39 protein-coding genes and 1 pseudogene are annotated in these 57,231 nt (G+C 54.7%); 17 read left to right on the forward strand and 23 right to left on the reverse strand.

Annotated elements, in window-relative coordinates:
• Positions 1 to 171: 171 nt before the first annotated feature.
• Positions 172 to 1,287: a serine hydrolase domain-containing protein gene (locus NHH03_RS04415; RefSeq protein WP_253154538.1), complete on the forward strand. Its 1,116-nt coding sequence runs from the start codon at positions 172 to 174 to the stop codon at positions 1,285 to 1,287.
• Between the two features lie 10 nt (positions 1,288 to 1,297).
• On the opposite strand, the gene NHH03_RS04420 is transcribed toward NHH03_RS04415, so the two are convergent.
• Both NHH03_RS04420 and NHH03_RS04425 read right to left on the reverse strand, forming a co-directional pair.
• The gene (locus NHH03_RS04420) at positions 1,298 to 1,639 is read right to left on the reverse strand and encodes a tRNA-binding protein (RefSeq protein WP_253154539.1); all 342 of its coding nucleotides are present in this window, start codon (positions 1,637 to 1,639) and stop codon (positions 1,298 to 1,300) included.
• A gap of 60 nt (positions 1,640 to 1,699) precedes the next feature.
• Positions 1,700 to 1,957 carry a hypothetical protein gene (locus NHH03_RS04425; RefSeq protein ID WP_253154540.1) on the reverse strand — a complete coding sequence of 86 codons (258 nt, stop codon included), beginning with the start codon at positions 1,955 to 1,957 and terminating at the stop codon, positions 1,700 to 1,702.
• A 147-nt stretch (positions 1,958 to 2,104) separates the two neighbouring features.
• Between NHH03_RS04425 and NHH03_RS04430 the strand changes: the two genes are divergently transcribed.
• Complete coding sequence (locus tag NHH03_RS04430) at positions 2,105 to 2,698, forward strand: antibiotic biosynthesis monooxygenase (protein WP_253154541.1); 594 nt, start codon at positions 2,105 to 2,107, stop codon at positions 2,696 to 2,698.
• 403 nt (positions 2,699 to 3,101) lie between these two features.
• On the opposite strand, the gene NHH03_RS04435 is transcribed toward NHH03_RS04430, so the two are convergent.
• The 6 genes from NHH03_RS04435 to NHH03_RS04460 all read right to left on the reverse strand — a co-directional run bounded on the left by NHH03_RS04435 (position 3,102) and on the right by NHH03_RS04460 (position 12,359).
• Entirely contained in the window at positions 3,102 to 4,661 is a 1,560-nt protein-coding gene (locus tag NHH03_RS04435; RefSeq protein ID WP_253154542.1) for an MFS transporter, read from the reverse strand.
• Positions 4,662 to 4,703: 42 nt separating this feature from the next.
• Positions 4,704 to 6,182, reverse strand: a complete 1,479-nt coding sequence (locus NHH03_RS04440; RefSeq protein ID WP_253154543.1) for an alpha-L-fucosidase — start codon at positions 6,180 to 6,182, stop codon at positions 4,704 to 4,706.
• A gap of 480 nt (positions 6,183 to 6,662) precedes the next feature.
• Positions 6,663 to 8,282 (reverse strand): DUF5060 domain-containing protein, encoded by a 1,620-nt coding sequence (locus NHH03_RS04445; protein ID WP_253154544.1) that lies wholly within the window; start codon positions 8,280 to 8,282, stop codon positions 6,663 to 6,665.
• Positions 8,283 to 8,549: 267 nt separating this feature from the next.
• A complete protein-coding gene (locus tag NHH03_RS04450) occupies positions 8,550 to 10,109 on the reverse strand; it encodes a sulfatase family protein (RefSeq protein WP_253154545.1) in 1,560 nt (519 codons plus the stop codon).
• Between the two features lie 271 nt (positions 10,110 to 10,380).
• Positions 10,381 to 11,670: an ATP-binding protein gene (locus tag NHH03_RS04455; protein WP_253154546.1), complete on the reverse strand. Its 1,290-nt coding sequence runs from the start codon at positions 11,668 to 11,670 to the stop codon at positions 10,381 to 10,383.
• On the reverse strand, positions 11,667 to 12,359 hold the full coding sequence (locus tag NHH03_RS04460; protein WP_253154547.1) for a response regulator transcription factor: 693 nt from the start codon (positions 12,357 to 12,359) through the stop codon (positions 11,667 to 11,669). Before NHH03_RS04460 ends, NHH03_RS04455 begins: the two co-directional genes overlap by 4 nt.
• Before the next feature lie 701 nt (positions 12,360 to 13,060).
• Between NHH03_RS04460 and pta the strand changes: the two genes are divergently transcribed.
• The 3 genes from pta to NHH03_RS04475 are packed head-to-tail and all read left to right on the forward strand — an operon-like array spanning position 13,061 to position 17,003.
• Positions 13,061 to 15,241: a phosphate acetyltransferase gene (gene pta / locus NHH03_RS04465; RefSeq protein WP_253154548.1), complete on the forward strand. Its 2,181-nt coding sequence runs from the start codon at positions 13,061 to 13,063 to the stop codon at positions 15,239 to 15,241.
• Positions 15,238 to 16,437, forward strand: a complete 1,200-nt coding sequence (locus NHH03_RS04470) for an acetate/propionate family kinase (protein ID WP_253154549.1) — start codon at positions 15,238 to 15,240, stop codon at positions 16,435 to 16,437. Before pta ends, NHH03_RS04470 begins: the two co-directional genes overlap by 4 nt.
• Positions 16,438 to 16,457: 20 nt before the next feature.
• The gene (locus NHH03_RS04475) at positions 16,458 to 17,003 is read left to right on the forward strand and encodes a TspO/MBR family protein (RefSeq protein WP_253154550.1); all 546 of its coding nucleotides are present in this window, start codon (positions 16,458 to 16,460) and stop codon (positions 17,001 to 17,003) included.
• 134 nt (positions 17,004 to 17,137) lie between these two features.
• Here the strand turns inward: NHH03_RS04475 and NHH03_RS04480 are convergent, their stop codons facing one another.
• The 7 genes from NHH03_RS04480 to NHH03_RS04510 form a co-directional block, all read right to left on the reverse strand.
• Complete coding sequence (locus tag NHH03_RS04480) at positions 17,138 to 18,721, reverse strand: porin (protein ID WP_253154551.1); 1,584 nt, start codon at positions 18,719 to 18,721, stop codon at positions 17,138 to 17,140.
• A 233-nt stretch (positions 18,722 to 18,954) separates the two neighbouring features.
• The gene (locus NHH03_RS04485) at positions 18,955 to 20,067 is read right to left on the reverse strand and encodes a slipin family protein (RefSeq protein ID WP_253154552.1); all 1,113 of its coding nucleotides are present in this window, start codon (positions 20,065 to 20,067) and stop codon (positions 18,955 to 18,957) included.
• 230 nt (positions 20,068 to 20,297) lie between these two features.
• Positions 20,298 to 20,585, reverse strand: coding sequence for a hypothetical protein (locus NHH03_RS04490; protein ID WP_253154553.1), 288 nt, complete (start codon positions 20,583 to 20,585; stop codon positions 20,298 to 20,300).
• A gap of 1,001 nt (positions 20,586 to 21,586) precedes the next feature.
• Entirely contained in the window at positions 21,587 to 23,398 is a 1,812-nt protein-coding gene (locus NHH03_RS04495; RefSeq protein ID WP_253154554.1) for a TolC family protein, read from the reverse strand.
• A 313-nt stretch (positions 23,399 to 23,711) separates the two neighbouring features.
• Positions 23,712 to 24,443 (reverse strand): ABC transporter ATP-binding protein, encoded by a 732-nt coding sequence (locus tag NHH03_RS04500; protein ID WP_253154555.1) that lies wholly within the window; start codon positions 24,441 to 24,443, stop codon positions 23,712 to 23,714.
• Positions 24,444 to 25,685 (reverse strand): ABC transporter permease, encoded by a 1,242-nt coding sequence (locus NHH03_RS04505; RefSeq protein ID WP_253154556.1) that lies wholly within the window; start codon positions 25,683 to 25,685, stop codon positions 24,444 to 24,446.
• Positions 25,686 to 25,690: 5 nt separating this feature from the next.
• A complete protein-coding gene (locus NHH03_RS04510; protein WP_253154557.1) occupies positions 25,691 to 26,956 on the reverse strand; it encodes an efflux RND transporter periplasmic adaptor subunit in 1,266 nt (421 codons plus the stop codon).
• 480 nt (positions 26,957 to 27,436) lie between these two features.
• Here NHH03_RS04510 and NHH03_RS04515 point away from each other — a divergent pair, with 480 nt between their 5' ends.
• The 3 genes from NHH03_RS04515 (at position 27,437) to NHH03_RS04525 (ending at position 34,280) form a co-directional block, all read left to right on the forward strand.
• A complete protein-coding gene (locus tag NHH03_RS04515) occupies positions 27,437 to 28,756 on the forward strand; it encodes a DUF1552 domain-containing protein (protein WP_253154558.1) in 1,320 nt (439 codons plus the stop codon).
• On the forward strand, positions 28,753 to 31,269 hold the full coding sequence (locus tag NHH03_RS04520) for a DUF1588 domain-containing protein (protein WP_253154559.1): 2,517 nt from the start codon (positions 28,753 to 28,755) through the stop codon (positions 31,267 to 31,269). Before NHH03_RS04515 ends, NHH03_RS04520 begins: the two co-directional genes overlap by 4 nt.
• A 1,457-nt stretch (positions 31,270 to 32,726) precedes the next feature.
• A complete protein-coding gene (locus NHH03_RS04525) occupies positions 32,727 to 34,280 on the forward strand; it encodes an outer membrane protein assembly factor BamB family protein (RefSeq protein WP_253154560.1) in 1,554 nt (517 codons plus the stop codon).
• A 171-nt stretch (positions 34,281 to 34,451) separates the two neighbouring features.
• Here NHH03_RS04525 and NHH03_RS04530 read toward each other — a convergent pair whose 3' ends face one another.
• From NHH03_RS04530 to NHH03_RS04545, 4 genes are all read right to left on the reverse strand, one after another.
• Positions 34,452 to 35,174 carry a 3-keto-disaccharide hydrolase gene (locus tag NHH03_RS04530; protein WP_253154561.1) on the reverse strand — a complete coding sequence of 241 codons (723 nt, stop codon included), beginning with the start codon at positions 35,172 to 35,174 and terminating at the stop codon, positions 34,452 to 34,454.
• Between the two features lie 111 nt (positions 35,175 to 35,285).
• Complete coding sequence (locus NHH03_RS04535) at positions 35,286 to 36,107, reverse strand: hypothetical protein (RefSeq protein WP_253154562.1); 822 nt, start codon at positions 36,105 to 36,107, stop codon at positions 35,286 to 35,288.
• 305 nt (positions 36,108 to 36,412) lie between these two features.
• A complete protein-coding gene (locus NHH03_RS04540; protein ID WP_253154563.1) occupies positions 36,413 to 37,672 on the reverse strand; it encodes an amidohydrolase family protein in 1,260 nt (419 codons plus the stop codon).
• Between the two features lie 261 nt (positions 37,673 to 37,933).
• Entirely contained in the window at positions 37,934 to 38,785 is an 852-nt protein-coding gene (locus NHH03_RS04545) for a helix-turn-helix domain-containing protein (protein ID WP_261364080.1), read from the reverse strand.
• Positions 38,786 to 38,900: 115 nt separating this feature from the next.
• Between NHH03_RS04545 and NHH03_RS28325 the strand changes: the two are divergent.
• The 3 genes and pseudogenes from NHH03_RS28325 to NHH03_RS04560 all read left to right on the forward strand — a co-directional run.
• Positions 38,901 to 39,742, forward strand: a pseudogene (locus NHH03_RS28325) (DUF1593 domain-containing protein); the annotation flags it as partial.
• Positions 39,743 to 39,955: 213 nt separating this feature from the next.
• Positions 39,956 to 40,288, forward strand: coding sequence for a hypothetical protein (locus NHH03_RS28330; RefSeq protein WP_390895496.1), 333 nt, complete (start codon positions 39,956 to 39,958; stop codon positions 40,286 to 40,288).
• 101 nt (positions 40,289 to 40,389) lie between these two features.
• On the forward strand, positions 40,390 to 41,685 hold the full coding sequence (locus tag NHH03_RS04560) for a pectate lyase (protein WP_253154567.1): 1,296 nt from the start codon (positions 40,390 to 40,392) through the stop codon (positions 41,683 to 41,685).
• Positions 41,686 to 41,926: 241 nt separating this feature from the next.
• On the opposite strand, the gene NHH03_RS04565 is transcribed toward NHH03_RS04560, so the two are convergent.
• Positions 41,927 to 42,622, reverse strand: coding sequence for an MOSC domain-containing protein (locus tag NHH03_RS04565; protein WP_253154568.1), 696 nt, complete (start codon positions 42,620 to 42,622; stop codon positions 41,927 to 41,929).
• A 5-nt stretch (positions 42,623 to 42,627) separates the two neighbouring features.
• Positions 42,628 to 43,197, reverse strand: a complete 570-nt coding sequence (locus NHH03_RS04570) for a c-type heme family protein (RefSeq protein WP_253154569.1) — start codon at positions 43,195 to 43,197, stop codon at positions 42,628 to 42,630.
• A gap of 343 nt (positions 43,198 to 43,540) precedes the next feature.
• On the opposite strand from NHH03_RS04570, the gene NHH03_RS04575 reads away from it, so the two are divergent.
• The 6 genes from NHH03_RS04575 to NHH03_RS04600 all read left to right on the forward strand — a co-directional run bounded on the left by NHH03_RS04575 (position 43,541) and on the right by NHH03_RS04600 (position 54,779).
• A complete protein-coding gene (locus tag NHH03_RS04575) occupies positions 43,541 to 44,566 on the forward strand; it encodes an NAD-dependent epimerase/dehydratase family protein (RefSeq protein WP_253154570.1) in 1,026 nt (341 codons plus the stop codon).
• A gap of 4 nt (positions 44,567 to 44,570) precedes the next feature.
• Positions 44,571 to 45,644 carry a dihydrodipicolinate synthase family protein gene (locus NHH03_RS04580; protein WP_253154571.1) on the forward strand — a complete coding sequence of 358 codons (1,074 nt, stop codon included), beginning with the start codon at positions 44,571 to 44,573 and terminating at the stop codon, positions 45,642 to 45,644.
• Positions 45,645 to 45,884: 240 nt separating this feature from the next.
• Positions 45,885 to 49,139, forward strand: a complete 3,255-nt coding sequence (locus NHH03_RS04585; RefSeq protein ID WP_253154572.1) for a DUF6797 domain-containing protein — start codon at positions 45,885 to 45,887, stop codon at positions 49,137 to 49,139.
• 165 nt (positions 49,140 to 49,304) lie between these two features.
• The gene (locus NHH03_RS04590) at positions 49,305 to 50,585 is read left to right on the forward strand and encodes a CynX/NimT family MFS transporter (RefSeq protein WP_253154573.1); all 1,281 of its coding nucleotides are present in this window, start codon (positions 49,305 to 49,307) and stop codon (positions 50,583 to 50,585) included.
• Between the two features lie 665 nt (positions 50,586 to 51,250).
• The gene (locus NHH03_RS04595; RefSeq protein ID WP_253154574.1) at positions 51,251 to 52,846 is read left to right on the forward strand and encodes an alkaline phosphatase; all 1,596 of its coding nucleotides are present in this window, start codon (positions 51,251 to 51,253) and stop codon (positions 52,844 to 52,846) included.
• 118 nt (positions 52,847 to 52,964) lie between these two features.
• A complete protein-coding gene (locus tag NHH03_RS04600; protein WP_253154575.1) occupies positions 52,965 to 54,779 on the forward strand; it encodes a sulfatase family protein in 1,815 nt (604 codons plus the stop codon).
• Positions 54,780 to 54,834: 55 nt separating this feature from the next.
• Here the strand turns inward: NHH03_RS04600 and ric are convergent, their stop codons facing one another.
• Both ric and hmpA read right to left on the reverse strand, forming a co-directional pair.
• Positions 54,835 to 55,554: an iron-sulfur cluster repair di-iron protein gene (gene ric / locus NHH03_RS04605; protein ID WP_390895497.1), complete on the reverse strand. Its 720-nt coding sequence runs from the start codon at positions 55,552 to 55,554 to the stop codon at positions 54,835 to 54,837.
• Between the two features lie 99 nt (positions 55,555 to 55,653).
• Complete coding sequence (gene hmpA, locus NHH03_RS04610) at positions 55,654 to 56,886, reverse strand: NO-inducible flavohemoprotein (protein ID WP_253154577.1); 1,233 nt, start codon at positions 56,884 to 56,886, stop codon at positions 55,654 to 55,656.
• Between the last annotated feature and the right edge of the window lie 345 nt (positions 56,887 to 57,231).

Raw genomic sequence — 57,231 nt, forward strand, 5'->3', positions numbered from 1 at the left:
GTAACCCGACGCGTCAGCGAGGGATTCCATCAACACGCGAAATCCCTCGCTCACGCATCGGGTTACGATGAAAGCCCAACTTTCCAAATCAACTGGGTCTGCAAAAACTGCCACTCAGCACACTTCCCCCACCACTGCGACACAACGTTCCACTCAATTGGATTCACACTAATGCGAACCTGCTTTGGCTCCCCTGCGTTTTTCTTGCTGTTGGTGATGATGTCCGTTCCATGCTTCGCTCAGCCGGCTCCACCTTCGGATTCCCAGCCGTTGCCGCGAAGCACGCCGGAATCTCAAGGCGTCTCGTCAGCCGCGATCTTGGATTTTGTGAAAACGGCAGATCGTGATGTGCATTCGATCCACAGCTTCATGCTCCTACGACACGGGCACGTGGTCGCGGAGGCCTGGTGGAAACCGGAGTCTGCTGACACGCCGCATATCCTGTGGTCGCTTAGCAAAAGCTTCACATCGACCGCAGTCGGATTGGCAGTTGAGGAAGGAAAGTTGTCGATTGATGACCCGATACTCAAATTTTTCCCCAAGGATGCACCGGGCACCGTCTCTGAAAACCTCAAATCAATGCGCGTTCGTGACCTGTTGACGATGACTGCCGGCCATGACAACGAAGTCAACCTGCGTGAGGAGTCCGATTGGATCAAAGCCTTTCTCGCCCACCCTGTACCACACGCACCCGGCAGTCATTTCCAGTACAACACGCCGGCAACCTTCATGCTCTCAGCGATCGTTCAAAAGGTGACCGGGCAAACGGTGGTGGAATACCTGCAACCGCGTCTGTTCACCCCTCTGGGAATTCAGCCGCCGCGCTGGGACGCAAATCCGCAAGGCATCTCGTTGGGAGGCTACGGGTTGTATTTGAAGACCGAGGAAATTGCCAAGTTTGGGCAGCTCTACTTACAACAAGGAAACTGGCAAGGAAAACAACTGATCCCCGCCCAGTGGATCGCTCAAGCGACGGCAAAACAAGTCTCGACCGGCCGCGACACGACGTTGGACTGGGGACAAGGATACGGGTTCCAGTTCTGGCGCTGTCGCCATGATGCCTATCGTGGCGATGGCAAAGACGGCCAGTTCTGTATCGTGCTGCCAGAATTGGATGCCGTTATCGCGATCACTTCCAAAACACGCGATCTGCAAGCGGAATTGAATTTGGTTTGGGAGATACTGTTGCCCGGAATGCACGACAAACCGCTTCCAGAAAACAATCCTGCAACGACCGAACTCTCTCAAATCGTGCAAACACTTACAGTCGATTCAACCCGCGACTGATCGCTACCGGTCACGCCAACTTGGTTCCGTTGGGAACCGAACTATCCGGCACCGCCAGCACCACGGATTCGTCTTCTTTGTGAAATCCAACAATCAAAAACTCAGACTGGAAAGGCCCTATCTGCTTCGCCGGAAAGTTGACAACGCCAATGATTTGCCGCCCCAAGAGCTGGCTTTTCGAGTAGTTGACCGTGATCTGAGCACTGGTGCGTTTGAATCCGATTTCACTCCCAAAGTCCACCGAAACCTTGTAGGCCGGCTTTCTCGCTTCGGGAAAATCTTCCACGGCCACAATCGTGCCCACACGCAGATCGACATTTTGAAATTCTTGCCAGCTAATCACACTCATCATTGGCTCACAATCTATTCGCTCTCAAACGGAACACGTCACGACCGTTCGTGACGCGGACGACTACCGTCGGCGGCCACCGGCACGCTTTAGTCCTTTGGCGACAATGTCAAACGCATCGGCGGGTTTGTAGTCTTCCAGCACATCAAAAAAGCACGCTAACACGCGTTTGGTTTCCGCCACGTTGATCTTGACGCCTTCAGTATCTGCCATGACGGCGACCTGGTTGTAGACATCCGTCAGCGTCACAGCTTTTTTCGTCGCTTTCTTTGTCGTTACCGGAGGAGTTGTCTTTTTCTTGACGGCTTTCTTTTTGGCCATGACGGTGATTCTTTGCTGAAGTAAAAAAAGTCCAGGGACTCGGCAAGGGCCCTCCCTAGGAACAGGTATTGTGAGAACACTGGCACTGATCAGCAATGCCAACTCACCCAGATGCCGACGCGCACCCCATTTTGGAGACCGCTCGTTTTGAACTCGACTGACCCCAACGGCCATCGTTCCAAGGCAACGATCTTCGCCACGGCATTTCCTGCCGCCGGCAAAGAGCGTCAGTGGGAACAAGCGATCGGCGATTTGATACGCACCGCATCGACGTTTCCCGGACACCAAGGATCCATCTTCCTCCGCCCCGAATCGTCCGACCAGACGCACTACCGCGTGATCACCAAATTCGACACCGTCGAAAATATGCAGCGTTGGTACAACTCCGACGAGCGCCAAGAAAAAGTCTCGCAGCTCGAACCGTTTCAACAACAACCCGCAGAGATTCAACATCTGACCGGATTTGAACCCTGGTTCACGCCACCAGGTGATGCCCCCGCATTGGTAGCGGCACCGCCGAAATACAAAATGTTTGTGGTCGTCTGGATTGCCGTCTACGCCACTGTCCTTCCACTGATCGGGGTATTAAAGCCGATGACCGTGTCGCTACCGAAACTCGCAAGCAGCGCGTTATTAGCCGCGATCACCGTAGCGATGATGACCTGGATCGTCATGCCGCTGCTGACATGGCTACTAAGCAGCTGGCTGTATCCATCGAATCAGCCCCGCCCAGACGAATGATCTGATCCCACACGCTGGTGTGAAGGAGTTGGTGTGGAGGATTTATCCGACCGGAGCGAAAAAGATGTCGGACAGCAAAAAAGCAAATCTCCCGGACGATCTCGCGCCAAATTCGCTGAAAATGGCCTGACAATCGCGTTGGTCGTCGGTCGACAAAGCGTGGACAGGTCGGATTCCGATTGACAGAAAAATGGGGGGCAGAAAGATTAAGAAGCATGTTGCTGCCAATACGGCAATCAATGCCGCGTGGCAAATATTCGCGCCCCGTCTCCACGGGCTGTGAATCGCATGGGATCAATGTGGCCCACACCGCCTGACCTTCCAAACGCTCCGAGCATTCAGCACTGGAATTTTTCTGCCCCCTATTTTTCTGTCAATCTACCGCCAGCGATTCTATTTTCTCCTAAACCGAATTTGCTACGTTGGGATCCTTCTCGTGAACGGTGAATGTCCGAAAACCAAACAACGCGAGCAACAGAAAACAAGCTGCGGGCAACCAGAATGACGTGCGGACATCGTAGGCTGTAATCATCACACCCTGCAATTTTGTCAGCACGGCGCCGCCGACGATCGACATGATCAGGAAGGCCGACCCCAACTTGGCTTCTTCGATTTTTAGACCACGCAGTGCGATCCCGTAGATCGTGGGGAACATCAGCGACATGCAAGCTGAAATCATCACCAATGACCACAGCCCCGCCATTCCCTGCAAATAGATCGCACCGACCGTACAGAAAAACCCGCCGATCGCAAAACAGCACAGCATCTTGCCCGCACTGATGAATCGCAGCAGGTAGGTGCAAATGAAACGGCTGCATAAGAAGATTCCCATCGCAACGATGTTGTAGCTTTGAGCCTGCCCAAGACTCAGACCGACTTCCGTCATGCCATAGTGAATGATGAATGTCCAGCACATGATCTGCGCGCCCACATAGACCAGCTGAGCAAGTATGCCTTCGCGAAAACGCGGCTTTCTGATCAGCCGACCAACGATCTCACCGAACGGTGCATCTTTTTTGCCTTCGTCGTGAAGGTTTGGCATTTTGCTAACCAAGTAGATCAACAGAAACACCCCCACAACAATCGCGATGGTGACGTAGGGTCCGCGAACATTGCCCAGGTCAGTCTGCTGAATTGCGTGGAATGTCTCGGGGTCACCACTACGCATCGCCTTGAGCACATTGGGAAGCGCCGCATCGAGAGCTCCTGGAGTGTTTTCAAAGTCCGGCAAACCGCCCTCGTAAAACGTCACGATCGATCCATCGCGAAGCTTCACGACTTGTTCATTGCCGGTCCCCACGATCTCAGACCCCTGCGGAAGCTCACTCGAATCAGTCATCAAATACTGGACGTACTCCTGATTCCCCAAACGAACCTGTTCGCGAATCTTCGTCACTTCCAGACTCGGCGCCAGGATGAACGAAGCCACTGCCATTCCTACGAGCGAACCGATCGGATTGAAGGACTGAGCCAAATTCAATCGCTGCGTCGCAGTTTCCTGTGGCCCCATGGCCAAGATGTAGGGATTGCAGGCCGTTTCCAGGAAGGCCAACCCGTAGGTGATCACATAAGACGCGAGCAAGAACAGGCCAAAGGTGGCGGTCAAACTTGCCGGCACCGCGATCAGGGCACCAATGGCATAGAGCGCCAACCCAAGCACGATGGCTGACTTGTAAGAAAACCTGCGGATGAACAGCACAGCAGGAATCGCCATGCAAAAATAGCCGGTGTAAAACGCGAATTGCAGCCAAGATGCCTGCGAGGTAGTGATGATAAAGACCTGCTCAAACACTTTCACAAGCGGGTTTGTGAAGTCGTTCGCAAATCCCCACAGCGCAAAGCAGCACGTTGTCAGAAAAAACGGCAGCCGGAATGGCTGCGGAACAACGGGGATTGGTGCCTGCGCCGCACCCGCATCCGCGACACGTTCGGGATCAGGCGGAGTTTCAGTTTGAGTTGTCATAGGTCGTCGCTTGACCGTTTTTATTGGAGTGGCTTGAGAGGGTCACTTGATCTTCAACACATAAGCGAATTCGGTTGGCCGCTGGTCAGGCAACTGCACAACCAATCCTTCGTCATCGCGAGTCCATTTGAGAGTCGCATTTGATCCCAGCATCGAAACCGAACCAATCTCATTGGGGTACTGTTCCGATCCTTCACGAAGCGTTTTGATCTTCACCGAGCGATTCGCCGGCCAATCCAGTGCAATCGCATACAGTGCATCGCCTTTGGTGGTGAAACGGATATCCTGTGCGGTGAAGCCCTTGTTCTTTTTTTCAGATAGATGGCCGGTCGCGGTGCGAGTCGGACCTTCACCAAACGAAACCCACGGCCTTGTTTCATAGATCGCTTCCCCGTTGACTTTCAGCCAGTTGCCGATGGCTCGGAGAATCTGTTGATCTTCGTCCGGAATGGTGCCGTCGGCGCGAGGTCCGATATTCAGCAACAGGCATCCATTTTTTGAAACAATATCGACCAGATCATCTACCAGCCGATTCGGCGTCTTGTACTGTTGATCTTTGGTGTAGCCCCACGAACTCGAACTGACCGCTGTGTCGGTCTGCCAGAACGGCTCACGGATTTTGTCCATTGAACTGCGTTCCAGGTCCAGCACAGCGGCGCGCTCCGGATAGGCATTCCATTTGTAATTGATGATCGCTTCACGATCATTCTCAGCGGCGTGGTTGTAATAGTACGCGGCAAATTTTCGTAGCTGATCAACGAGCGGTTGTTGCTCGTAGGGTTCTTCTTGATGGGGTGCGATCCCAAAATCAAACCAGACCAGGTCCGGATTGAACCGGTCAACCAATTCCGCTGTGCGTGTCAGCCATTCGTCTTTGAACTGTTGATCAAACGGCGGCCAGTGCTTCTGGTAGTCAGCAGCGTCTGCTTTGAAAAGTTCCGGAATCGCGCGACCATACAAGCCTTCGTATCGCGGATCGGCATTGTCAAATCCAGGACGACGGACATAGTAGGCCCAATTGAATGCGCGGTGACTGCTGACACCAAACTTCAATCCCGCTTCCCGCGTGGCTTCGGAAAGCTCGGCAATCACATCTCGCCGGGGCCCCATTTCAGATGCGTCCCACTGGGTGTACGAGCAGGCATACATCGGAAAACCGTCATGGTGCTCGGCAACGGGAACGATGTAACGCGCTCCGGCATCCTTGAACAGCTCGACCCATTGTTGCGGGTCAAATTTTTCCGCCTTGAACATCGGGATAAAGTCTTTGTATCCGAACTCACTTTGCGGTCCGTATGTCTTCACATGATGCTCGAAAAAGTTTTGACCGCGCCGTGGCGAGTCAATGTACATTTGGCGTGGATACCATTCGCTGCCAAACGCCGGAACGCTGTAAACACCCCAGTGAATGAAAATCCCCAGCTTGGCATCCTTGTACCACTCAGGAATTTTGTACTGTTCCAACGAATTCCAGTCCGGTTGAAAAGGCCCCGCGGTGCTCACGCGATCAATGTCAACCATCGTCGGCGGCTCATCGGCACCAACCGACCTGACTACAACCGCAAGCGTCAAACAACCGACTGCTATTCGAGTCAAAAAATGAACGGAACGAGCCATCATGAATCTCCTAAGAAATGACGCAATTTCGACGACCGTCTTAATCACGTGATTAAACAATGTTCGGTGAGTAAACGAGGGTGACCAACCAATGAGCTGCCCCCATGTGCAAAGTTTGAAAAGGCGTTTTTATCGCAAGCCGACGCGTGAGTTTTGAAAGGCAGAGTCGGCCTCTCAGGGGCGGAGAGGGGCTTTCCGAGAACCCTCTCCGGCCGCTTAGACGTCCGACTCTCCTGCGGCGTGGGAGAGTGAATTGCGAAAGCGCATCTTTCAAAATCTGCAAACGAGCGTCGGTGAATCCACACCGATTGTCACCCGCTGGCAGCAAATTCTGAATAGCTGGAGTTCACTTTTGCATGTCAATTCTTAACCTAAGGCAGAGTCCTATTCCGGATGAACGTTGACGACCAACAAATGGAATCCATCGCCGTTTGGCGTCTTCACCGTCGGCCACTGCGTGATCTTCTGGTGAACGGGTTCATCAAAGTTTCCGGTCAGCGGATCAAACCAGGTCGTCGTCATCCTGTTGCCACGATCCTTTGGAAGACGCAATCCGAAGTAATCGCATTCTTTGGGGACGTAGTACACGTACAGATCATTGCCGTTGTGCAGACAGAAGCCCGCATTACTTTTCTTGTCGCCCGCGATCAAATCACCCAGCTTGAATCGATCCACGAATGACTGCATGTGGCGGTAGTATTCCAGACGGGGTCGATCTTGCTGTGGCAACGCATCGATGTTTGCAACGATCACATTCCAGGCGGCGCCCTGCCAATAGTGAGTGGGATAGGTACCAGCAAACACGCATTGGTAGGCGCGCTGCAGACAGACCTCCGGCGAGGTGTAGTTGCCGTTAAAGACTTCGTAGGGTCCCCGTTCATAGCCCCCGTGTTCGATGTTCAAAATCGGCTTGCCCGCGATCGCTTCACAAACGTTGCGCATCACGCTGTAAAGCTCAGAACTCCACAGTTGCACTGAAACAAAATCGACGTTCTGGGAAAACCGTCGACAATAACTGTAGTCGTGCACCGTTACGAGTCGGTCAAAGACATCGGCGCGGCGCAGTCGTTCAATCCGATCGGTGATGTAGTTGACATCCGTGTGCCCGTAGCCGAGTGCTTCCTTGGAAATATCCCAAACAAGATTGGGATATGCCTGATAGCGTCGGACAACAAAATCGAAATAGCGATTGTCAGCTTCGGATTTCGCTTCCGGCCACGCCACGCCTTTGTTCCAGACGTAAACCATCAGGTGAGCCACGATCCCTTTCTGATCTAAGTAGTCGATGACACGGTCCAGGCGTTTGAAATAATCGACGTTCAGTTTCTGATAGTCAGGATTTTCATTGTTGCCACCAAATGGAAAGACACTTGGACGTCCGTAATCAAATTCTGGCCGAAGTCGATTATCTTTCTTCCAGTTCACGTCATAGGCAAAGACATTCATCACCACTTGATTGAATCCGTTTTCGGCCAACGTGTCGACAAATTGCCGAGTCACCGGAATGTCGGAATCGTTTTCCGCATCCAACGCGAACAACCAGTCGCACTCAAATGCAATCGGATAGTATTGCTCGCCATTTTCATATTCGAAGTTCCGGGGATTGTCTGGATCAACAACAACGCCGCCCTTTCGACCCACGCGAGCGGGATGCACCGATAGCTTGCCGACGTTGCCGTCAAGATCGGCTGTGGTTGAACGCGTTGCATACCGCCAGTTTCCGACCGCAGGCGGAGTGAACCGAATTCGATATTCGCTCTCGCCGTTGTAAAACCCAGCCACCGTCAACGACTGTCCAGAATCACTCTCAAAAGTCGCTGAAAATTCGACGTCGGTCGGCTCCGAAGACGCCGGTTCAATTTGGAATCGGATGTCGATCACATCGTATTGATACGCCGATAACGCTTTGTCTTGCTGGTGGTCGACCGTTTCAATCGCATTTGCCTGGACACAAAGAAGGCCAAGAATGAGTAGGAACGTGAATTGTAAATGAACTCGGATCATAGAAATTGACTTTACACACTTGCCGAACATAGCGCTGCGGCACAGGAGAATTGAAGAACACGTCAGCCATCTTTTGTTCGTCTGCGCCGAGCAAGTGTCGCGTGGGTTTTTGTCCCAAACAACGACACGCGAGGTGCACCGTTCTGTCATCAATGCGGCGCATGTTGGCATGCAAACCACCAGGCGTCTCATTGCGATGAATGCCTAACGTCGCTGAACCCAAGATCATCCGCGACCATCAGGACAATGTTTGGCCGCTCCGCTGCATCACTTCGTCTTCGTCTTCCTTTGACTCGGCTTTTTGGTGAACGGGATCACGGGGCGCTTCATCTTGCTCGTCGGTTCGCGGAACACCCAGGGTTCCCATGCCTTTCGGACCAATTGCCACTCTTCAAGCGTCCGGGTCGGATACCAACCGGGAACGCCAACTTTCCCGAAATCGTATTTGTCCGCGTTCTCCTGGACCCATTGACCAACTGTCGGCAACGGATTGACCGCTGGAAAAACCCCAACACCGCGAAAATCATCCGTCACGCCTTGATCGTGAATGACATTGCGTCGCCAGTCTTCCAAATCGCCAAGCAATTCCGCTTTAACGGCTGCATACTGCGGTTGATCGGCAACGTTGTGCACCTCGTGCGGGTCTTTGCGAAGATCAAACAGTTCGATTTCCGGCTTTTCAGATGCCATGAACGCCGCCTGCTCCGGCGTCAGTTTCCCCTGCAGATTCAATACATTTAGCTCAGCCAACGGCGGGTAGGCGCTCTCTTTGTAAAAGCTGAATTGGCAATAGGCTCGCTCTGGCATCAGATTCAGAATCAGCTTGTGATCCTGCGACCGAATGCTGCGCATGGCATCGTGCGTGTCATCCATCTTGTCACGAGCTGCGAAGACGTACTTGCGTTGCTTCACTTCATCGCTGAACAAATTTTTGCCGTGCAAAGGAACCGGCGGCGTCACACCAGCGGCCTCCAAGACCGTGGCACAAATGTCGATCGACATCACCAGATCGTCGTTGACTTGTCCGGCGTCAACCTTTCCTGGCCAACGCATGATCATAGGAATTCGCGTCCCTTCGTCGTACAGAAACTGCTTCCCGCGGATGTGGCATCGACCATGGTCACCGATAAAGAAGACCATCGTGTTGTCTGCCAAACCTTCGTCATCCAATCGTTTCAATAATGCGCCTACCTCGCGGTCGACCAGTTGCATCTGCTCCAATCCATTGGCCCAGTCGCGACGGATGAATGGCGTATCGGGATAGTATGGTGGCAACTCTACATCGTGAATGTCGATTGGTCGAACAGGATCTCGATTCCAAGCTCGATGCGTTCCGCCGAACGTGATTCTGGCAAAAAACGGCTGGTCCTGCTCTCGCTCGCTCCAGTCCACGCCCATGAACAACTCTTCCTTCTTGTCTGGAAGAAAATTGCAGTCCGTCTTCCAACTCATCAAACAGGTGAAGTAGCCGGCGTCGGCAAGCAAATGCGGAATTGGTCGAATGCCGTAGGGCAGCGGGCGTTTGTCGTCGGTACGGTGCTGTTGCGCGCCGATGTAATTCTGATGGAAACCGGTCATCATCGCGGAGCGTGAAGTCGAACAGACAGGTGATGTCGTGAACGCCCGCTCGTATCGAATGCCTTCGGCGGCCAGTTTGTCGACGTTCGGTGTTTCAATCCCCTTGGTACCGTAGCAAGAAAGATCCGGCGACCAATCTTCGATGGTGATCCACAAGACATTTGGTCGTGCAGCATCAGTCGCACAGGTCGATACCGCAAAGGCCAGAACGGAAAGCAAAGCGACGCAATGAGACAACTTGAATGGCATGAGCAACTCATCAACGGACAGGAGGGAAAGGCGGGCGGGGGCTGCGACTGGGTTGTTCCAGGTTACTGGGTTGTTCCAGATTACTGACTTCTCAACGATTCAACATCTTGCTGCTTGCCTGAATTGCGATTTCTTAGATTGTTTTTGCCGGACGGTGGCCGATCCAAAACAATTTGGGTCTGGAATGCAGCTCTGGAAATTCGCTGGCTATCCGAGACTGGCCGCTTGGTCCCGATCAAACGTGCGACGCTAAGAGTCTTGGTTGCCCCACTCAGACGCTGTCCGTAGGCAGACGGATCTGAAAACGGGCGCCACCGAGTGGACTGGCGCTAACTGTGACTTCGCCGTGAAGCCGCCGACAGATACGGCGCACCAAAGCCAGCCCCAATCCGCTGCCGGGCGGCGAATCACTCTGCGGGGAATTGCCGCTCAATCGCTGGAAAGGTTCAAAAACCAATCCACGATCCGATTCCGCGATCCCGTCGCCATCATCGTCAACGATGATTGACACTGTCCCTTGCTCGATCACAGCGTCGACGATGACCTGAGACTTTGCGTACTTGCCAGCGTTGCTAACAAGATTTCCGATCGCCCTCGACAACCCGGCCCGGTAGGTCACGATTTCGATCGGTGGCGACGGATCGACTCCCTGGAACGCTATCGCCCCATGTAGCGGTGCATAGACAGCGATCGATTCGCTAACCAATTCATCAATCAGCACGTGATCGCGAGCCGGTTGGGAACATTCTTCATCGTACCTTGTGTAGTGAAGCAATTCCCCCACGAGATCGTCCAGGTTATCCGTCGCATGATCAATCGCATCAAGTCGCTGTTGCCGCGTGGATTCATCTGGGGCCGATCGTACCAGTTCCGTAGCGAACTTGATCCTTGCCAACGGCGTGCGCAATTCATGCGACACGGCCTGCAACAATTCCTTTTGTGATCGCAGCAGACGCTCGACACGATCGGCCATGGTGTTGAACGCACCAACGATTGGAAGCCCCCGCTTGCGTTTAACTTCGTCAATTCGTGCCGACAGATCTCCCTCTGCAATTGCGAGCGCCGCTCGCTCGACCGTTCGCAACTGAATTGCGATCGGACGCATCAAAATTGCGATCGCCCCGGCGACCAGTAGAAACACGCTGCCAAGCCCCAACAGAACATCCCGCTGTGACGGTCCAGCAAATTTCGGAAGTGGCCCCAGTTCGACTAGCAAATCTGAATCGGGAAGGTTTGCATCGATCATGCCCCAAAACATAACCGCTTCGCCACGATCCATCCGATCACGCATCGAATCTGGCATCGGCCGCTCGGATCGCTTCACAAGACTGACCGGATACGCAAACCGAGTCTGTACTCTCTGCAGAGTTTCACCCCGATTGTCGATTCCACCGGCAATCAGATCATCACGCACCGACAACGCAGCGCCACCGAGTGCGTCTTCGATCACACCAATGTTCGCCGCTTCCGTCGTACCGCGGAACACGTAAGCCTGGATGATCCAGGCAACAAACAGGATCAAAATCACCCCTAGATAAAAGCGAAAGAACAACCGTGTCATGTGTTCCTTGCCATCAAATAACCAACACCACGGACAGATTTGATCCGGCTCGGTTGAGTGGGATCGTCGTTTAGCTTCCGGCGCAGACGCGACACTCGCAGATCGATTGAGCGATCCAATCCGTCATAGGGTAATTCCAGCAAATCGATGTAAACGTCCTTGCGCTGAACCACGGTCCCGGCGCGTTTGGCCAAGTAGACCAGCAGATCAAATTCCGCGGTTGTCAATTCGACGTCCTCGCCGCCGATCGCAACGCTGCGACTGGATTCTTCAATCTGCAAATCATCAACCACGATCGTTTGCCCGTTGGCAACACCCTCCGTTCGGTCCCCACGTCGAAGGTGCATTTTCAGTCGTGCCAACAACGCGCGCGGGCGAACCGGTTTGGACATAAAATCATCCGCGCCCGCCTCGAGGGCGATCACTTCGTCGATTTCTTCACCCCGTGCCGTCAACACGATGATCGGGCCGGCGTACATCGGACGTACGCTACGACAAACATTGAAACCGTCTGTTCCAGGCAGACCGATGTCCAAGACAACTGCATCATAGGCCTCTTGCTCGATTCGTTCGATGGCCGTCACTCCGTTGAATTCAACGGCGACATCAAACCCTTCACCGACCAAAAATTCTTGCACCATTGACGCAAGCGCCGCGTCGTCTTCGACCAGCAGAACCTGATGATTCACAGATTTTTCAAGCGACATTGTTGAGACTGTTACCACACTTTTGTAAACATTCGTCCATTCTATCCACTTCCACATCATCGGCGCCCCGTTCGATGCGTTTGCAGCGACAGAAAACAGGTCGGACCAACGTCAACTCCGTCCAAACGGCGCGCCAATTGACACCCACGGCGAACGTATGTGTTGCCATTCAAAATGGCGTCGATTTTCGATCCGATTCATGGCACTGATCCTGTCCAATCTCCTCGTACGGCGATTAAACGTCGGTTGCGTGGTTTGAAGTTACGCATTCGCGTGAGGCAATGGTTTTTGGTAACCCGACGCGTCAGCGAGGGATCCCGCCAACACCCTAAATCCCTCGCTCACGCATCGGTTTACCATAAAAGTGCAAATCAGCCTTTTCAACGCAAATGACTCGGCAAATTGCCGCTTCGATCTTTTCACTCTCCTTGGGAGAGTGAATTGCTAAAGCGCAACCTCAAAAGTTCCGCCCCGCGAAGGTTGGCTTGACCACTCGCAATGTGTCTATGTCTGCCACGAACGGAGAGAGCGCAATCCAACGGCCGAAGCGAACAATTGGTCAATTGTCGGGCATCGGTTCACTGGAAACAACAACCAATTCGTTTCAGTGTGTATCGTTTCGTCAATGGCGTCGGTCGGATTGTCACCATGGCTGATTGAACCCAAGCCCTTGATCGCCGAACATGGTGACAATGTTTTTGGTCATCGCGTTCAAATGCATCCTCACCTTTTCAATCGCATTTTTCGTCTCGAAGGGGCCTCCGTTGGCAAAAAATCTGTATGTCGCCGCCTGTGAACCGGATTGTGGAAAATCGCTTGTGGTTCTGGGCCTGATGCAGCTGGTTTCCAGTCGAGTCGAGCGTCCCGGCTTTTTTCGGCCGATCATCCGCTCCGGCGATAGACCCGACAACGATACGGAATTGGTTCTCAGCCGATTCTCGCTCGATCAGTCCTACGAGACAAGTTTCGGGGTGACCTCTGACGAGGCGATCAGCTTGACGCGCGAGCGTGGTGTTGCCGAGCTGCTGAAACAGATTCTTCAAAAGTTCAAAGCCATCGAGTCAAAATCGGATTTCGTTTTGTGCGAAGGCACGGACTACACCGGGATCACATCCTCCTTCGAATTTGACCTGAATGCCCGGATCGCGAACGAGTTGGGCACGCCAGTCTTGAATCTGATCTCGGGTCACGGCAAGTCCACTCTCAAGATTCGTCAAACCGCCGAAGCCACGCGCTCGGCTTTGCGAGAACAAGGTTGCACCATTGCCGCCACGATCGCCAACCGCGTTAGCGCGGAAGCTGCGCCGTCAATGCGAGATCGATTCCAAGCCGATTGGACGTTTGAGGACCCCATCTTTCTAGTCACCGAAGAACCGTCGTTGCACGCTCCCACCGTTGCCGCTGTCGCAAAGGAACTCAACGCGACGCCACTACGCAACAGCGAGGGCGATTCGAATCGCGATATCCTGTGCGTTTCTGTGGCCGCCATGCAACTTCCTCATTTTCTTGACCGCGTGCGAGAAGGCAAGTTGGTGATTGTGCCCGGAGACCGATCGGACATCCTGCTCGGATGCTTGGCAACGGTCGCGTCGGAAAACTATCCCATGATTGCCGGTATTCTGTTGACCGGCGGAATCATGCCTGACGATTCCGTCATCCGGCTGATCGAAGGCTTTCGCCGCCCGCTGATTCCAATCTATTTGGTCACCACCGACACCTACGAAACCGTGCGCAATGTGATGGCAGTGGACAGCGTGATTTCCGCGGACAATGAACGGAAAATACAGATTGCACTCGGCGTTTTTGAATCATGCATTGAATCCAAGGTACTGATCGATCGGATTGATGTCGCCCGTTCAATCGCGGTCACGCCCGACATGTTCGAGTATGAATTGATCGAACAGGCAAAGCGAGAACGAATGCGTATCGTTCTGCCGGAAGGGAACGACGAACGCGTGCTGCGCGCCGCGGAGATTCTAGTGCGACGCGGTGTCGCCGAGATCATTTTGCTAGGAGCTCCCGATTTGATTCGCAACACAATCGCTAGCCTGGGACTTGGATTGGAGCAGGTCGAAATCATCGATCCATGCGACAATCCCTACTTGAACGAGTTTTCAGAACGCTACTACCAGCTTAGGAAACATAAAGGGGTCACGATGGAGAGGGCTCGTGATACCATCCAGGAACTCAGTTTTTTTGGAACCATGATGGTGCAGCAGGGAATTGCCGACGGGATGGTGTCGGGCGCCGACCATACCACTGCCCAAACGATCCGCCCCGCGTTGCAGATCATTCGAACACGCCCCGGTTGCTCCATCGTTTCCAGCGTCTTTTTAATGTGCCTGAAAGATCGCGTGCTGGTGTACGGCGACTGTGCGGTGAATCCAAACCCCGAACCCCAGCAATTGGCCGATATCGCCATCAGCTCTGCCGAAACCGCACAGGCGTTCGGCGTCGAGCCGATCGTTGCGATGCTCTCCTATTCCACCGGCCTCTCAGGCACCGGCGAGGACGTTGAAACGGTTAAACGGGCGACCGAAATCGTGCGTCATTTGCGGCCCGACTTACGAGTGGATGGACCAATTCAATACGACGCTGCCGTTGATCCATCGGTCGCCCGTACCAAAATGCCCGATAGCGACGTTGCCGGACGCGCAACAGTGTTTATCTTCCCAGACCTCAACACTGGAAACAACACCTACAAGGCTGTTCAGCGCAGTGCGGGCGCGGTTGCAATCGGCCCAATCTTGCAAGGATTGAACCGTCCCATCAACGATCTTAGTCGTGGTTGCACCGTCACCGATATTGTGAACACCGTCGCAATCACTGCGATTCAGGCCCAGCAGGTTGAGACGTTGAAATGAAGCAGATTCTCGTTCTTAACTCGGGCAGTTCGTCCATCAAGTACGAACTATTCGACATGAATCGCATGCACGTTCTTGAATCAGGCCTGCTCGAATGCATCGGCGAACCCGAAAGCTGCTACCAGCGCAAATCGGCTGGACGCACCCATTCGGACCGCATTCCGGTTGCGATTCCGAATCATGAATACGGGATGCAGTTGATCCGAGAATCGCTCGGTCAGAACGAATCGTTTTGCAACGGTGACTTCTTGGTCGGCATCGGACACCGCGTGGTACACGGTGGCGAACTTTTTTCTGGTCCGACACGGATCGATGAGGACGTGATCGAATCCATTCGGCGTTTGATTCCGCTCGCTCCCCTTCATAATCCCGCCAACTTGCTGGGGATCGAGATTTCGCGTTTAGCATTTCCAAATGTCCAACAGGTCGCGGTGTTTGACACGGCATTCCACCAAACGTTGCCGCGACATGCGTACCATTACGCGATTCCACGCGAGTACTACCAACGCTACCAGATTCGTCGCTACGGTTTTCATGGAACGTCGCACCACTACGTGACCCGGCAGGTCGCCGATGCACTGAACATGCCGCTCAGCGAGTTGAACATCATCGTTTTCCATCTCGGCAACGGGGCCAGTGCGGCGGCCATCCGCGCCGGCAAAAGCATCGATACATCAATGGGGCTGACACCACTGGAGGGTCTGGTGATGGGCACGCGCAGTGGCGACCTGGACCCCGCAGTTGTTTTCTACCTGGGATCTGAGGCAGGATTGAGTCTGGATCAAATTGACACCCTCTTGAACAAGCAAAGTGGTTTAAAAGGGATCTGCGGCGTGAACGACATGCGTGAGGTGCTTCGACGTACCCAGACGGGCGACGACTTGGCTTGTTTGGCAATTGACCTCTTCTGTTATCGAATCAAGAAATACCTGGGCGGCTACTATGCCGTCCTAGGCCGACTAGACGCGATCGCGTTTACCGCGGGCATCGGGGAAAACGTGCCACAAATTCGTCAGCAAAGCTGTCAGGGGCTGGCGCACATCGGGATCGAATTGGATGCCCAACGGAACGAATCAAGTGGCCCCGGTATTCGAGAAATCCAATCGTCTACCAGCGCTGTCAAAGTATTTGTCGTGCCTACAAATGAAGAACTGGAGATCGCTCAGCAAACGCTGCAAACGGTCGCGGCAGATTAGGACACGTCGATTTCTATCGGGTGAATGCAGCGCCAGCTCGACGCGTCCGTAACCTGCTTGCCTTGCCGTTAACATTCAAATCAAGTATTGGGCATTGGACCGCGCGCGATGGCGGCGACCTGCCAGGTTTGGCGGCCTGCATTCTCAATGTTTCTACTGACGAGACAACCATGAATTGGCGAGACTGGTACGACGCTCTGAACAAACCCGAATGGACGCCGGATCCGTCCACGATCAGTCTGATCTGGCAGATTCTTTACCCGATCATCTTGGTCACGTTTGGCTATGTTTTCTACCGCGCCCTCCGCAAGCAACTGCCGTGGTCGGTGGCAATCCCCTTCGCCATCAACTTGATCGCCAACCTTGCTTTCACACCGATCCAGTTCGGGTTGCAAAATCTGCCGCTGGCCGCGATCGACATTGCCATCGTCTGGTGCACGATTCCTTGGATGATGAAAGCCATTTGGCCCCATCACCGCTGGATTGCCCTGGCCCAAATCCCCTACTTCATCTGGGTATCCATCGCGACTGTATTGCAATTCACCATCACGGTGAACAACTTGTGAGAGCGCCGTTTCTCGCATCAATTCTGTCGGTCGCGATCTGTGATTTCGTCGTCAATCAAGCGTTTTCCAAAACGGATCACGTTGTCTTGCTGAAACCCGATCGCTTGATCGAACGCGGTAGCCGGATGGTTGTGTCAGAATTCCGCTTGAAACTGAGTGCGAAACAGCACACCGTCGTCGCCGACCACAATATCGCTAGTTCGGTTTTGCAATGGGCTGCCGTCCAGGCGTGTAACATCAAAGGTGATTTTTACGGTCGGCTTTGCCAAGGGATACCAGTTGAGACCTGCAGCATATTCATTGGCGTTTCCGAACTCTCCGTCGACGTGTGAATAGCGAACGTTGACGTCCAACTGCTTGGCCACCAGGAATTTGCCCCCCTCGACATAGTATCCCTGTTGAAAAATTTCGTGCGTCGGGAGCGTTCCGTCACCACGAAGATTCTCGATCCATCGCAGGAAAACCTCCGATGTCACGCTCCAACCCTTGTGCTTCCATGCGGCATCGACACCGTACAGCCAGATGTCAAACGCAGAAACCGTCACGCCGGGCAGCAGCGCTCCGGTTTCTGTTAAACGCGTCCCGTCCGCGAGTCGCACGAAGTCTGTTTCGTCGAGCGGTGTGCCATTGCGCTGAGATGTTTGCGGAGAATAGACGAATGAGTGACCGAGTCGCCAAAGTGGAGTCTGGGTTTGATCGAAATCCACGATCTGACCGCCAAAGTCGCCAGCCGGTTCGATAAAGCTAGTCGCCGCAAACGTGACTCGGTTATCGGTCGAAGCATTGGGAAGGTTCGCGGTCCGATAACCGTTGCCCACCATTACTCGATAGTGCCCGTGCTGGGCAAACCGGCCGATCCCAAAGATTCCCACCGTTCGATCTGGTCGAAAAAAGTCGTTCGCCATGGGCCGATCGGCAAACCGTGTCCGTCGCGCAGGCAACAACCATTGACGGCTAGCGGGCACCTTGCGTTTGCCCATCAAAATTTGAAAACGATCCGTCAGTTGCCAAGCCCACCAGTAGTCGAAGAAGTCAACGGCATGCCCGTCATCGGTATCGCCGTCGATTTGAAGGAAATAGGTCAAACGCGGATCGACGGCGTGACCGCGAAAAACCAGCCGAGCACGTTCGATGTCAAATGCACTGCGATTTTGTATCGGCCGAGTGATTCCGGCGTTGTCCGTCCAACGATCCGACTGTCTGGAAAAACCGTGGTACCGGAACTGAATCCAGCCATTGGCCTTTAGGTCAAACGGATGCTTGCGAGCATCAAACGGTCGGATCACAAACCCGCGATCGTAGCCGGCATAGAAATCCAACGTCTTGCTGGCGCCGTGCATCTCAGCATCATCGCAATTCCCATCCACCGGCAGATCAACGACTAGCGGCAGACGCTCGATCATGCCTGACGTGCAGCCCTGGCTTGCTGAATCGGGCCGCAATCCAAAATTGTCGTTATGCGGTTCAAGCAGCTGGTGCAATTCGCGAATTTGCGCAGCTTGTTCGTTCAGTTGAACCTGAAGCTGCTCGATGGTTGGCGTCGTTTCGGACGAATCCTGCCCATTGACCGCTGACGGTAGGGTGGTAACCAACCAGGTGAAGACCAGCAGCACAGCCGCTGGCATTTTCACCGCGAAAGCGAAAATCAAGTCTGCGACACAGCTGGACCACTGATCGAAATCAGCGATCCGATGCGTTACCGACTTTGGTTCGCCCATCCTTAAACTCCGCCAGCATCACGGATTCCTGTGAATTCACAAATCCTTGTTGGTCACCAAAACCGACTCAATGGGAGGATTCGGCAGAATCGCCAGGACTGCGTGAACTCATCCGTTGATACCAGCAAAGTCAACGTATCCAGCCAATGTGACGGCTTGGTCGAGAGACGGGTTTGCACCTGGAATTGCCCCAAAACGCCCGCGACGGATTGCTCCGCTGCGGGCGTCGTGGTTTACAGCAGGTTCACCACCCGATCGGCGAGTCCCTTTTCACCGAGCACGATGTTCATATGACCGGCTGTGGCGATCTTTTCGAGAATCTCTAGTTCCCGCAACCGCATCAGCGTTGGGTTGTCGGCCAGCAACTTTGCCGTATTGGCTTGACTACGCATCGCCGCCGTTTCCTCACGACGAGCGATCAAGTTGGCTTCGGCCGCCTTTTTGGCCTCAGTCACCTTGTTCATCAAGTCCTTCATATCACCTGGCAAAATGACGTCACGGATTCCCACCGCGACAATTTCCAAACCGAGCGTCTCCGCTCGGTCGCGAACGTTCTGCTCGAGTTCATCGATTAGATCGTCTTTCCCGCTCAGGAATGCATCAAGTTCTCGACCACCCAACGCACAGCGCAACGCCAGTTGCGTTTCGCGGTAGATCGATTGCCGCACATCGTCCGAGGCACTGACCGCGCGGCGAGCATCCTTGACAACCAACGTCACCATTGCGTTGATCCGCAACGTCACCTTGTCGGCGGTCAATATCTCTTGGCCCGACACGTCAACTTGCGATTCACGCAAATCCATCTCGACAACCCGAGCGTCACCTGCATCCTTCCAGAACGCATACAAGCCCGGGCCGAGTTGATCGGTGTAACGCCCATCGATAAACAACACCCCGGTGTGATCTCGATCCACCTTGCAAACGTCTAAAAATCGAGTTGCATCGGCACCTCGCACGATCGACGCAAGTTCATCATGTTCCAACCGTGCGTTTGCGATCGTGACCGTTTCGACGCGAACGTCGCGAATACCAGTCCAATAGGCGTATAGGCCAGGACCAAGCACACGGCTGAATCGACCGTCAATCCAGACCAACGCGCGCTGATCATCCTTTAGGTCAACAATCTCTGCGTTGCCAACGAGCGCGCCGGACTTCACGATCACATCCAATTGATCGCCTGCGTCGCCGCCGGTGATCCACGGGTCTCGCCTGCTGATTACTTGAACCTTGGTCTTGCCAAACCGAGTGAAGACAAAGTGATTGCCCGAACCTAGCAAGCCAGCGAATTCACCATCGCAAAACTTGAGGCCCACTTCATAACTACGGACATGGATCTTCTTGAACATGATTTGGTCGTACTCCACTCATACAATTGCGGCGAGCTTCATTGCCGGATCGCCAGCGGCTTCGTTTGTCATTTGGGTTGAAAGAAGGAGGCTTTTGGGCAAACGATTGTTCACCGAATCACACGAAACATTCGCGGAAGTTTGCTCGGGATCATCGAGCTTGACCGGCAGTCGCTGAATTCGATCTTTGCGCCAATGAATGCGGCTTGGCCGAGGCCGAGCGTGATTCATCAGCGATCAAAGCGCGTCTTCAGTTTTGACCGATGCTGCTCGATGATTCGTCTGCAAACCTGCAAGGCGAAACCATCGTGTTGCCAAGCAGACATTTGACGACCAAGGTCGCTGACGCCTGTCAGCCGATTCGGCAAGGCAACCGAATGCCCGCCAGCTTCATGGTGGACGCTTTCGCGCCTCGGGGTGTTGGTTTTCACCAACTGGTGCGTGGCGGGATTCGAACCCGCGACAGTCAGGTTAATCGCCTGATGCTCTAACCACTGAGCTACTTCGGAAGGTGCCAATGCAGAACCCGTTTACGGAACACGGAGAACCAATCGTAGAACTCACGAGGAAACCGCGCCGCCGGAATTTACACCCACCGATCGCAACACCCATGACACCGTCGATCAAATTTGGTTCGAGGTTCGAGGTGTAGTCAACACGATAAAAACGAGATCTTGTTTTGATAAACCCGCATACGTGAACGGAATGATTTGTACGTGTGCATGTCCTTTGCTGCATTGAGTTTTCGAAAAACAGTAGATTTCCACCGTTCGACGACGATCCCATCAACGCTGGTAGTTCACGCACTCACCCCCGTAGCTGAGCCAGCCACGGTTCAAACTGCCCAACATCCCAGACCGACGGAACCCTGGCGGGATCCGCTACGAGCGCACTCAACCCGTAGCTGGACCGGCCACGGTTCAGACTGCCCGACATCCCAGACCGTGTCGGAACCCTGGCGGGATCCGCTACGAGCGCACACACCCCGTAGGTGGGCCGGCCACGGTTCAGACTGCCCGACATCCCAGACCGTGTCGGAACCCTGGCGGGATCCGCTACGAGCGCACACAACTCGTAGCTGGACCGGCCACGGTTCAAACTGCCCAACATCCCAGACCGTGTCGGAACCCTGGCGGGATCCGCTACGAGCACACACAACCCGTAGCTGGACCGGCCACGGTTCAGTTTCCCCAACCCAGACCGTGTCGGAACCCTGGCGGGATCCGCTACGAGCGCACACAACCCGTAGCTGGGCCGGCCACGGTTCAGACTGCCCAACATCCCAGACTGTGTCGGAACCCTGGCGGGATCCGCTACGAGCACACACAACCCGTAGCTGGGCCGGCCACGGTTCAGACTGCCCAACAACCCAGACCGTGTCGGAACCCTGGCGGGATCCGCTACGAGCACACACAACCCGTAGCTGGGCCGGCCACGGTTCAGTTTCCCCAACCCAGACCGACGGAACCCTGGCGGGATCCGCTACGAGACGGAGCGTTCCAACCTTCCTCTTCCTCTTTCAGCGTCGCAATTTGGCCTTTAGAAAGTCAGAAAACGTTCTCAGTGCACTCTTCCTTTCTAACAGCTCGTCAATCTCCGCATCCGACCTGGGGCCGTCTTGGTTTTGCTCCAACTTCTGAAACTCTGCGTCGGTGTCCATGTCGACATCCAAGTCGTCGGCATCGCTGCCGGAAACCTGTTTTCTACTGACAGGGTCTTCCAAATTGAAGTATTCTTCCGACGGTTGCTCTCCCCCGTCATAACGAGTGACCGAAGCCGAGGGCGGCTGGGCACGCGGGTAACACTTCTCCTCGCCCAATCGTCCCAACGGGCCGATCGAACGAAATCGTTCTTCGAAGAAAACCACGTTGTGCGACTGCAAGATTGTCCCGGTTTGCAGTTCAAGGTTTGCAATTTCGGTGTTGTATTGTGACAACGCCTGGGCCTCGGCACTGACGGAGTTTCCCCAATCAACAATTGCTTGCAAGACGATGATGAACTGCACGATGCCTTCGTTGTATTGCGCGAGCTGTTGCTCGAGGTTGGTGCGAGCCGCTTTGCGAACCGCTTGAAAACGTTCGTACTGGGCATAGAACTGTTCGATATTGCGCAGACTAAGCGCCAACAAGTGTTGCATCTGATGCAGCCCCTGATCCAAGTTCGCTCGATCGCGTGTGATCAGCAATTGCCGCTGGCGCAGGCCTGCCCGTTCCGCTCTCAAACCCAATGGCACGGAAAAGTTGACTCCCAACGACCAGTCTTCGAAGTCGCCCGATGGACTTCGGATCCGATTGCCTGCCGGAGAGATTCCCTCCAGTCCGTTCCAACGATAGAGAGCAACACCGTTTAGCTGTGGGCGAGCTTGGTTGTCGGCCAGCAGCAAACGCTGTTGGTCAGCCTCCAGAATCAATTTCAATTCAATGATGTCTGGCCGTTCGCGTTGCGCAAGCTCATTGATCGCGGTCCAATCGACCTCAATCAGTTCTTCCAACATCGGCGTGACCGGAGTGGTTCGTTGCGGCTGGTAGGGTGGCAAACCCATCATGTTCAGCAAAGCAGCTTGCCGCTGCAGCACGTTCGCTTCGGAAGCGAGCAGATTGGCCCGAAAATTTTCCAACGCCGTTTGTGTTTGCGCTTGGTCACCCGCATTGGCATCGCCGGTTCTTACACGAGCGATGGTTCGGTCGTTAGCGAATTCAGCCTGCTCGACTTGTTGACGGCGAGCCCACAGGTCCGTCTTGGCAAACACCAATGACCAGTACGCTGCGACGACCCCCTGGACGGATTGCTGAACCGCGCTCTTGTATTGAAAGTACGAACGTTCGGTTTCGATGCGAGCCAATACGATGGGTGCTTGGTTGGCGACCCGACCGGCGCCCTGCAGCAGCGGTTGGCTATAGCTGAGTTCGGTCGCTGTGCGGTCAGCGGGATCGAGCGGAAAAATCCCAGGCGTGATTCGATTGGTGTTGCTGTTGACACCAAGATTGGTGGTCCCGCCTAGCAAATTGCGTTTGGACAACCCAAAGTCCAGCCCGTAGCCTTCATTTTGAACCCCACCGATGATCGCATTCGATGGGGTGAAGGGGTCAAAGACCGCTGCGGGGGTTTCGTTCTGGTTCCAAACGTTGTTCAGTCGTAGGTTAGGGTCAAACGTGGCACGCTGCTGATCAATCGTCGTGTTGATGATCGACGCGTCGTAAATCGTTCTGCCACTCGTCGTCGCGGTGACTCCCCCAAGCACGCGAACCACTTCTGAATTTGCCAGCGTGATGTTGATGGCGTCATTTAACGTCAGATAGTTTTCCGGAAAATCAAATTGTGGGTCTGTCACGGTAGCCGGCCGCTGCGTGAACGGCACAGGGACCTGGCACAGTTGTCCAGGCCTGCGAATTTCAAGGCAACGTTGCTCGGGCAGAATTGGCTGGCACGGTTCGTCTGCTAATCCCGAAAACGGCCCGCCGACGGTGGTTACAGAAGTGACCCACAGTGCAAGCAAAAGACGGTAGAGGCAGCGAAGTTTTGCATGGATGTCCATATCGCTTCGAATCGGACGGATGCAAGGAATTCAACTAAATTTTTGATTTTGCCGTCATGACCGGAACGAGCGCTGGTCCCAATTGATACAAAAAGTCGGGCTGTAGCGATTACGCCAACATGGGGTCATATTCGAGGGCCGCTTTAGCCAGCAAAAAATCCTCGGTGTCCTCAACGACTTCGCCGTCGCGCAACACAATCGTCCGCTTGGCATTGCGGGCGACGTTTTGATCGTGCGTGACTAGGATCACCGTGATTTGCTGCTCCTCATTGAGTTCACGAAACAACTCAATGACCTCACGACTGGTTTTCGAGTCCAAGTTGCCGGTGGGTTCGTCGCCCATCAAAATTGACGGTTGGTTGACGAGCGCTCGTGCGATCGCGACACGTTGCTGCTGGCCGCCCGAAAGTTGACTGGGGTGGTGATGATAACGATCGGCCAGTCCAACTTTCCCAAGCATTTCCATTGCCCGGTCGCGGCGTTCACGAGCGGGAATCTTGGTCCCGTACATCAACGGAAGTTCAACGTTTTCCAGCGCCGAGGTTCGATTGAGCAAATTGAAGCTTTGAAAAACAAACCCCAGTTGCTTGTTACGAATTTTGGCGCGCTGGTCTCGATTCATCGTCACGACCTCTTCGCCATCCAGCAGGTAGCTGCCGTGCGTTGGTCGATCCAGACAACCCAGTGTGTTCATCAGCGTAGATTTGCCGCTACCGGACGCTCCAATCAACGCTACGTATTCGCCAAGTTCCACCTTGCGGGTCACCGTCCGCAGCGCGTGTACTTTCACTTCGCCCAAATCATAAACACGACGAACATCGTTTAGTTCGATCAGCGCCATCTACTCATACCTCAGTGCGTCGATCGGATCGAGTTTGCTGGCACGACGCGCTGGATAGTAGCCAAAGAAGACTCCGACCGAGGCGGCAAATCCCATCGCAATCAGTGCCGCCGGAATTGAAACAACCATCGGCCAATCCGTTCCTGGTTTGTAGGCATTGATCAACATCGTGGCTCCCATTGACGCCAGCGTTCCCAACGCGATGCCGATTGCGCCGCCGATACAAGACAACACAACCGACTCAATCAAAAATTGCCGCAGAATGTCTTTTCCACGCGCGCCGATTGCCATTCGGATCCCGATCTCGCGAGTTCGCTCGGTCACGGAAACCAGCATGATGTTCATAATCCCGACTCCACCCACCAACAACGAGATCCCCGCGATCGCCGACAGCATCAAGGTCAGCGTGCCAGTGATGATTCCCAATGTGGCGGCGATCTCGGTCGTGTCCTGAACACTGAAATCCGCCTCGTCGGTTGGGCCGACATCGTGCCGTTCGTACATCAGCGTTTCAATTTCCTTGGTGGCCTTGCCCATCTGGTCCGTGCTACGGGCGGAAACCATGATCGCATGAACGGTGTCCAGCGGCGATCCATTGATTCGTTTGCGAACGGTCGTGTGCGGCATCAAGACGACATCATCTTGATCATCGCCGACCATATTGGCGCCTTTCTTCTTCAAAATGCCGATCACGCGGAAGGGCACATTGTTGACACGGACGGTTTCATCCAATGGATTGATCGTGCGGAACAATTTTGGAATCAGCGTCTGGCCAATCACACACACCTTTGCATTGGAATCGATGTCGGTATTCGAAAAGAATCCGCCGGCTTCGAGCTCCCAATTGCGGACCACCAAATAGTCCGCTCCGACACCCTGCATCTCTTTGGGGTTCCAGTTTTCGTTGCCGTAGATGATTTGTCCCGCCGTGCCAACGATCGGCGACGATGCCAGAACCGCGGGGCAATCTCTGCCGATCGCATCCGAGTCTGCTGCTGTCAACGTCGGTGCACCCGACTGGCGGACCCCACCGCGCCGCGTCTGGCCGGGTAACACAAGCACGACGTTGGTCCCCAGAGCTTCAAACTCGCCACTGACCAATTGACTGGCACCTTGGCCGATGGAAACAATCGTGGTGACAGCCGCGATCCCGATGACCACCCCAATGATGGTCAGTACCGCCCGCATCTTATTCTTAAGCAGGGCACGCAGAGCAATTCGAACGGTATCGAAAAAGGACATCTGAGCTAGTCCTTCTTCCCGACCACTAATTCCGATCCGACTTTTAGATTGCCCTTCGACATTTCCGTGTATCGGTTTTCAGTCAGGCCGGTGGTAATCGCAATGGCTTTCAGTCGGTCTCCCTCAACCACCCAAACATGGCGCTCGTTCTTCTTGTTTTGGGCGGCTGCCTTTTCTGCCGCGGTTTGGTTGGCGTTTTCATCTTCCTCCGCTTCCGACTTTGGCTTGGCTTTCCAGGCCGAACCATCGATCAGGTAGCGGTCACTCTCTCGAACCAATTTCACATCATCAGGAAAAAATCGAAGTGCCGCATTGGGAATTTTCGGCACCGCTTCGGTCGAATCAACCTCAAACGAAATACTCGCCGTCATCCCCGGCAACAATTTCAGTTCGGCATTGCTGGCGGCGATCACCACCGGATAGGTCACCACATTGGACGTTGCCACACTGCTAACACGAATTTGTTCAATTTCACCATTGAAGACTTCGCCCGGATGGGCGTCGACGGTAAAGGTCACCGGCCGATCGTCCTGATTGGCTTTCTGAATCAGTCCGATATCGGCCTCATCGACAGACGCAAACACGTGAACTTTTTCACGCAGGTCCGGGGCAACGACGAACAATTCAGGCGTTTGAAATTGTGCCGCCAATGTTTGACCGGGGTTGATCAACCGATTGATCACAATGCCATCGACCGGCGCGGTCACCTCGCAGTATTTAAGGTTCGCTTGAGAGGTTTCGAGTGACGCCCTGGCCTGCAGGATCGACGCTTTGGCGAGTTTGCGTTGAGCCTGCAACGATTTCACTTCAAACGTCAACGCATCCATTTCACGGTCGGACAGGAAATCGCTGTTGGATTCACGCAGTCGCTTGCCGCGCATGTAGTTGTTCAACGATTGCTGCAACTGAGCCTCAACACGTTCCAGGTCGGCATCACGGGTTGCCAAGGTTGCTTGATCACGATCCACGTTGGCTTTGAAAAGACGTGGATCCACTCGAGCGAGAATGTCGCCCTTTTTGACTTCGTCATTGAAGTCAACGTTCAATTCAACGATTGGACCTGAAACAAAAGAACCGATTGACACTGACAGTACAGGCTGAATCGTCCCGGTCGAATTGACGTATCGCGTGATATCACCGGATTCAATTTTGGCCGTTTCCCAAGTCACCTTGTTGCGATTGGCCAGGTACTTCATCGTCGGTTGGTAGCCAGCCGCTCCCGCCGCGCCGACGACGCTCAGTAGCATCAGTACTTTAAAAATACGTTTCATCCAAAAATGGGGTGTCACGCCAGTCGAAAATGACCGCGAACAGGAAGACGTTCCTGTGGTCGCACGGTGTTTCTGCTCAACCGCACAGTATAGCCTCGAACTTTGAATCGTTCATCAGCACGGCTGTATCAGAACGTACAGAACCACGATCCAAACCGCCGCCAGACCTGGCTACACCACGCTGGATTGGCCCTTTGAGCCGAAACACAGCCGATGTAGGAAGTTCGGCATCGCACCGACGATAAACTGGCAATAAAAACTCTAGTGACGGACGCTCACGGGACAGGTAGAATGGATTCACCGCGTCGAATTTCGACCGACGAATCCCGCCCCACACCATCCTCCCTCGCAATTGCCAGCTGCGATTTCTAACCAACACGGCGTGTGATTTCACAACGCCCGAGTCTGTACGGATTGACAAGTCCCTTCAGGCAGACGAATCGAAGACAATCAACCGTTTCTCTCGCTGATAGATCGATCATGCTCAACCGTAGAAGAATGCTGCAGAGTATCGCAGCGAGCTCCAGTGCCGCCTTCGGAGCCTCGTTGGATCCCCAGCCTGTCGTCGCTGCGCCCAACCAGAATGCGACTCCAAAGCGGATCGTCTTTTTCATGCAGAATCAGGGTTTCGACCCCAAGACGTGTATTCCCGAAGGCATGACCAACAGCGGCTCGCTGGCTAGCGCGAAACTTCCCGAACCGATCCGTGCGCTCGAGCCTTACAAAGAACGCCTGCACATCATCAACGGTCTGCACGGCCTCCACACCAGTCCCTCGCATAGCGCGTTCTTTGGCGCGCTCGGCGGCTATCGCGGAAGCGACGGCGTGCCACCCAGTGCGTCGACCATCGACTATGAACTCAGCAAGGCGCTGCCGCAAACCCTGCTGCCTCATCTGTGCATCGGCATGGACTCGATTGAGAACATGAAGACCAAACCGACGATTGCGACTCTGTCGGCCAGCGGTGCGGGACAGCCGATCTTCATGCATTCCAATCCGAATCATCTGTATCAAATGCTCTACGGCGGCATCTCCACCGGCAACATTCGACTGCAACACGAAGCCCGTTCGAGCGTGATGAGTCAAATCGAAACGCTGGCTGCCATGAAGGGGCGTTCGCTTCCAGCGCCCGACCAACAGCGCTACGACCAGTACGTCCAGGGATTCAAAGATGTTAACGGTCTGCGCGATCGGCTGGACACGGTATCGGATCACTTGCGTAAATTTGCGCCCACGGTTGATCAGCGATACACCAACCCGGAATTCGAAACCGACTGGCACGATGTTCTGTTGGATCTCGGTATCTCGGCACTCACGTCCGGTGTCACCAACACGCTGACGATCGGGTCTGGTCGTGGCGAGATCTTTGGTGCGTGGAAAGGATTGGGCGTCGAGCAACAGGGGCACAACCTTGGGCACATGGATCAGCCCGACAATCCGATCTGGATTAAAATTCGTCAGTACAATAGTCGCATGCTGGTGCGGATCATGCAGGCGTTGGAAAGCGTGCCCGAAGGAAGCGGCACCATGATGGACAATACGTTGATTGTTTACACCAGCAACAACGCGGACAAACAGCACACCGCAGGCGCCAACTGGCCCGTCATGCTGTTGGGCAACTTGGACGGCGCATTTAAAACCGGTTGCTTCACGCAACTCGATGGCAAGCGACCGATCAACGCGCTTTACACATCGCTGCTGCGCGCTGCCGGCCAGAATTGCGATCGCTTCAACATGGACGACAAAATGGCGAAGAAGTTCGACGTCAGCACCGGGCCTCTCAAGGAAGTGCTGGTATGAGTCGAGTTGGATTCGCCCTGGCAATCACGCTTTCATGGGGCCTGCTGTCCCTAGCCGATGGCCAGACTTACACGCCCGGCCAAAAAACAAAGCAAGACTTCGACAACTTTGCCAAATCGTTTCTGACCGATCATTGTGTCGACTGCCATGGCGAGACCGATCCAGAGGGCAATCTGTCGCTGTATGACCTGGGGCCGGTCGACGAGATCAACGCCAGCACGTGGACGAGCGTGTGGGCCCAGGTCACGTTGAAAGAAATGCCGCCCAGCGACATGGATCAGCCACCGGTGGTTCAGCGGTTGCAGTTTTCGGATGGGATCGTAGCGGAGTTATCACGGGTCATGCGCGATAAGGGCGGGTTTCACGCTCACCTCGATCCCAACAAGGGCAACTTCCTCGATCATGCACTGCTATTCGGTCCGCTGCCCGACGACATCAAACTCATACCAACCTCTTCTCCGGCTCGTCTTTGGCGCGTGACCCCGCAGGAACACATCACGCGTCTGAACGAATTGATCAACACGGAAGCCGAATTCGATCCAGACAAGCCGGGCCAGCGCACTCACGGCGATGTGGTTCCCACGAATCACGGCGGCGAACTCAAGCTTTACTTCGGCACCGATCGCATCATCCAATGGCAGGGTGGAACAGTCGCTTATGCCACGTCCGTCAAGAGCGTACCCGCCGTGCTGTCGTCGGCCCGCAATCATGGACTGGAAAACTACCCCGACTTCTACACCGTCAATAGCGCCGAAGCGACCCAGATCATGGGGATCGCCGGCGATATCATTCGCTACATGGCGGATGGCCCGCTCAGTATCGCCCAGCCCTATCAAATCACGGACGACCCGAAATCGATCGCGGACAAAATGAAAGGCGATCTTCGTGGACTGCCAACCAGTTTGGTCTATGGCACCAAGGTCGTCCGTCCGCTGACACCCGTCTATGACCTGATGAAGCAAGATGGCTTCACCGACCAGAATCTTCGCGCTGCAGTGGACGATTTGTTCGAAGCGTTGACCTTCCGGCCGCCCAGCCAATCGGAATCAGACGCCTATCTATCCCTCGTCAACCAATCGATTGACAAGCTCGGCAAGAAAGAGGGTGCCGTTCTGGGTCTGTCATCCCTGTTCCTAGATCGCGACGCGCTATTCAGACCGGAATTGGCTGAGCGCGGTACACCGGATCAGCACGGCCGTGTCATGCTGCAGGACTGGGAACTGGGTTTGGCGGTTAATCACGCACTGCGATACATCCGACCGGACGAACAACTGCGCCAGGCAATCGTCCAAGGGCGGATGCGCAGCAGAGCGGATGTGAAACGCGAAGTTCAGCGGATGCTGGCTGATGACAGTATCCGAAAGCCGCGCGTGCTGCGTTTCTTCCGCGACTACTTCGACTACGACCTCGGCGGCTATATCTGCAAAGATTTGAAGGCGTTGGCGGAAACGGGAGCGAGCAACAGGGGACAAGCGCACTATCGCGCGATGTTCGACGCGTCAGCGAGTACCGATCGCTTGATTGAACTGATCCTGCAAGAAGACAAGGATGTCCTGAAACAATTGCTAACAACCGACAAGGTGGTGGTCACCGAGGGCGACAACCTTTACTTCGGGCGGAGACGCTCCAAGGATGAAATTGCAGCGTCCATTGCTGCAGAAAAAGAGGCCCGGGCCGCTGCAGCGGAAAAACAGGCGACCGAGCTGAAGGCTTGGAAGAAGGCAAACCCAGGACAGAAACCGCCGGAGCAAGAAAAGACAAAGTCGAACAAGCGTTCCAATGCGAATCACCTTGTCACCGAAGCAGATCTTTCGGGGCCAGAGATCTATGCTCGTGTTAGTCGGCGTAGCTTTGGCAGAGGATCTATGAAACCAGAGCGTATGTTGGCCACCGCCCCCGAAGGTGAACGCTTGGGCATTCTGACCCATCCAAGTTGGCTCGTTTCCCACTCCGATGCCATGGACAATCACGCGATCCGACGCGGCCGCTGGATTCAAGAACGTCTGCTCGGCGGCGGAATTCCCGATGTGCCGATCACTGTGGACGCGATGCTGCCTGATGAGCCGAAGAACACACTGCGGCAGCGGATGCGGGTCACCAGGGAAGACTATTGCTGGACCTGTCACAAAAAGATGGATCCATTGGGGCTGCCGTTTGAAATGTACAACCACGCGGGACTGTACCGTTTGACCGAACAGGACAAACCCGTTGACACCTCCGGTGAAATCATCGATTCCGGCGACCCCACGCTGGACGGCGAAGTCGCAAACGCGATCAAACTGATTCGGAGGCTGGCCGGCAGCCAGCGCGCCGAACAGGTTTTCGTCCGCCACGCCTTTCGATTTTGGATGGGCCGCAACGAAACCCTCAACGACGCCCCCGTCCTGCAGGACGCCCACCGAGCCTACAAGGACAACGGCGGCAGCATGAACGCGCTGCTCGTCTCATTGCTCACCTCCGACGCATTTCTCTACCGCACTCGAAGTGATTCCTCATTAGCCGATCGCAATTAGCAATCGCAAATGCGGGGAATGGCCCCAACCGTAGCTTTTGAAGCCAGCGCTTTCGCGTGGGGCATTGGTTTTTGGCAACACGAAGCGACAGCGAGGGATCCCGTTAACGCTGCCTGCCAAGGTCCAACTTCCCCGCACCTCAATCAGCCAAACCCCAACACGATCAGCGTTCCCAACTCCCCGGGGGACAGACCCCAAACTAGAGTGCCCACTCGTAGCTGGACCGGCCACGGTTCAGACTCCCCGCCCCCCCAACCAACTGAACCCTTGGCGGGATCAGCTACCGGAGTGGTGGAGTCCCCGGGGACGGTGGAGTCCCCGGGGACAGACCCCAATCAAGAGCGCCCACTCGTAGCTGGACCGGCCACGGTTCAGATTCCCCGCCCCCCAACCAACTGAACCCTTGGCGGGATCAGCTACCGGAGTGGTAGAGTCCCCGGGGACAGACCCCAAACAAGAGCGCCCACTCGTAGCTGGACCGGCCACGGTTCAGACTCCCCACCCCCCAACCAACTGAACCCTTGGCGGGATCAGCTACCGGAGTGGTAGAGTCCCCGGGGACAGACCCCAATCAAGAACGCCCACTCGTAGCTGGACCGGCCACGGTTCAGACTCCCCGCCCCCCAACCAACTGAACCCTTGGCGGGATCAGCTCCCGGAGTGGTGGAGTCCCCGGGGACAGACCCCAAACTAGAGTGCCCAATCGTAGCTGGACCGGCCACGGTTCAGACTCCCCGCCCCCAACCAACTGAACCCTTGGCGGGATCAGCTACCGGAGTGGTGGAGTCCCCGGGGACAGACCCCAAGCAAGAGCGCCCACTCGTAGCTGGACCGGCCACGGTTCAGATTCCCCGCCCCCCAACCAACTGAACCCTTGGCGGGATCAGCTACCGGAGTGGTAGAGTCCCCGGGGACAGACCCCAAACAAGAGCGCCCACTCGTAGCTGGACCGGCCACGGTTCAGACTCCCCGCCCCCCAACCAACTGAACCCTTGGCGGGATCAGCTACCGGAGTGGTAGAGTCCCCGGGGACAGACCCCAAACAAGAACGCCCACTCGTAGCTGGACCGGCCACGGTTCAGACTCCCCACCCCCCAACCAACTGAACCCTTGGCGGGATCAGCTACCGGAGTGGTAGAGTCCCCGGGGACAGACCCCAAACAAGAGCGCCCACTCGTAGCTGGACCGGCCACGGTTCAGATTCCCCGCCCCCCAACCAACTGAACCCTTGGCGGGATCAGCTACCGGAGTGGTGGAGTCCCCGGGGACAGACCCCAAACTAGAGTGCCCACTCGTAGCTGGACCGGCCACGGTTCAGACTCCCCGCCCCCCCAACAACTGAACCCTTGGCGGGATCAGCTACCGGAGTGGCTCTGTCCCCGGGCAACTGCGCTGAATCGACCGTGGGTAGATCTGGTAAAGTCAAATCACATTCTTTAGCACAGGTAGACGTGAACGTGACACTTAGAATCCGATTGACACTTGTGGGCATCATCGTTGCCCTGGCGCCGGTCGCGGTGGGCCAGGATCGTTGGCCGGAGCATCGCGGCCCCCAGCACAACTATCATCTGACCACGGACGCCCAATATCCAACACATTGGAGTGTAGCCACCGGCGAAAACATCCGCTGGAGAATCCCTTTGCCAGAGACAGGTCACAGCGGCATTGCGATTTCAGACAACAAGCTGTTTCTAACCTGTTTTCGAAAACTCACTCCCGCAGACAACGGCCCAAACGGCACCTGGGTCTCAGAGACGCGTGGGTATTGTCTGGACGCCGAGACAGGAAAGATCCTGTGGAGCTGCGATTTGCCTGGCCGGCGGCCAAACCAGGTCAATGGCACCTTCACAGATTCGACAACACCCACGCCAGTCACCGATGGCATTCATGTCTGGTTCATTAACGCCGGTGGCTGGATGGCCTGTCACACTCTGGACGGCCAGCGGGTTTGGGCTCAGGAATTTGAAGTTCGTACCAAGCACTCGGCAAAACAGTTTCAACCGTTCTTGCACGGCGGAAATCTCTATTACGCAATGATGCGTGACGCGAACGATCCACAGCGCCGCGCTCAGACGGCCAGCGACTATGACAAAAACAGCAAGACCGGCTGGCCATGGATTTTTGTCCGCTGCTTTGATGCACTGACAGGACAACCCACCGCAGTCCTGGCGGACGGCATCAGCGTCCACAGCAAGGGCGCTCTGGGATCACTGCATGGCCAGAACGTGTTGCTGCATGCCAAAGGCGGCAGCCACAGTCCCCCGGAAAAACCCTACGGAATCACGCTTTCCAAGCTGAACGCGGCGCACGACAAGATTTGGGAGCGGCAGGGACTCTCGTTCGAAGGCACTCACTTCGTCGACGAGAAACACGCCTATTGTTTCGACAGAAACGACCTCTTTGTTCTCGACCTGGCCACCGGTGAGACGATCAAAAAGATTCCGATTCGCGACAACGGCAGCCTGATCGCGTTCGATGAAACAAGTGGCCGCTACAAACCACGTGCTGCTTCTACGCTGGAACCACGGCATTTGCTAACGCACCGCAGCAATATCGGCGTTGGCAAGTATCACTTCTTCATGAGTGGCCAAGCGGGAATCCTAGGTCGCATCGACATTGAAACAGGTGACGTCAGCTACCTGCAAGTTCCGCTTCAGGTCACAGTCGAAAACGGCGTGAAGAATTTTTCATGGACTGATTTCAAGTCTGGGGACGAAACCGGTTCTGGATTTTCCGTGGAAGGTGACCGTCGGCGCTTGAGCCACGGTTTCGGACACATCTCTGCTGCCACACCAATCGTCGTGAACAACCACATCTACTTTTCAACCGTTCTCGGTACGGTCTACGTGGTCGACGCAACCGCCGAACATTTTGACGAGAATGCGATGACGGCCGTCAACGATCTCGGCCTTCCCGGTCAAACATGGACCCTGTCTCCACTCACGCCCGCCAACGGAAATCTGTATCAGCGCACCAGCCGTGAGCTCATCTGCATCAAAAACGATCATTAAATCCCCAAGCCCCACCGACAGTCGCAATGGTACGGATCTGAGTTAGCGAAGTCCGTCGGACATGGATTCGTTCTCGCCGATCTGACGTCGGCGGCCCCACTCATTTCATGTCGTGGATCGTTGGGCAATCCGAACCTGTGATCGACGGAGCAACTCGCGACTCTTCGCTCGCTATTTTCCGGCGCTGCTAAGTTTCGTGATCGGAGTCAGATCCAATTTCCGGAACTCGACTTCCGCTCCTTCGGCTTGCAACGCAAGTTGACCTTTGCTTGCGGTGCAGCCCGTTCCATGGTTGACCAGATCACCGTTGACCCAGACTTTGATGGCATCGCCCACACACTCGATGACCATCGTATTCCACTGGCCCAATGGTTTTTCGGAATCATCGGTCAGGTTGCGAATCCTTCGCGCCTTTCCTTCGGTGACACCCCACTCCTCCTTCGGGCCTCGCCGCTGGACCATGTCGGGCACCGTGATATCCTCGACGATGCACCAGAAATCACCCGCGTGGGTGTGATTCATCTGTGCCTCGATCGACTTGGGAAACATTCCGTACAGCGCACGCGGCGTCGATGCGTGAACCAACACCCCGCAGTTGCCCGGTTCGCCAGCGAAACGATATTCGACTTCAAACCGGTAGTTTTCGTAGACGGCATCGGTAATCAAATGACCGTTGGGAACGCCCAAACTCACCAGCATCCCGTCTCGGACAATAAAGCTCGCTTTTGCGTCCGGGTTCTCATCACGATGCGGGATATCAGTGTGCCACCCCGTCAAATCTTTGCCGTTAAACAGGCTAACCGTTTTCGACTCCGTTTTCGTCTCAGCGGACGCCGTCTCAAGCGAGTTGAGGATCGCGGCAATCGAAATTAACAAACAGATCAAGCGAGTCATTGCGGTGCTCATGGAAACGGGTTGGCAAAATGAAAATTTGTAGGGCAGAGAGTCCCCCCGGCCGACCGAGGCCCCAATCCACGGCGGTGTCAAACACTTTCGCGCCGAGTCTCATTCCGATTCAATCTTCTGATTTCGAAACCGAAACAACGAGTAAGGCATTTTCCCGCTCATTGCTACATGATAGGGCATCGCTTCAACATGCCATACTTCTTGCCCTTGAAACTCAGCCGCAAATTCCAGGGCAGCCATTCGTGCCATCGCAATCGTCCAGTGTAGCGTGCCCGAATCGTCTTTTCTGGTTTCAATTAAGACGATCACTTCTGGATCGGTCCCTTGCACAAATGAGAAAAGTGCCCCATCAAGGATGTTCGATTCGTCACTGCCATAACGAAAAAGCGGTTGGGAGAGTAGTCGCAAGTTAAATGCATCTCCATTCTTATTCGTGCTGGTGACTTTCAACTGTCGGGCAATCGATCGCATTTGCCGAAGGCGAACTAACGGAGATTCATGAACAATGGGGGCTTGAGGTATCGGCTTCCACTGGATCCCGGGTTCCGTGGTTTCCCAAACCAATTGGCCGTCGTGCGAACCCTCGACACGCGTGGCTGAGAGCGAATGAAATTCGTGGGTTGCGTGCTGGTGTGGTTCGTACCATTGCAAGAGGGACCCGATGACTTCGGGGCGTCCATCTTTGGTCCAAACGAAAACATTGCCATAAATGACTCCGATCACCGGGTTTGACCAATGAAGGAGAGATTTGGAATGAAAGTTCAAATTTTCCGACGGATCGTCTGCTAAGCAGAATTCGTAATGCGTTGCCGCCTCGGTCGTGGTTTCAAGCGCCTCGGCAATTCGAGGATCCGCTTCATCGCCCACACCCGCGCTAGCCAATAGAACAGAGAACACAGTGAATGCAAAAAACCATCGCATGATCATGTCCGGTCAAACTGGCGCACGTGCAAATTAGAATTTGAGATTGTTGTCTAAAATTGTAACAGACCTAGCCCACCCAGACAACTTGTCTATTCTGTCGTCCCACGGAGGGAACATTCTCACAGCATCCATCACGGCGATGGAAAGTTTGACCAATCGAGCGAGCACTTGTCGCGATTGTCCCGCACAACGCGGATCAAATCCGCAGTTAGAAATTGCGTCACAACAATGCAAGCCTCATCGGCCAGTTCCCACGCTGAAAGTTAACACTGGAATTGCATGCTTCAACTGACTGTCGGTCGTCAGTCAGAGGGACGCTCGGTCCATTGGCCATTGAGCATGACTTTCGTCACACGCCCGAGATCGCCAATCATTTTTGATGGGTCGCCGTCGACCACAACTAAATCTGCGAGCTTTCCTGTTTCAATGGTCCCGAGTCGATCCTCCACGCCCAAGAATTCCGCTCCCGTTTTGGTTGCCGCTGTCAACACATCCATTGGCTTCATCCCTGCCTCGACCAGCAGTTCGACCTCGCGCAAATATGCCTTGCCTCGGGCAGCAAATGGAGCCGAGGTGTGTGATCCGACCACGACTTTTGCATCGGCCTGGTAACAGCGTCCCAGAAAGGACATCATGTTTTTGAACCCAGCTGCCTCGGCGGCGGTCGCGTCTTTCTCACCCCCGCGTCGTTCAAAGACGGCCAAGGTCGGCGAAACAAACACACCTCGTTGCACAACCAAATCGACCAGCTTGTCCACCCGCGGGTTGTTTTCCAGCTGCAATTGTGCCCATAGCCGGTATCGCCACTCACCTCTGGCACTGGAGTTTGCAGTGACCATTGATTTAAACTGGTCCACTTGATCCTTTGTCCCAATCGACGTTCCGAAACTGGTGATATGCTCGATGCCAGTCAAGCCCGCTTCGATGGCCTGATCGGCATCCACTAGTTCCAAGTGGGCAGTGACCGGTACGTGGCGATTGTGAGCCGCGTCGCATGCTGCGCGAATGTGTTCGAGCGGCAAGCGGAAATAGACTTTGATGGCCGATGCCCCCCGATCCACATGGCGATTGACCGCCTGGCGGGCCTCGTCCTCAGTCGTGACAACGGCTGCCTGATCAGGCCAAACCACCGGGGGCGCATCGAGATGTCCTCCACACAGGAAGACCCTTGGAATCGTGGCATCGCTGGCGAGCAGTGTCGTGTAATATTTGAACGGATGCCCCGGATCGCGGAACGAAGTGATTCCGTTGTGAAGCTCAAACTCGACCGGTTGCTTCACCGAATCGCGCGAATGGAAGTGGGTGTCGATGAGTCCAGGCAAAACAGACATCCCGTCGGCATCAAACACCTTCGCTCCGTTTGGAATCGGTGTTTCGTGGCGAGATCCCACGGCAACAATTCGGTTGCCACGGATCACGATGCAGGAATCCTGTAACGAAGGGCCACCGTTTCCGTCGATCAAGTTACCGCCCACGATCGCGACCACTGAATCGGGCGGCAGCGAAGCAAGCTTGTTCATTTCTTGTGAATGGGCTTGGCCGATATCGAACAAGACTGGCATCCCCAACGGTAGCAGTGCAAGAATCAGACCTATCAAGCTCGTGGGAGTGTGGCATTCTCGATACATCGGCAATTCTCGTCTCTGTCGGCTGACAATGATGCTGGATTGGAAAGGTCTTGTGCGCTGCACAAGCTGGGAAGAACGACCGTGGTGGTCGCCGATGACCGGGACGAATCAAATCATAGAACCGCGTTCAAAGCGTTCCGCAACGGCCGCCACCGGATGAGTGTAACGGTTGGCGATACGCGGCGTCGGCTGAATTCACTGCTCCTGCCGCTCCGGTGAACCGTCCTGCAAACGATGCATCTTGCGGTAGGTCCGTGGTGAGCATCCACATGCTGCTTTGAAAGCTTCATTGAAGCGACTGAGACTTTGAAACCCTGATGCAAGCGCAGTGTTCAAGATGCTGTCGTCCGTGGTGATCAGCAAACGCTGAGCGTGAGAGATCCGGTGCTGAACGATAAATGTTGTCATCGTGATGCCAAACGTCTGCCGGAACAGATTCATCGCGTAGTTTGGATGAACGCCATTCGCATCGGCGATCGACTGGGACGTTAACGATAGGTGATAGTTTTTGGCGAGATAGCAGGCCAACTGATCCGCGCGCGACAGAATTAGCGCAGAAGACGTCGCTGGTCTGTCGGATAGCCTGCGTGAGAATCGCAGCAGCCGCGCTTGCACTTCCAGGAGCGCAGCACGCTTGAGGGCTGGAGCACCGTCGCAAAGTTCTTGTTCCCAGCGCTGGAAGTTCAACCCATCGATTGCATCCTGCGTTGAATCAATCAGCAGCTCTCCCTTCAAAACACGGTTTACCGAATCGAGATGCAGACCGATGTGCAGAAATTCGCTCAGCGGCAATGTCAAAACGTAGTATGGTGCTTCACCTTCGAAGTGAACGATCTGGTGAGGAATAGCCGCCCAAAAGATTGCAAGCTTCCCAGCTTTGATCGTCGTACGGTGACCACCCAACAGGTAGGTAAGTGTGCCGGATGTCAACAGATTCAATTCGATCTCATTGTGGCGATCCGGGCGAGGCATACGGGCCGGAGTCCACAATTCGCATGTGAATCCGTAGGGCGAGAATTCAGGACGGGAGATGTCGAATTGTTTCATCCACCTTAGAATACCGTGGGTACAAACCGAGAAACAGGGAGAGCTTCTGTCGAACTAAGATTATATTGGCTGGAGAAAAATGATGTCCTGGCCCAATGAACGAGTGAATTCCGTGATGAACGGACTGAGTCGAATCACAAAACTGATCCTGATACTCACCATTACTGTTTCGGCAACCGCTTCGGCGGAGCCACTGAAACCTCGCGTCGTGGTATTGACCGATGTTTCGACCTGGGAAACCGACGACAGTGAGTCCTTGGTGCGGCTATTGGTTCATGCGGACCTGCTTGAAATCGAAGGCTGGTATTCACGACTGGCTGGAGCCTCAATGAAACGCGTGACGACTTCATCGAGTTGATCCACGATGCGATCAACGCTTACGAAAAAGATCTGCAGAATCTGCGAATGCGGTCCAGCCAGACGGAGCACGAACAAGACGAATCGCGTCAACAAATCGGTTTTTGGCCGAGCCCCAACTACCTGCGCACGCGCACCCTGACGGGCAGCAAGAAGCGTGGATCCGAACATGTAGGCGAGGGCAATGACTCCCCAGGCAGTGAGCTAATCATCAAGTTGGTGGACGAAAACGACACTCGGCCATTGTGGATCACAGTCTGGGGCGGAGGCAACACGCTGGCCCAGGCTGTATGGCGGGTTCAGCAGGATCGCAGCGCTGCGGAATTACAGACCTTTCTGCAGAAACTCCGCGTGTACACGATTACCGATCAAGATCGTGACCAGAAAACTCCCTATTCGGACAGTTCTCATCAATGGTTGCGACGTGAATTCGAACAAGACCTGTTTTTTATCTGGGATGAATGTGCTTGGAAGTTCCAAAATGGCACCGGCAAAAAAAACTGGCCTGAATATGAAACTCATATTCAGGGTCATGGCAACCTTGGCAAGGTCTATCCGAAATACAAATACGGTGTCGAAGGCGACACGCCTGCATTTCTACATCTGATTCCAAATGGATTAAGCAACCCGAATATTCCGTCCCACGGTGGTTGGGGCGGCTATTCATCGTGGGGCGTGAGCGACGACGGTGAAACCCGTTGCTTCACCAACCACGCCGGTGAAAGCAAGACAGTGTGCAACTCGCTGGAGAATCACTTTTACCCGGCCACATTCAATAACTTTGCCGCGCGAATGGATTGGGCCAAGGAGGGAATGGGAAACCGAAATCCCATCGTTGCCATTGGTGAAGACAAGACACTCGACATTCTCATCCGGAAACCCCAGCAAGGGTCAAAGGTCACGCTCGACGCTTCCAATTCATCCGACCCGGACGGCGATCAACTCACATTCCACTGGTGGGTGTTGTCCGCAGCCGGCACGGCGAACCAAGAAGTTCAAATTTCAAATAGCAGGTCGCCCATTGCCACCGTTGACGTTCCATCGGGATCAGCGGGAAAGACCTTCCATGTCATCTGCGAGGTCACCGACGATGGCACACACAACCTTTCCGGATACCGTCGAATCGTCTTTGAACCTACAAAGTAGAGACACTAATGTATTGCGTTTTTAACAAGGCAGCTGTCTTAATTGCCACGCTTTACTGTCCCGCGATCAGTTTGGCCCAAACTCAACTTCCGGCTTCCCCCTTGGCATTTCCAAGCGCGGAAGGATATGGCAAACACACGGTGGGTGGGCGTGGCGGCCGTGTCATCGACGTGATCAACCTGAATGATTCTGGCGAAGGCAGCTTGCGTGCCGCAGTCGATGCCAAGGGACCGCGAACCGTAGTCTTCCGAGTTTCAGGAACGATCAACCTGAAAAGTGACATCAGAATCAAAAACCCGCACATTACCATCGCCGGCCAAACGGCCCCTGGCGACGGAATTTGCCTAAGAGGATACCCGTTGATGATCAGCGCAGACGAGGTGATCATTCGGTATCTACGCGTCAGGTTTGGTGACGAATCAGAAAAAGATGCCGATGCAATCTCAGCCAGGTACGTCAAGAATTTGATCTTGGACCACGTCTCAGCCAGCTGGAGCGTGGATGAGACGATGTCGATCTACCACTGCGAAAACGTGACCGTTCAATGGTGCATCATTTCCGAGAGCATGTTCGACTCTAATCACAGCAAAAACCAGCATGGATTCGGGGGCATTTGGGGAGGCAATAAAAGCACCTACCACCACAACTTGATCGCCCATCATTCCAGTCGAAACCCACGCTTTGCGTCGGGCTGTGGCGACACAGACTATCGCAACAACGTCGTGTACAACTGGGGATATCGCAGTTGCTATGGTGGCGAAGCGGAGCAGAAAGGATTTGATAATTCCAAGCTATCCACCATCAATTTGATTGCGAACTACTACAAACCAGGCCCTGCAACCGATCCTGAAAGAATGGCTGAGCTTGCCGAGCCTTCGTCACGCGGAGCGGATGATCGGGGCCGCTGGTATGTCAACGGAAACGTCATCGAGGGCAGCCCCTCGGTCACCACAGAGAATTGGCGCGGTGTGCGTGGCAGCAACTTCATCAAGCTGGACGAACCCTGGGACGCAATGCCGATCAATCAACAAACTGCGGAAGAAGCGTTCGCATCAGTTCTCGATCATGCCGGAGCAACATTGCCGAAACGTGACGCAGTGGATACGCGAGTCATACAGGAAGTTCGCAGCGGCACGGCAACGTACGAAGGCGTCTACAAGACCCTAAAACGCGTGGCGGACACCTCGAAACCCACGGGCATCATTGATTCGCAAAAAAACGTTGGCGGCTGGCCTGAACTGACCAGCACCCCCGCCCCCAAAGACACCGACCACGATGGAATCCCCGACGAATGGGAAACGAATCACGGACTTAATCCAAATGAAGTGACCGACGGGACGGCCGTTGGGAAAGGTGGTTACACGATGTTGGAAAAATACATCAACAGCATACAGTGAGGCCGTCCTAGCAGGCTGGGAGACGCCTAAGGACTGGTCCAGTGAAGTTCAGAGAGATGGGAACGCGGCTGGAAACTTGACGTTTTTCGTTTGGCTGTTGGCGACATGGCCCTTGTCTCGATCGGAAAAGAAATGTCGTGGATTGACCGTCTTTGATGCATGACCGTCGTGACATTTTTATCGAGTGAATCTTTGACCGTTTGCTCGAGCACCGCTTCTTGGGCGATTCCTAGAAAGCTTGCTATGCATTCCCGCCGTTTAAGCGTTTCCCTTCATCGGGTTGAAGATTTTTTTCCGCCCGCTTGGTGAGCGTTGCTTTCCAACTCGGTGAAAGCGATCGGACGGCCGCAAGTTTCGCCGCGTCCGCCCGGTTGGTCCTGTCGTAGTGCATGAGTCTATTGGCGGCGGCGACGGTCCAGTTTGGTTCAGGACGGTCGATCCGCTTTAACGACATTCCGCACTGCACGTAACCCGCGACCAACACTCGGAAGTACCAACCGGTGCGACCGGTTTGCTGAACTTGCAGAGCGAGGTCCTTCACTTTCCAACGCCGCGCGAGCTTCCAACAGGGCTGACGAGGCTGCGAAACCTCGACGGTTGCTTGGCCGATCGTCCACACATCACCAATGCAAACGTCGCTCTCGGTCAATCGATCCACCGTGAAATTTTCGCCAAAAGCACCGCCATTCAAATCCGGCCTGCAAAGCGTCTTGCGCCAATACGGATAATGGACCAACGGATACACACAAACCGCCTTGTGTGGCCCACCGTGATGATTGAGATCAGCTTGCCCGTCGCCTTCCAAATTCGTGGTGCCTAACCACAATGGCCCCGCAACCGATTCTTTCAAGAAACCAGACACCCAGGGCTTGTTGGACTCGATGTCCGAGTCCATTTCCTGGGGCTTTCCGACCTGGATGGTGACGACTCGATTCATGGTTTTCAGTCGATCGGAACGGTGTAACTGATCGCGCCAATCGGTTCACCCTTTTTCGCATCGGCGTAGTGGGCATGACACATGATGCACTTGTCCATCACGACAGGCACTGGTGTCAAGGCGCGCAGATAGTGTTTGCCATCCTGGGTAATGACTTCGTCAACCGTCTTGGCACCGGCTTTCAATTTCTTGATGCCCTCTTTTTCAAAATCATCCTTGGCGACGTTCTCGGATTCATAGGGGTCGCCGGTGGCATCGATCAGACGGATCGTATTGTCGCTGCCGTCTGAAACGTTTTTGAACAGCAACACTGCAGCACTGCCTGCGGCGAAGTCGTCATCGTCGTTGACGTATTTGTCGGTCACCAGCACGATCGTCTGCTTAAAAATGTTATCCAGCGTTTTAACGGTTCGCCGGGAACGCTCAATCGCCTTCTTGTTGGGAGTCGACCGGGCTTTGGTTTCCTGAGCTTTAGATTCCTGGGCATTCGCCGTGGAATGATCCCACTGGTGCGTACTGAGGAATACGGCGATCGCGAAAGACGCTGAACAGACAACGAGCAAGAAACGTTTCATGTCATTTTCTCCGAGAATTGCAACCTTTCGTAAAACATGCACATGCAGTGCATCTTTTTAGATCCAATGGCCGCGGTCGTCAAGTTTGGTCGTTCGCCAATACAGTTTGATTGACCTTTGGCTGTTCACTCTGCTCTTTGGGTGTTGATCGCCCGTTCCCGGTCGCAAAGACGACCGTCGCTCGGGCGCGGGAGGGAGAATGAGGTATCTGGACACGCGACAGCGGCAGAAATCGGTCCGAATGACGCAGCGACAAACACGTGGCCTGAGATTGGCGTATAAACTCCAGGTCCAATGCCGACAATCGACGCCCTCTCTTGACTCCCCCACAACGACTGTTGCTGTGCCAGATTTGATCGAAACCGAAACTCAACTTGATGCGTTTCTCACCCAGCCGAGTGATGCATTGGTTGAATGCCTGCGTCATCTGAATGGCGATCTGATCATTCTGGGAATCGCTGGGAAGATGGGCGTCAGTCTGGGACAGTTGGCCGCTGCAGCGATTGAGAAATCCGGCGTGCAAAAGAACATTTACGGTGTAGCCAGGTTTTCCGATGCCGCAGCGCGCGAGCGTTTGGAATCCGTTGGTGTGCGGACCATCAAATGTGACTTGCTCGACCGCGCTGCGGTGGCGGAGCTTCCCAAAGCTTCCAACGTTCTGTTCATGGCGGGACGCAAGTTTGGAACGGGCGGCGAAGAATCTCTGACTTGGGCGATGAACACAATGGTTCCCGCAAATGTCGCAGATCACTTTCGCAATTCAAAAATTGTGGCGTTTTCGACGGGGTGCGTTTACCCATTGGCTGACGTGGACCACATGCCAGACGAGACCACTGCGCCGGCCCCGATCGGCGAGTATGCTCAGTCGTGTTTGGGTCGCGAACGGATATTCGAGTACGGCAGCAATCGTTGGGGAACGCCGCTGTGCCTGTACCGGCTAAACTACGCGATCGACCTTCGCTACGGTGTATTGCACGATATCGCCACAAAGATTTGGCACGATCAACCTGTCGATAATTCCGCCGGAGCATTCAACATGATCTGGCAGGGCGATGCGAATCAGCAAGCCTTGATGTGTTTGGGGCATTGCACGTCACCAGCAACGATTCTGAATATTACAGGACCGGAAACTCTGTCTACCGAAGCTGTTGCCCGACAGTTCGGCAAACTGCTAGACAAACCGGTGCGATTTACAACGACGGCCGGCAACGTTTCCTATTTGAGCGACAGTGCCAAAGCCACGGCGTTGTTTGGCGTTCCGTCGGTCACTGCAGAGCAACTGATCCGCTGGCAGGCAAATTGGATCAAGATTGGGGGACGTTCGCTGGGCAAACCAACCCATTTTGAAATCAACGACGGAGCTTTTTGACCGAATGAAAATTAACGACATCCCCACCGCTGTCCGTGAAAATCTACGTCGTGGAATGGTGATTCCGGCACATCCGTTAGCGCTAAATGCGCAGCGGCAATTTGACCCACGCTACCAAACCGCGTTGACGCGCTATTACATCGACGCGGGTGTTGGTGGAATTGCAATCGGCGTGCATTCGACACAATTCGCAATTCGTGATCCGTCGATCGGATTGTTTGAACCCGTGCTAAGTCTGACGTCAGAAGTCATTGACGATTACGCGGGTTCGCAATCGCGCGAGATATTCAAAGTCGCGGGGGTCTGCGGAAAAACCACGCAGGCCATCGCCGAAGCCCAGTTCGCGGTGTCACAGCGGTATCACGCCTGTTTGTTGAGTCTAGCGGCACTCCCCGATGCGACGGACGACGAATTGCTGGCTCACTGCCGAGAAGTCGCCGAGATCATGCCAGTCATCGGATTCTATTTGCAGCCGGCCGTTGGCGGTCGCGTGCTCTCGTATCGATTCTGGCGAGAGTTCGCTGAAATTGAAAATGTAATCGCGATCAAAATGGCTCCCTTCAACCGCTATCAAACACTGGATGTCGTGCGCGCCGTCTGTGATGCCGGTCGAGAAGATCAAGTGACGCTCTACACCGGCAACGATGACAACATCATCGCGGACCTGCTGACGCAATATCGAATCAACACTGCACACGGATTCAAATCGGTTCGCATTCGTGGCGGATTACTCGGGCATTGGTGTGTGTGGACTCACACGGCCGTTGAATTGCTGAACGAAATCCAGGCGCTGCTCGATCGTGGTGATGACATTCCTCCCGAACTCCTACGCCGCAACATTGAAGTCACCGATTGCAATGCAGCCTTCTTTGATGCCGCAAATCACTTTGCTGGCTGCATTCCGGGAATTCACGAGGTTCTACGTCGGCAGGGAATGCTGCCTGGGATATGGTGTCTGGATCCGAACGAATCCCTGTCGCCAGGCCAGTCAGAAGAAATCGATCGCGTGATCGCCGCCTACCCCCATCTAAACGACGACAAGTTTGTGTGCGAGAATCGAAGCCGATGGCTGCAATGACCTCGTGGGGCGTGTTTCCAAACGTCGCGACACGGTGCAATTTGACTTCGGTGCTTCGTCCACTTTTGAAAGTGGGGTAAGCTTCCAGCTTGCCATCAGCACACCGCCATCGGGACACCGGGTGAATCGCAAGCTGGAAGCTTACGCCACGAATAGTTGACCCTAATTTTAAAATGTCGACGAAGCACCGGCTTTAAAATTGGCCGAAACCAAAAACAACGACTAAACAATAAGTGATCCATGATTTTCTCCATGACTGGGCGAGTGCTGCTTTGCTGTTTCGTTTCGATGGCCTCGCTAGTCCATGCGGATACGCTGCGGCATCCTTTGCCGCTGGAAGTTCAACTCAAAAACGCCGGAGTCGAACGTCTGGCAACTGAAGCTCGCCAGCGCGGAGACGCTCGACGTGGTGCGATCCTGTTCTACAAGTCGGCCGCAGCCTGTGCTTCCTGCCACCTTGGTGACAGTGAATCGTCGCCGCTGGGCCCGGACTTGGCAACGATCGGCGAGGTTACCGACCAGCATGTCATCGAATCGCTGCTGTATCCGTCAAGAAAGATCCGCAAGGGTTTTGAAACCCATTCGGTTTTGACAGCGGACGGCGAAGTTCTTGCGGGAATGATCGGATCGCAAACTGATGACGCCATCACCATGCGGTTAGCATCGGACCTGACGCATGACAAAGTCTTGTCGATGGACGATGTCGAAGCGATCCGAATCAATAAAACTTCGATGATGCCCGATGGTTTGGTCGCATCATTGATCCAACTGCGAGACTTTCTGGACATCGCGAAATACGTGATGAGAGTTTCCGCAGGTGGTCCGTCGATGGCTGCGGAACTCAAACCGTCGGCGGAACAGCTTGCCGTCAAAGATGACACAGCCGACTTGGATCATGCGGGCATCATCGACAAGCTGCGTCAGCGTGATTTTGACGAAGGACAAATGATCTACCACGGCTATTGTTTCAATTGCCACGGTAGCGATGGAAACACGCCCTCGTTGCCAACGGCGCGTGCGTTCGGGACTCAAAAATTGCGGTTTGGGGCGGATCCCTATCGCATGTTCCTGACGCTGTCACACGGAAACGGATTGATGGCACCCATGTCACATTTGACACCAAAGGAACGCTACCAGGTCGTGCACTACGTCCGCGAAGCATTCATGAAGCCTTCTAATCCTGACTACTTCCAGGTCACCAGCGATTATTTGGCAGGACTTCCCAAAGGAACTGAAAACGGCACCAAGGTCGCTGACGTGCCGCGAGACCTGGGGCCAGCACTGGGATCTCAACTTCGCCGCGAAGTCAGCAGTGCACTGACAATTCCGCTGGGCAAGCTCACGATTTCTTATGACCTGCATTCGATGAACCAAGCGGAGATTTGGGCAGGTGGATTTCTGGACCTGACACAAACCCAGCATGTCCGCGATCGCGGCGAAGGCACAGCATCTCCCAAGGGCGCCGCGATCAAAGCGGCGTCCCGCTGGCAATGGGGGCACGATGGAACGATGGACTATGATCGCAACGACCTGTTGCCACGCGGTCCGATGCCGACCAAATGGATGAACTACTACGGCTACTATGTATCGGGCGACAGTGTGATTCTGAGTTATCAGATCGACGGTCGGTCCATTTTGGAATTGCCGCGTAGCGCTGATGAAAACAGCATCACGCATTCATTGCAGCTATCCCCCGGACGCTCACTGGTTCTGTGGTTGGCCGACGAGTTCGGAAGTGAGAGCGAATCCGAATCTGATTTCGCGGTGAATCGGAATCCCGGATTCGTCGTTCGCGGTGACAGGGAGGGCATCAAATGGGTCACCGACGATCAGGGGCGGTTGACGCTGCAGATTCCCGCTGACGATGACGTTCGCCATTTGGACATTGTCCGAATGTGGTCCGATTTACCTGGTGCAAGCAACTCAAATTCAGAATTGACGCAGCGAATCCGCTCGTGGCCTGCCGAGTTGCATTCGCCGTTGCCTGAAACATTAATCGGTGGCGGCCCCACTTTGTGGCCGGGCGAAATCAGAACCATCGGGACGCTCGGTTTGGAATCCGGCGGGTACGTTTTGGACACGCTGACGATGCCCGATGCGACCGAATCCAACACTTGGTTTCGCACTTCTGCGCTGGACTTCTTCGCCGACGGCCGGATGGCACTCTCCACCTATGGCGGTGACGTCTGGGTCGTCTCGGGGATCGATACCGATCTGATGAACCTGCGTTGGAAACGTTTTGCCGCTGGCCTGTACGAACCGTTCGGAGTGAAAATTGTCGACGAACAAGTCTATGTGACGTGCAAGGATCGGATCGTACGGCTGCACGATCAGGATGGGAATGGAGAAGCCGACTTTTACGAAAGCTTCAGTGCGGACCCGGACGTTTCGGTCAACTTCCATGCCTTCAACTTCGATTTACAAACCGATGATGACGGCAACTTTTACTACGCCAAAAGCGGGCACGGAGCGGATTCTGATTTGCCCGGTGCGGTGTTCAAAATTTCGCCTGATGGCAAGACGCGAGAAATCTATAGCACCGGGTTCCGCACTCCCAATGGGATGGGCTCCATTCCAGGCGGCCCCTCGTCGCCATCACGAATCGTCAACAGCGACAACCAAGGCCAATGGACGCCAGCGTCAAAGATCAACTTGCTCAAACCCGGTGGATACTATGGTTGGGTGCCCACCTACTCAATCCCTGGAATGTGGGAACCCGGTGGCGGATCGATTGACATTTCTAAGGTACAGGCCCCTGACAGGTTTGATCCGCCGCTGGTGTGGATGCCGCAGGAGTTCGACAATTCATCCGGCGGGCAAATCTGGGTCGACGACGACAGGTTTGGACCGCTGTCGGGACACTTGCTGCACACCAGTTTCGGCAAAGGATGGATGTCGTACCTGATGATCCAGGACGTCGGCGAACTGTCGCAAGCAGCGATCGTCAAATTGCCCTACAACTTTTCAACGGGCATCATGCGCGGACGTGTGAATCCCCGTGACGGCCAGGTCTATGCAACAGGACTGCAGGGTTGGAATGGAGGCGGACGAGTGGGGCTGACGGACGGCGGAGTCCAACGACTGCGGTACAGCGGCAAACCGGCGCCCATGGTGATTGACGCGCGCGTCGTTCACGGTGGATTGGAATTGGATCTGAATTTTGAATTAGACCCGGCGTCTGCAACACAACCGAATTCCTACGTCGGCAATCAATGGGACTACAAGTGGAGTCGAAACTATGGATCCGATCAGTACATTCCGGGGACCGACAAATTGGGAACTAAAAAACTGAGAATCGAATCCGTTCAAATCGCACCACTCGGTTCGAAAAAAGCCGGCACCCGCGTTCGTCTGGTCACACCCGACATCGCTGCCGTCGACCAACTGCATCTTTTGTTGCATTTGAAAACAGCCGAGGGAAAAGCTTTTGATGAAGAAATCTACTGGACGATCAATGCCGTTCCGTCGCCGCTGAATGCCAACGTTGCCCGCTAAGACAATCGGTGTAGGCGGCTTCCTATTTGTGTTCAGTCAACGTTCCGGACGAGGTGCAGACCAGTCCCCCCGGTGATGCGTTTTACCCATCAACCGGCGATTCACGGTTCACATGATAGGCGATACCATGTTGCGTTCTAACAATCGGCGACGAAAAGGGAATGCATGAAACGGATTTTGAAGGGTGACGACGTCGATCAGACAAGCGGTCCGCTGAAGACTCACTCGCGATCGGCAAACATCTTGCTGATCGCAGGGATTTTGTTAATTGCAGTCAACCTGCGACCGGCGCTGGCGAGCGTGGGACCGCTGATCGAAGACATCCGGCAATCAACCGGGCTGTCGAGTTCGCTGCTGGGCTTGTTGACCACCTTGCCGCTGATTGCGTTCGGTGTCGTTTCGACGTTCACTCCCCTATTGACCCGACGGTTGGGAATTGGCGGCGCGATGCTGGGGGCGATGGGATTGCTGGCGATTGGCTGCGGTGTTCGTTCTCTGGAGTCGATTCCCGCGCTGTATCTGGGAACTCTGTTGCTGGGAATCGCCATCGCGATTGGCAATGTGCTATTGCCAAGCATCGCGAAAAGCAAGTTTGCATCCCATTCCGGATTCATTACCAGTCTGTATTCAAGCGGCATGGGGTTGGGAGCTGCGTTGGCCGCAGGGTTGAGCATTCCGTTAGCACATGATTTCGGACTGGGATGGCGGGGTTCACTAGGTGTCTGGGCAATCCCGGCGATGCTTGCTTGCGTGGTTTGGTTTCCTCAGCTGCGTCTGCTGAAACGGTCCCAACATTCGCGAAGTTTCCAGCAGGCATTAAAAGACTTGGGAGCATCAACACTGGCATGGCAAGTCGCCCTTTTCATGGGGCTTCAGTCGATGACATTTTACGTGGTCTTGGCATGGTTGCCTGCGATCCTGATGAATCGAGGATACGACGCGGCGTATTCCGGTTGGATGCTGTCGTTGTCGCAAGCAACGGGCATCGTAGGGTCGTTGATCATTCCGACCATTGCAGGAACCAGGCAAGACCAACGAGGCATCGTCGTGGGCCTGTTTGTTGTGGAGGTGATTGGGATCGCCGGATTGCTGTTGCCTGCGCTGGGCTGGGTGGAGCTATGGGTCTCGGTGATTGGCTTTGTCTTAGGTGGTTCCTTTGGTCTGGCCCTGCTGTTCATTGTCGTTCGCTCGGCCGACACCGAGACTGCCACGGAGCTCTCTGGCATGGCACAGTCGATCGGCTACCTCGTCGCGGCAACAGGCCCGACGCTGTTCGGCAGCCTCTATGATTTGACTAGATCTTGGACCTACGGGCTGCTGTTTCTGCTTGTCATTGCTGTGATCAAGCTGATGATGGGCGTGGGAGCCGGGAAAGCGAGAACATTGGGCGTCGTGGAAAATGCCGCCGATTCCATTGCAAAGGTCGAACCGTTGAACAACCAGTGAGCAACGAGCGACAGGTTTGCGAACGACCAGAACTCGCATCTCAATCCCCATCCGCAAACAACTCGTCAATCACGCCTGTCGAATCGCCAAAGGAAGGCGCGTTGATGCCCGCCCGATCCATTCAACAGACTCAGCCAAAGATTGCAGAGCGGTGTCTTTCGGTCACTCATCACCAAGTGACGGCCCTGCTTGATGCCTGCTCCCCAACGGCGATGAGTGTGCGGCAATTCGTCAGTGAATGAACAGAGCTCAGATTCGAACCGAACGCGATCGAACAGTGGTCGAACAAAAGAAAATTGCCGAAACCTCCCTGTGGATAGCCACAAACTGTCAACTTTCTCCCCCTCGCCGAATTCAATCCGGCGAGAGTCCCCGCAGGGCTGTTTCTGCAGAAAGAGTCCTGCTCAACTGTTAAACTCTGGCGGCCCCATTGTGGGGCGCTTTTAGCGTGCAGTATTCTTCCGTCGGTTCGGTTGTGCCCAACGGAAGATTTCCTCAGACGATCGCGGTCGATGGAAAACCACTCGCTGCGGGGATGCCCCCAGTGGGTGCCAAGTAGCGTCTCCCTCCCACCCCACCCTCCCCCCTGCCCACCTCTATACCCAGGACTGAAGATGCGTTTTCGCTCTGACCTCATCAGACCCATTGCTGCGCTGATTGGCGTGATGATCTTGGCATCATCAAATCCCTCGTTCGGTCAAATCGATGATCCGATCGCAAAGTTGCAAGCCGACGCAGTCGCAACGCGAAAAAGCGATTGGGGACACTGGGGACCGAACCCCGACACCTACTCGAGTTGGAAAACGCATAGCAACCGCCTGATTCCGGTCTACACCTTCGGGATCGATCTTCAGTCGGTCGGTGGTGAAAACAGCCTGTACCGTGACGCCGCAGCCATCGAAAAACTCTATGGCTATCTGCCAGAAAAGACGCTGAATCCACAAGCCGAGTACATCGACCAAACCGACGTCTATCGACTTCAGAAGCAAGCAATCGAATCCGGCAAGAAACGTGTCATCTTGTTTGTCTTTGACGGCATGGACTGGGACATAACAAGAGCGGCTGCGATCGCAAAGCTAGGCAAAGTGGCCTACCACGAAGGACGCGGCGAAGGCTTGCATTTCCAAGACTATCGTGGTGCAAAGACGGACTTCGGTTACTGTGTCACCAGTCCTCATAACGACGGGACATCTGTCAGTGTCGATCAACAAACGGTTACCAATCCCTATGGCAAACTTCGTGGTGGATACGACGCTGAACTGGCCGGAGCTGCACCATGGCAACCGATCACCGATCCAGACTACCCCATCGGCAAGGGCAAAACCATCAAACACGCCTACACCGACTCGGCGTCATCCGCGACTTCGCTAACCTGCGGCATCAAAACCTACAACGCAGCGATGAACGTGGATTCGGTAGGACGTGAAGCACTGCCGATTGCGCGGACGCTGCAAGAGCAAGGGTTCGCAGTCGGCGTTGTCACAAGCGTTCCGATCAGCCATGCGACGCCGGGCTGTGCGTACGCCAACAACGTCCATCGAAACGACTATCAAGATTTAACCCGTGATCTGATCGGCCAGCCATCCATCTATCACCCCGGTGGTTTGCCGGGAGTCGACGTTTTGATCGGCGGTGGATGGGGAATCGACAAGGACAAAGATGGCGCCCAGGGGAAAAATTTTGTCCCAGGCAATCGGTACATTGCCCCCGACGACCTGGCCGCGATCGACACCCAAAATGGCGGCAAGTACGTCGTCGCGCAGCGAACCAGCGGCGTTGCTGGTTCCGATGTTCTGAACAAGGGGGTGCAAAATGCGAAAGAAAACGGCCAGCGACTATTTGGGTTCTTTGGTGCCCAGGGCGGGCACCTACCGTTCCGCACAGCCGATGGAAACTACAACCCGGTGGTCAGTTTCGGAAATCCCAAACCTGCCGCGGCAGAGAAGTACAGCGAAGCGGATTTGCACGAGAACGTCAAACTCAGCGAAATGGCAATCGCGGCCATCGACGTGCTCGATTCCCGTAGCGACCGGTGGTGGCTGATGGTCGAATCAGGCGACGTGGATTGGGCCAACCATTCCAACAACATCGACAACTCCATCGGTGCGGTGCACAGTGGTGATGATGCTTTTGAAGCCGTGGTGAATTGGATTGAACAAAACGGTGGCTGGGACGAAACCGCATTGATCCTGACCGCCGACCACGGACACTACCTAAATCTCGTTCGCCCCGAAGCACTCATTCAGACGACCGGCAAATAGGTGGATTGACGATAACCCTGAACGCAACGGAGTGCGCAGGGTTGCTTGCGGCCATCCCAAAATTAACTCAGTCGAGCGACAGACGCTCTCGCAACCAGGATTAACCTAAGGTAGCCCCGTGAATCAATTCACCCAATTCTGTCTTGTTTGGGCCTGGCTTTCAGTGTCGTTTGCCGATGCCGCAGACCCTCGTCCGAACTTCATCGTGTTCTACACCGACGACCACGGTCATGCCGACCTCTCCTGCCAAGACGTTCTGGACGACATCAAGACGCCCAATGTTGACGCGCTGGCCAATCGCGGTGTACTCGCCCGCCATGGATACAGCACCGCCCCGCAGTGCGTGCCGTCCAGAGCCGGACTACTGATCGGAAAATTTCAATCAAAATTCGGCGTTGAGGCCAACGGGAAAACGCTGGAGGGTTTCGATCGCGAGCTGACCATCGCCGAGCGGCTGCAGAGTGTGGGTTACATGACCGCTCAGTTTGGAAAATGGCACCTCGGACCGGGGCCAAACATCAGCGATCACGGATTCAAGCACGTGTTCAACCAAAACTCCGGACGCCCCTTCGCCGCCAACATCCAACTCGACGGCAGCGACCGCAAGATGTCGAACTTGCCACCGGAGATGTACCACGTCGATGCATGCAGCAAGGCCGCCGCCTCGCTAATCAAACGCTACAAAGACGACCCGTTCTTTTTGTACGTCGCATACCGTGCTCCCCACGTTCCACTGGACGCACCGCAAAAGTACCTCAATCGATTCCCGGGGAAGATGCCTGAGCGACGTCGGCAGGCGCTGGCGATGTTGTCCGCAGTGGATGACGGTGTCGGACTGATTACCCAGACGTTGGAAAAACACAACCTGACCGAAAAAACGCTGATCTTTTACATCGGCGACAACGGTGCTCCATTGAAGATCCACAAGCGAGACACGCCGGGCGGAGGTCCAGGCTGGGACGGTTCCTTGAACGACCCGCTCAACGGCGAAAAGGGAATGCTTTCCGAAGGCGGCATGCATGTTCCGTTCGTCATCTCATGGCCCGGCACCATTCCCGGCGGCCAAGTGTTTGATCACCCAGTGAGCGCACTTGACGTCGCCGCAACGGCAGCTGAACTGGCGTCGATCGAATCGACACCAGACGATTTCGATGGCGTCAACTTGATTCCGTACCTAAGCGGTCAAAACAGCGACGCACCACATGACTTTCTCGCGTGGCGGTGGCTCGCCCAATCAGCCATCCGCCAAGGCGATTGGAAACTGCTCCGCGGCGGTGACCGCGAGTATCTGTACAACTTGAAAAGCGATCTCGAAGAAAAACACAACGTCGCCGGCGAGCATCCCGAGATAGCCGATCGCCTGCGTGAACGACTCTCGCAATGGGCCAGCCGACTTGATCCACCGGGCCTAGCCGACGGTGACATGTCGAAATCTGCCACAGATTATTTCGACTTCTATCTCGACGGCAAACCAGCGACACCGCTGCCTGAAAAATTCGTGCCCTCCCCCGACGCTGCAAACACAAAATCCACGGATCCGGCGATCCCATGGATCGTTCGCAACGGGAAAATGAAACTCACCAATCAGGGCGTGCAAATTTCGTCGACCAATCCTGATGCAAAGCAGCAACCGTTTATGGCTCGAAACGGTTTGACATTGACCGGCCCTGTCGCTGTCAGCATCGTGATGAAGACGCCAACATCCGGTGAAATTGGCCTCTCCTGGCGAACGTCAACCGACAACGCATTTATCGCAGCCAATCGTGTGAACGTTGCTGCCACATCGTCAAGCGACTGGCAAACGGTTGAAACGGTTTTGCCCGGCGAATCAAAAATCATCCACCTACGGATCCAGTTGCCAGGCGACATCACGTCGATCAAGAGTATCACACTCAAACCGGCAACCGGAAAAACAGTCACGCTAACGGATTAGCGAGGGTAGCGGACGCAGTCCAATGGTGAACGACGCAGGCGTGTGATGCCAATGACTACGTTGTTGTCTGTTTCTCCAATTGAAGTGCCTTTGGAAACAGCACGTTGTTTTCTTTGTGAATGTGCTGGTGCATGTCCCGTTCGAGTTGAGCGAGCGAATCGAGCATGGCTCGGTAGGTATTACACGCCCACTGTGGCGCTGTGTAGCCGTCTGTGGATTCATTCAGGATCATGAGTGCATCGCCCGCTTGATCGTGCTCATGTTCCATTTGACGAATGGGATTGACGACACTGGCGAAGTCATACGCGGGATTGTCCGCAGAGGCCTCCAGTTGGCGGATCAGTGGAAACAGGATCTGCTCCTCCTTCATCATGTGAGGCTCGAGCTCGTTTTTCAGTGCCACAAACGCTTCACGAGTTTGCAACAACCGTGGTTCATGCTCGCCGTGAACGCGTGCAACCTTGTTGGTCATGAAGTCTAGGCGTGGTAATTCTTCCTCCAGGAAACCATGGTGCGTTGATTCGATGTGATCGGCCAATTCCGTCAGACTCATCGAGTCGGCATCGACGGCCCCCTCTTCATTCAGCTTGGAGTCGCACGCTTGCAATTGATCGACAACACGGGTTGGATCAATCTGCTTCTTGGCGCAGGCATCTGCCAAACGAATTTTTCCGCCGCAGCAATAGTCGATCTTCATTGACTCGAACACGCGGGCACGGCTGGGGACTTCACGCACGAGATCGCCAACTGTGGTTTGAATATCAATCGTTTGCATCATTGGTTTCCAGAAGTGAAGGGAGTGAAGATCCAGGGCAAAACCCCAGCAGATTGCCTGGGCCGAACCAAAGGACCGGCCGACAATCGCTATGGATGATCAGGATCGAACGGTTTGCAGTTCTTCCTTAGGCCCAAAGAACTCGTAGCGAACTCGGTGTTCGTCAACGCCTAGTTCTTGCAAACAAGCGTGAATGTTCTGCATGAACGGTTTGGGGCCACAGAAGTAGTATTCGGCGTCGCAAGAGGGTGTCCATTCGCGCAGCAAGTCCGTTGTCACAAAACCAGTGTCGTCGCACTTGCCATTTTCTATGTCGCCGGGCAGTGGAGCGTCGTAGATGATTTTGACGCGCACGTTTGGCCCGGTATCTGCCAGATTGCGAAGCTCATCGGCGAACGCTTGTACCTGGCTGTTGCGAGCTGCTTGGATGAAATAGATCGGCGCGTTGGAATTAGTGTGAATGATCGACTTGGCCATCGACAATAGCGGCGTCACCCCGATTCCCCCGGCGATTAACACGACCGGTTTCACAACCGTTGCTGGATCAATCGTGAACTCACCACATGGCGGGCCAAGTTCGATGCGGTGACCTTCTTCAATGCCATCGTGCAAGTGATTGGAGATCAGTCCATCGGGAGCGTCGGCGGCGAGTCTTCCTTCGCGTTTCACACTAATTCGGTAATGCGGTTCGCTGGCACTATCTGACAAGCTGTAGTTGCGTGGCGAGGTGGGTGCGTGAGGGTGGTCGATGTGAACAGTGATGTATTGGCCGGGCTTGAACGGCGCCAAAGGGCCTTCGTCTTCGGGTTTCAAGTAGAACGAAGTCACGATATCGCTCTCGGGAATCTTTTTGGCCACCACGAACGTTCGCGTTCCATTCCATCCGCCCGGGGCGGACGCTTGTTCTTCGTAGATCGCATTTTCGCGACCGATAAATATGTCAGCCAAAAACCCATAGGCTTCTGCGACAGCGGCAATGATTTCATCGGTCGCCCCGTCACCCATGACATCCTTGATCGCAGCCAAAAGATTGCTGCCGACGATCGGATAGTGCTCCGCTTTGATGCCCAACGACACATGCTTTTGAGCGATCAGTTCAACGGCCGGCATCAGCACGGCCGGGTTATCGATGTGAGTGAAGTAGGCACAAATCGCGCCGGCAAGTGCCTTCTGTTGACCACCGGAATGTTGATGCGCCTGGTTGAAAAACGCTTTCACTTCCGGATTGGCTTCGAACATCCGCTCGTAAAACCGTCGCGTGATGGTTTCTGCATTGGCCGCCACCAACGGCGTGATCTCTTTGACAATCCGAATCGTTTTTTCACTCAGCATGGGCGGGGTTCTCGGGTGGAGGGAATTCTGCGAGCAGTTTGGAGAGGACGGAAAACGCCAGCTCCATATCTGCACCTAAACGTACACTTTTCATTGTGCATGTCAAGGTGCATATTTATTGCGTCGCAAAATATCACGTGTCCTCCGGAGTCTTTTCGATGCGTGTTGATCGCAAGCGCGACGCGTGAGTTTTGAAGCCAGCACTTTTATGGTAACCCGACGCGTGAACGAGGGATTGTGGGTGTTAGCGGGATCCATCGCTGACGCGTTTTGAAGTTGCGCTAAACAGCCTCTTCAACTCAAACGACTCAGCGATTTGCCGCTTCGATCTCTGTACTCTCCCGC

It is taken from the genome of Stieleria tagensis, from assembly GCF_024129865.1.
Taxonomy (GTDB): Bacteria; Planctomycetota; Planctomycetia; order Pirellulales; family Pirellulaceae; genus Stieleria; species Stieleria tagensis.

Bases quoted from the DNA above. Each gene is read 5' to 3' on its own strand.
- NHH03_RS04520 (WP_253154559.1), top strand. From the start codon at position 28,753: ATGAGTCGAGTTGGATTCGCCCTGGCAATCACGCTTTCATGGGGCCTG.
- NHH03_RS04530 (WP_253154561.1), bottom strand. From the start codon at position 35,174: ATGACTCGCTTGATCTGTTTGTTAATTTCGATTGCCGCGATCCTCAAC.
- NHH03_RS04415 (WP_253154538.1), top strand. From the start codon at position 172: ATGCGAACCTGCTTTGGCTCCCCTGCGTTTTTCTTGCTGTTGGTGATG.
- NHH03_RS04470 (WP_253154549.1), top strand. From the start codon at position 15,238: ATGAAGCAGATTCTCGTTCTTAACTCGGGCAGTTCGTCCATCAAGTAC.
- NHH03_RS04450 (WP_253154545.1), bottom strand. From the start codon at position 10,109: ATGCCATTCAAGTTGTCTCATTGCGTCGCTTTGCTTTCCGTTCTGGCC.
- NHH03_RS04505 (WP_253154556.1), bottom strand. From the start codon at position 25,685: ATGTCCTTTTTCGATACCGTTCGAATTGCTCTGCGTGCCCTGCTTAAG.
- NHH03_RS04455 (WP_253154546.1), bottom strand. From the start codon at position 11,670: ATGACACGGTTGTTCTTTCGCTTTTATCTAGGGGTGATTTTGATCCTG.
- NHH03_RS04440 (WP_253154543.1), bottom strand. From the start codon at position 6,182: ATGGTTGACATTGATCGCGTGAGCACCGCGGGGCCTTTTCAACCGGAC.
- NHH03_RS04570 (WP_253154569.1), bottom strand. From the start codon at position 43,197: ATGAAACGTTTCTTGCTCGTTGTCTGTTCAGCGTCTTTCGCGATCGCC.
- NHH03_RS04445 (WP_253154544.1), bottom strand. From the start codon at position 8,282: ATGATCCGAGTTCATTTACAATTCACGTTCCTACTCATTCTTGGCCTT.
- NHH03_RS04590 (WP_253154573.1), top strand. From the start codon at position 49,305: ATGAAACGGATTTTGAAGGGTGACGACGTCGATCAGACAAGCGGTCCG.
- NHH03_RS04515 (WP_253154558.1), top strand. From the start codon at position 27,437: ATGCTCAACCGTAGAAGAATGCTGCAGAGTATCGCAGCGAGCTCCAGT.
- NHH03_RS04580 (WP_253154571.1), top strand. From the start codon at position 44,571: ATGAAAATTAACGACATCCCCACCGCTGTCCGTGAAAATCTACGTCGT.
- NHH03_RS04585 (WP_253154572.1), top strand. From the start codon at position 45,885: ATGATTTTCTCCATGACTGGGCGAGTGCTGCTTTGCTGTTTCGTTTCG.
- NHH03_RS04540 (WP_253154563.1), bottom strand. From the start codon at position 37,672: ATGCCAGTCTTGTTCGATATCGGCCAAGCCCATTCACAAGAAATGAAC.
- NHH03_RS04435 (WP_253154542.1), bottom strand. From the start codon at position 4,661: ATGACAACTCAAACTGAAACTCCGCCTGATCCCGAACGTGTCGCGGAT.
- NHH03_RS04545 (WP_261364080.1), bottom strand. From the start codon at position 38,785: ATGAAACAATTCGACATCTCCCGTCCTGAATTCTCGCCCTACGGATTC.
- NHH03_RS04485 (WP_253154552.1), bottom strand. From the start codon at position 20,067: ATGTTCAAGAAGATCCATGTCCGTAGTTATGAAGTGGGCCTCAAGTTT.
- NHH03_RS04420 (WP_253154539.1), bottom strand. From the start codon at position 1,639: ATGATGAGTGTGATTAGCTGGCAAGAATTTCAAAATGTCGATCTGCGT.
- NHH03_RS04500 (WP_253154555.1), bottom strand. From the start codon at position 24,443: ATGGCGCTGATCGAACTAAACGATGTTCGTCGTGTTTATGATTTGGGC.
- NHH03_RS04480 (WP_253154551.1), bottom strand. From the start codon at position 18,721: ATGGGCGAACCAAAGTCGGTAACGCATCGGATCGCTGATTTCGATCAG.
- ric (WP_390895497.1), bottom strand. From the start codon at position 55,554: ATGCAAACGATTGATATTCAAACCACAGTTGGCGATCTCGTGCGTGAA.
- NHH03_RS04595 (WP_253154574.1), top strand. From the start codon at position 51,251: ATGATCTTGGCATCATCAAATCCCTCGTTCGGTCAAATCGATGATCCG.
- NHH03_RS04535 (WP_253154562.1), bottom strand. From the start codon at position 36,107: ATGCGATGGTTTTTTGCATTCACTGTGTTCTCTGTTCTATTGGCTAGC.
- pta (WP_253154548.1), top strand. From the start codon at position 13,061: ATGGTGACAATGTTTTTGGTCATCGCGTTCAAATGCATCCTCACCTTT.
- hmpA (WP_253154577.1), bottom strand. From the start codon at position 56,886: ATGCTGAGTGAAAAAACGATTCGGATTGTCAAAGAGATCACGCCGTTG.
- NHH03_RS04510 (WP_253154557.1), bottom strand. From the start codon at position 26,956: ATGAAACGTATTTTTAAAGTACTGATGCTACTGAGCGTCGTCGGCGCG.
- NHH03_RS28330 (WP_390895496.1), top strand. From the start codon at position 39,956: ATGGGAAACCGAAATCCCATCGTTGCCATTGGTGAAGACAAGACACTC.
- NHH03_RS04565 (WP_253154568.1), bottom strand. From the start codon at position 42,622: ATGAATCGAGTCGTCACCATCCAGGTCGGAAAGCCCCAGGAAATGGAC.
- NHH03_RS04425 (WP_253154540.1), bottom strand. From the start codon at position 1,957: ATGGCCAAAAAGAAAGCCGTCAAGAAAAAGACAACTCCTCCGGTAACG.